General features: G+C 73.8%; 55 protein-coding genes and 1 riboswitch (1 of these 56 cut by a window edge). Of the genes, 39 read left to right on the top strand and 16 right to left on the bottom strand.

Annotated features, from left to right (window positions below; genetic code table 11):
* The 23 genes from argS to MJ876_RS20225 form a co-directional block, all read left to right on the top strand.
* Positions 1-907, top strand: the 3' portion of a protein-coding gene (gene argS, locus MJ876_RS20335; protein ID WP_240239191.1) for an arginine--tRNA ligase. It extends 758 nt beyond the left edge of the window; 907 of the gene's 1665 nt are visible here — the last part of the coding sequence; the start codon falls outside the window, past its left edge; the stop codon is at positions 905-907.
* A gap of 9 nt (positions 908-916) precedes the next feature.
* Entirely contained in the window at positions 917-2374 is a 1458-nt protein-coding gene (gene lysA, locus MJ876_RS20330; protein WP_240239189.1) for a diaminopimelate decarboxylase, read from the top strand.
* Positions 2371-3699, top strand: a complete 1329-nt coding sequence (locus MJ876_RS20325) for a homoserine dehydrogenase (protein WP_240239187.1) — start codon at positions 2371-2373, stop codon at positions 3697-3699. The genes lysA and MJ876_RS20325 overlap by 4 nt, the downstream gene beginning before the upstream one ends.
* A 62-nt stretch (positions 3700-3761) precedes the next feature.
* Positions 3762-4844 (top strand): threonine synthase, encoded by a 1083-nt coding sequence (thrC, locus tag MJ876_RS20320; protein ID WP_240239205.1) that lies wholly within the window; start codon positions 3762-3764, stop codon positions 4842-4844.
* Positions 4845-4875: 31 nt separating this feature from the next.
* Entirely contained in the window at positions 4876-5796 is a 921-nt protein-coding gene (gene thrB / locus MJ876_RS20315; protein ID WP_240239185.1) for a homoserine kinase, read from the top strand.
* Positions 5797-5941: 145 nt separating this feature from the next.
* On the top strand, positions 5942-7858 hold the full coding sequence (gene rho / locus MJ876_RS20310) for a transcription termination factor Rho (protein WP_240239184.1): 1917 nt from the start codon (positions 5942-5944) through the stop codon (positions 7856-7858).
* 126 nt (positions 7859-7984) lie between these two features.
* Positions 7985-8356 (top strand): response regulator transcription factor, encoded by a 372-nt coding sequence (locus MJ876_RS20305; RefSeq protein WP_240239183.1) that lies wholly within the window; start codon positions 7985-7987, stop codon positions 8354-8356.
* Between the two features lie 172 nt (positions 8357-8528).
* Entirely contained in the window at positions 8529-8762 is a 234-nt protein-coding gene (gene rpmE / locus MJ876_RS20300; RefSeq protein ID WP_240239182.1) for a 50S ribosomal protein L31, read from the top strand.
* 98 nt (positions 8763-8860) lie between these two features.
* Positions 8861-9943, top strand: coding sequence for a peptide chain release factor 1 (gene prfA / locus MJ876_RS20295; RefSeq protein ID WP_240239181.1), 1083 nt, complete (start codon positions 8861-8863; stop codon positions 9941-9943).
* Positions 9940-10818 (top strand): peptide chain release factor N(5)-glutamine methyltransferase, encoded by an 879-nt coding sequence (gene prmC / locus MJ876_RS20290; RefSeq protein WP_240239180.1) that lies wholly within the window; start codon positions 9940-9942, stop codon positions 10816-10818. Before prfA ends, prmC begins: the two co-directional genes overlap by 4 nt.
* A 4-nt stretch (positions 10819-10822) precedes the next feature.
* Positions 10823-11521 carry an L-threonylcarbamoyladenylate synthase gene (locus tag MJ876_RS20285; protein ID WP_240239179.1) on the top strand — a complete coding sequence of 233 codons (699 nt, stop codon included), beginning with the start codon at positions 10823-10825 and terminating at the stop codon, positions 11519-11521.
* Between the two features lie 9 nt (positions 11522-11530).
* Entirely contained in the window at positions 11531-12670 is a 1140-nt protein-coding gene (locus tag MJ876_RS20280) for an MraY family glycosyltransferase (RefSeq protein ID WP_240239178.1), read from the top strand.
* Positions 12671-12966: 296 nt separating this feature from the next.
* Positions 12967-13389 (top strand): hypothetical protein, encoded by a 423-nt coding sequence (locus tag MJ876_RS20275; RefSeq protein ID WP_240239177.1) that lies wholly within the window; start codon positions 12967-12969, stop codon positions 13387-13389.
* Positions 13390-13504: 115 nt separating this feature from the next.
* Entirely contained in the window at positions 13505-14305 is an 801-nt protein-coding gene (gene atpB, locus MJ876_RS20270; RefSeq protein ID WP_240239175.1) for a F0F1 ATP synthase subunit A, read from the top strand.
* Between the two features lie 133 nt (positions 14306-14438).
* Positions 14439-14630 carry an ATP synthase F0 subunit C gene (gene atpE / locus MJ876_RS20265; protein WP_275695391.1) on the top strand — a complete coding sequence of 64 codons (192 nt, stop codon included), beginning with the start codon at positions 14439-14441 and terminating at the stop codon, positions 14628-14630.
* 32 nt (positions 14631-14662) lie between these two features.
* Complete coding sequence (locus MJ876_RS20260; protein ID WP_275695386.1) at positions 14663-15235, top strand: F0F1 ATP synthase subunit B; 573 nt, start codon at positions 14663-14665, stop codon at positions 15233-15235.
* Positions 15235-16059 carry a F0F1 ATP synthase subunit delta gene (locus MJ876_RS20255; protein WP_240239171.1) on the top strand — a complete coding sequence of 275 codons (825 nt, stop codon included), beginning with the start codon at positions 15235-15237 and terminating at the stop codon, positions 16057-16059. Before MJ876_RS20260 ends, MJ876_RS20255 begins: the two co-directional genes overlap by 1 nt.
* A 70-nt stretch (positions 16060-16129) precedes the next feature.
* Positions 16130-17770 (top strand): F0F1 ATP synthase subunit alpha, encoded by a 1641-nt coding sequence (gene atpA, locus MJ876_RS20250; protein ID WP_240239169.1) that lies wholly within the window; start codon positions 16130-16132, stop codon positions 17768-17770.
* 8 nt (positions 17771-17778) lie between these two features.
* Positions 17779-18729, top strand: coding sequence for a F0F1 ATP synthase subunit gamma (locus tag MJ876_RS20245; RefSeq protein WP_240239167.1), 951 nt, complete (start codon positions 17779-17781; stop codon positions 18727-18729).
* 7 nt (positions 18730-18736) lie between these two features.
* Positions 18737-20194 carry a F0F1 ATP synthase subunit beta gene (gene atpD, locus MJ876_RS20240; RefSeq protein ID WP_240239165.1) on the top strand — a complete coding sequence of 486 codons (1458 nt, stop codon included), beginning with the start codon at positions 18737-18739 and terminating at the stop codon, positions 20192-20194.
* A 3-nt stretch (positions 20195-20197) separates the two neighbouring features.
* Positions 20198-20608 carry a F0F1 ATP synthase subunit epsilon gene (locus MJ876_RS20235; RefSeq protein ID WP_240239163.1) on the top strand — a complete coding sequence of 137 codons (411 nt, stop codon included), beginning with the start codon at positions 20198-20200 and terminating at the stop codon, positions 20606-20608.
* A 66-nt stretch (positions 20609-20674) separates the two neighbouring features.
* Positions 20675-21115: a DUF2550 domain-containing protein gene (locus MJ876_RS20230; RefSeq protein ID WP_240239161.1), complete on the top strand. Its 441-nt coding sequence runs from the start codon at positions 20675-20677 to the stop codon at positions 21113-21115.
* Positions 21115-21885, top strand: a complete 771-nt coding sequence (locus tag MJ876_RS20225) for a hypothetical protein (protein ID WP_240239159.1) — start codon at positions 21115-21117, stop codon at positions 21883-21885. The genes MJ876_RS20230 and MJ876_RS20225 overlap by 1 nt, the downstream gene beginning before the upstream one ends.
* A 54-nt stretch (positions 21886-21939) precedes the next feature.
* On the opposite strand, the gene MJ876_RS20220 is transcribed toward MJ876_RS20225, so the two are convergent.
* The 6 genes from MJ876_RS20220 to MJ876_RS20195 form a co-directional block, all read right to left on the bottom strand.
* Positions 21940-22755, bottom strand: a complete 816-nt coding sequence (locus MJ876_RS20220) for a hypothetical protein (RefSeq protein ID WP_240239157.1) — start codon at positions 22753-22755, stop codon at positions 21940-21942.
* 12 nt (positions 22756-22767) lie between these two features.
* A complete protein-coding gene (locus MJ876_RS20215) occupies positions 22768-24297 on the bottom strand; it encodes a bifunctional hydroxymethylpyrimidine kinase/phosphomethylpyrimidine kinase (protein WP_240239155.1) in 1530 nt (509 codons plus the stop codon).
* Positions 24294-24965, bottom strand: a complete 672-nt coding sequence (locus tag MJ876_RS20210) for a thiamine phosphate synthase (RefSeq protein ID WP_240239154.1) — start codon at positions 24963-24965, stop codon at positions 24294-24296. The genes MJ876_RS20215 and MJ876_RS20210 overlap by 4 nt, the downstream gene beginning before the upstream one ends.
* Positions 24962-25762 carry a hydroxyethylthiazole kinase gene (thiM, locus tag MJ876_RS20205; protein ID WP_240239152.1) on the bottom strand — a complete coding sequence of 267 codons (801 nt, stop codon included), beginning with the start codon at positions 25760-25762 and terminating at the stop codon, positions 24962-24964. The genes MJ876_RS20210 and thiM overlap by 4 nt, the downstream gene beginning before the upstream one ends.
* Positions 25752-25848, bottom strand: a riboswitch (TPP riboswitch). Its footprint overlaps the gene before it by 11 nt.
* Before the next feature lie 24 nt (positions 25849-25872).
* A complete protein-coding gene (locus tag MJ876_RS20200) occupies positions 25873-26391 on the bottom strand; it encodes a hypothetical protein (protein WP_240239150.1) in 519 nt (172 codons plus the stop codon).
* A gap of 51 nt (positions 26392-26442) precedes the next feature.
* Positions 26443-27015, bottom strand: a complete 573-nt coding sequence (locus MJ876_RS20195) for a cob(I)yrinic acid a,c-diamide adenosyltransferase (RefSeq protein ID WP_240239148.1) — start codon at positions 27013-27015, stop codon at positions 26443-26445.
* 32 nt (positions 27016-27047) lie between these two features.
* On the opposite strand from MJ876_RS20195, the gene MJ876_RS20190 reads away from it, so the two are divergent.
* The 3 genes from MJ876_RS20190 (at position 27048) to MJ876_RS20180 (ending at position 30204) form a co-directional block, all read left to right on the top strand.
* Positions 27048-27707: a hypothetical protein gene (locus MJ876_RS20190; RefSeq protein ID WP_240239146.1), complete on the top strand. Its 660-nt coding sequence runs from the start codon at positions 27048-27050 to the stop codon at positions 27705-27707.
* Between the two features lie 23 nt (positions 27708-27730).
* Complete coding sequence (locus MJ876_RS20185) at positions 27731-28078, top strand: STAS domain-containing protein (RefSeq protein WP_240239144.1); 348 nt, start codon at positions 27731-27733, stop codon at positions 28076-28078.
* Between the two features lie 80 nt (positions 28079-28158).
* The gene (locus MJ876_RS20180) at positions 28159-30204 is read left to right on the top strand and encodes a protein meaA (RefSeq protein WP_240239143.1); all 2046 of its coding nucleotides are present in this window, start codon (positions 28159-28161) and stop codon (positions 30202-30204) included.
* 79 nt (positions 30205-30283) lie between these two features.
* Here the strand turns inward: MJ876_RS20180 and MJ876_RS20175 are convergent, their stop codons facing one another.
* Positions 30284-30781, bottom strand: coding sequence for a DUF427 domain-containing protein (locus MJ876_RS20175; protein ID WP_240239142.1), 498 nt, complete (start codon positions 30779-30781; stop codon positions 30284-30286).
* Between the two features lie 93 nt (positions 30782-30874).
* On the opposite strand from MJ876_RS20175, the gene MJ876_RS20170 reads away from it, so the two are divergent.
* Positions 30875-31162 carry a hypothetical protein gene (locus MJ876_RS20170; RefSeq protein WP_240239141.1) on the top strand — a complete coding sequence of 96 codons (288 nt, stop codon included), beginning with the start codon at positions 30875-30877 and terminating at the stop codon, positions 31160-31162.
* Between the two features lie 12 nt (positions 31163-31174).
* On the top strand, positions 31175-31702 hold the full coding sequence (locus tag MJ876_RS20165) for a ferritin (protein WP_240239140.1): 528 nt from the start codon (positions 31175-31177) through the stop codon (positions 31700-31702).
* A 9-nt stretch (positions 31703-31711) separates the two neighbouring features.
* Here MJ876_RS20165 and MJ876_RS20160 read toward each other — a convergent pair whose 3' ends face one another.
* From MJ876_RS20160 to nucS, 3 genes are all read right to left on the bottom strand, one after another.
* Complete coding sequence (locus MJ876_RS20160) at positions 31712-34930, bottom strand: DEAD/DEAH box helicase (protein ID WP_240239139.1); 3219 nt, start codon at positions 34928-34930, stop codon at positions 31712-31714.
* Positions 34931-35001: 71 nt separating this feature from the next.
* Positions 35002-35565: a DUF952 domain-containing protein gene (locus MJ876_RS20155; protein WP_240239138.1), complete on the bottom strand. Its 564-nt coding sequence runs from the start codon at positions 35563-35565 to the stop codon at positions 35002-35004.
* 15 nt (positions 35566-35580) lie between these two features.
* Positions 35581-36267, bottom strand: a complete 687-nt coding sequence (gene nucS, locus MJ876_RS20150; protein WP_240239137.1) for an endonuclease NucS — start codon at positions 36265-36267, stop codon at positions 35581-35583.
* Positions 36268-36294: 27 nt separating this feature from the next.
* On the opposite strand from nucS, the gene MJ876_RS20145 reads away from it, so the two are divergent.
* Both MJ876_RS20145 and MJ876_RS20140 read left to right on the top strand, forming a co-directional pair.
* Entirely contained in the window at positions 36295-37107 is an 813-nt protein-coding gene (locus MJ876_RS20145) for an alpha/beta fold hydrolase (RefSeq protein WP_240239136.1), read from the top strand.
* A gap of 64 nt (positions 37108-37171) precedes the next feature.
* Entirely contained in the window at positions 37172-38989 is a 1818-nt protein-coding gene (locus MJ876_RS20140; RefSeq protein WP_240239135.1) for a 3-hydroxyacyl-CoA dehydrogenase family protein, read from the top strand.
* Between the two features lie 34 nt (positions 38990-39023).
* Here MJ876_RS20140 and MJ876_RS20135 read toward each other — a convergent pair whose 3' ends face one another.
* Complete coding sequence (locus tag MJ876_RS20135; protein ID WP_240239134.1) at positions 39024-39821, bottom strand: endo alpha-1,4 polygalactosaminidase; 798 nt, start codon at positions 39819-39821, stop codon at positions 39024-39026.
* Positions 39822-40017: 196 nt separating this feature from the next.
* Positions 40018-40563, bottom strand: coding sequence for a CGNR zinc finger domain-containing protein (locus MJ876_RS20130; RefSeq protein WP_240239133.1), 546 nt, complete (start codon positions 40561-40563; stop codon positions 40018-40020).
* Between the two features lie 39 nt (positions 40564-40602).
* Here MJ876_RS20130 and MJ876_RS20125 point away from each other — a divergent pair, with 39 nt between their 5' ends.
* The 3 genes from MJ876_RS20125 (at position 40603) to MJ876_RS20115 (ending at position 44371) form a co-directional block, all read left to right on the top strand.
* Positions 40603-41592, top strand: coding sequence for a DMT family transporter (locus MJ876_RS20125; protein WP_240239132.1), 990 nt, complete (start codon positions 40603-40605; stop codon positions 41590-41592).
* On the top strand, positions 41589-42359 hold the full coding sequence (locus tag MJ876_RS20120) for a trans-aconitate 2-methyltransferase (RefSeq protein ID WP_240239131.1): 771 nt from the start codon (positions 41589-41591) through the stop codon (positions 42357-42359). The genes MJ876_RS20125 and MJ876_RS20120 overlap by 4 nt, the downstream gene beginning before the upstream one ends.
* An 86-nt stretch (positions 42360-42445) precedes the next feature.
* Positions 42446-44371 (top strand): KUP/HAK/KT family potassium transporter, encoded by a 1926-nt coding sequence (locus MJ876_RS20115; RefSeq protein ID WP_240239130.1) that lies wholly within the window; start codon positions 42446-42448, stop codon positions 44369-44371.
* A gap of 27 nt (positions 44372-44398) precedes the next feature.
* Here the strand turns inward: MJ876_RS20115 and MJ876_RS20110 are convergent, their stop codons facing one another.
* A complete protein-coding gene (locus MJ876_RS20110; protein ID WP_240239129.1) occupies positions 44399-45742 on the bottom strand; it encodes a hypothetical protein in 1344 nt (447 codons plus the stop codon).
* 183 nt (positions 45743-45925) lie between these two features.
* Positions 45926-47266 (bottom strand): crotonyl-CoA carboxylase/reductase, encoded by a 1341-nt coding sequence (ccrA, locus tag MJ876_RS20105; protein WP_240239128.1) that lies wholly within the window; start codon positions 47264-47266, stop codon positions 45926-45928.
* A gap of 220 nt (positions 47267-47486) precedes the next feature.
* Between ccrA and MJ876_RS20100 the strand changes: the two genes are divergently transcribed.
* From MJ876_RS20100 to MJ876_RS20090, 3 genes are read left to right on the top strand one after another with little or no spacing between them, the layout of a single operon-like run.
* On the top strand, positions 47487-49214 hold the full coding sequence (locus MJ876_RS20100) for an alpha/beta hydrolase (RefSeq protein ID WP_240239126.1): 1728 nt from the start codon (positions 47487-47489) through the stop codon (positions 49212-49214).
* A complete protein-coding gene (locus MJ876_RS20095) occupies positions 49198-50076 on the top strand; it encodes an alpha/beta fold hydrolase (RefSeq protein ID WP_240239124.1) in 879 nt (292 codons plus the stop codon). Before MJ876_RS20100 ends, MJ876_RS20095 begins: the two co-directional genes overlap by 17 nt.
* Positions 50073-51287 (top strand): acyl-CoA dehydrogenase family protein, encoded by a 1215-nt coding sequence (locus MJ876_RS20090; protein WP_240239120.1) that lies wholly within the window; start codon positions 50073-50075, stop codon positions 51285-51287. The genes MJ876_RS20095 and MJ876_RS20090 overlap by 4 nt, the downstream gene beginning before the upstream one ends.
* Before the next feature lie 414 nt (positions 51288-51701).
* On the opposite strand, the gene mce is transcribed toward MJ876_RS20090, so the two are convergent.
* Complete coding sequence (gene mce / locus MJ876_RS20085; RefSeq protein ID WP_374202488.1) at positions 51702-52160, bottom strand: methylmalonyl-CoA epimerase; 459 nt, start codon at positions 52158-52160, stop codon at positions 51702-51704.
* A gap of 119 nt (positions 52161-52279) precedes the next feature.
* Between mce and MJ876_RS20080 the strand changes: the two genes are divergently transcribed.
* The 3 genes from MJ876_RS20080 to MJ876_RS20070 all read left to right on the top strand — a co-directional run bounded on the left by MJ876_RS20080 (position 52280) and on the right by MJ876_RS20070 (position 55817).
* Positions 52280-53467 (top strand): acetyl-CoA C-acetyltransferase, encoded by a 1188-nt coding sequence (locus tag MJ876_RS20080; RefSeq protein ID WP_240239117.1) that lies wholly within the window; start codon positions 52280-52282, stop codon positions 53465-53467.
* Positions 53464-54453, top strand: coding sequence for a methylmalonyl Co-A mutase-associated GTPase MeaB (meaB, locus tag MJ876_RS20075; RefSeq protein ID WP_240239201.1), 990 nt, complete (start codon positions 53464-53466; stop codon positions 54451-54453). The genes MJ876_RS20080 and meaB overlap by 4 nt, the downstream gene beginning before the upstream one ends.
* Before the next feature lie 65 nt (positions 54454-54518).
* Positions 54519-55817 (top strand): hypothetical protein, encoded by a 1299-nt coding sequence (locus MJ876_RS20070; RefSeq protein ID WP_240239116.1) that lies wholly within the window; start codon positions 54519-54521, stop codon positions 55815-55817.
* 15 nt (positions 55818-55832) lie between these two features.
* On the opposite strand, the gene MJ876_RS20065 is transcribed toward MJ876_RS20070, so the two are convergent.
* On the bottom strand, positions 55833-56915 hold the full coding sequence (locus MJ876_RS20065) for a serine/threonine-protein kinase (protein WP_240239115.1): 1083 nt from the start codon (positions 56913-56915) through the stop codon (positions 55833-55835).
* Between the last annotated feature and the right edge of the window lie 137 nt (positions 56916-57052).

Genomic DNA, 57052 nt, shown 5'->3' with positions numbered 1-57052 from the left:
GTTCTCCGAGCGGTCCCTGCACGAGAGCCAGGACGTCGCCACCGGGCTCGAGACCCTCCGCACGCAGGGCCACCTGTTCGACGCGGACGGCGCCCTGTGGATGCGGACGACGGACTTCGACGACGACAAGGACCGCGTCCTCATCAAGTCGGACGGCGACCTGACCTACTTCGCCTCCGACACCGCGTACTACGTCGACAAGCGCCGTCGCGGCTTCGACCTGTGCATCTACCTCCTCGGCGCCGACCACCACGGCTACGTCAACCGGCTCCGCGCGATGGCCGCCTGTGCGGGTGACGACCCGGACCGCAACATCCAGATCCTCATCGGCCAGCTCGTGAAGATCATGCAGGGCGGCGAGGAGCTCAAGCTGTCGAAGCGTGCGGGCACGCTGGTGACGCTGGAGGAGCTGATCGACCTCATCGGCACCGACGCGCTGCGCTACACGCTGGCTCGCTACCCGGCCGACTCGCCGCTGACCCTCGACGTGGCCGAGATGACGCGGCAGTCGTCCGACAACCCGGTCTTCTACGTCCAGTACGCCCACGCCCGGGTCGCCTCGCTGCTGCGGAACGCGGCGGACCTCGGACTGGCCGCGGACCTCGACGCCTTCGACCCCTCGGCGCTGACGCACGAGAAGGAGGGGGTGCTCCTCCGCGCGCTGGCCGAGCTGCCACGGGTGGTGGCGCGGGCCGCGGAGCTGCGCGAGCCCCACCGGGTGGCGCGCTACCTCGAGGACCTGGCCGGGGACTACCACCGCTTCTACGACTCCTGCCGCGTCCTGCCGATGGGCGACGAGGAGGTCACCGACGTCCACCGCGCGCGTCTCGTGCTCGTGGCCGCGACCCGCACCGTGCTCGCGAACGGCCTCGCGCTGCTCGGGGTCACCGCGCCGGACCGGATGTAGGGGGCCGAGGTGAGCAGCACGACCCACGAGGCCGGCTGGGCCCACGCGTCGGGCGCCCTGCGGGGGCCGTCCTGGCTGCGGACCCCGGGTGAGGTCAACGAGCTGGTGCCGGCGCTGTGGTCGAGCACCGCGCGCAAGGTGGACGGCGAGCTCGAGGTGGGCGGCGTGCGCGTCGCCGACCTGGCGGCGGAGCACATGACCCCGGCGTACGTGCTCGACGAGGCGGACTTCCGTGGTCGCGCGCGGGCGTTCCGCGACGCCTTCGCGGGCTGGGACGTGTACTACGCAGCGAAGGCGTTCTGGTGCACCGAGGTCGCGTCGTGGATGGCCGAGGACGGCCTGCACGTGGACTGCTGCTCGCCCGGCGAGCTGCTCGTGGCGCTGCGGGGCGGGGTCGACCCGGCCCGCATCGAGTACCACGGCAACAACAAGACCGTGCCCGAGCTGCGCCGCGTCGTGGACGCCGGCGTCGGCCGCGTCGTCATCGACTCCCTCACCGAGGTCGACCGGCTCGCCGCGGTGGCGCGCGACCTCGGTGTCGTCCAGCCCGTCATGGTGCGGGTCACCGCCGGGGTCGAGGCCCACACCCACGAGTACATCGCCACCGCGCACGAGGACCAGAAGTTCGGGCTGTCGATCACCACGGGCGACGCGCTCGAGGCGGTCGGCCGCGTCCTCGCCGCGGAGAGCCTGGACCTCCGCGGCCTGCACTCCCACATCGGCAGCCAGATCTTCGACGCCTCCGGGTTCGAGGTCGCCGCCCGCCGGGTGCTGGCCCTGCACGCCCGGATCGCCACCGAGCTCGGCGTCGAGCTGCCCGAGCTCGACCTCGGCGGGGGGTTCGGCATCGCCTACACGACCCAGGACGACCCGGCCACGCCGGAACGGCTCGCGGAGGACCTCGACCGGATCGTCACCCACGAGCTGCGCGCGCTCGGGCTCGCGCGGCCCCACCTGTCGATCGAGCCCGGCCGCGCCATCGCGGGCCCCTCGACGTGCACCGTCTACACCGTCGGCACCGTCAAGCCCGTCACCCTCGACGCGGGCGCCGTGCGGACCTACGTCTCGGTCGACGGCGGCATGAGCGACAACATCCGCACCGCCCTGTACGACGCGGACTACTCGTGCACGGTCGCGAACCGCGCCAGCGACGCTCCGCCGGTGCTGGCGCGGGTGGTCGGCAAGCACTGCGAGGCCGGCGACGTGGTGGTCCGCGACGAGTTCCTGCCCGCCGACGTGGCGCCCGGGGACCTCATCGCGGTGCCGGCGACCGGCGCCTACTGCTTCTCGCTGGCGAACAACTACAACCACGCGCTGCGGCCCCCGGTGGTCGCGGTGCGGGACGGATTCGCGCGGGTCGTCGTCCGCAGGGAGACTGAGGACGACCTGCTGGCGACCGACGTCGGCGGTCCGGTGGCGGCCGCCAGGGGTGCGGCCGGCGTGACCAGTGAGGGGAGAGCCGGGTGAGCAGCCAGACGGGCTCCGGTGTCGCCGGAGGGCGGCTGGGCGTCGCCGTCCTCGGGTGCGGCTCGGTCGGGTCGCAGGTGGTGCGCCTGCTGCTGGAGCAGGCCGACGACCTCGCCGCCCGCGTGGGCGCCCGGATCGAGCTCGCCGGGGTCGCCGTACGACGGCTCGACGCGCCACGGGAGGTCGAGGTCCCCGAGGGCCTGCTGACCACCGACGCGCACGGCCTGGTGACCCGCGACGACGTCGACCTCGTGGTCGAGGTGATCGGCGGCATCGAGCCCGCGCGCAGCCTCGTGCTGGCCGCGCTGGAGCACGGCGCCAGCGTCGTCACCGCCAACAAGGCGCTGCTGGCGGAGGACGGCCCCACGCTCTACGAGGCCGCCGCGAAGGCCGGTCGCGACCTGTTCTACGAGGCCGCCGTCGCGGGCGCCATCCCCATCCTCCGGCCGCTGCGCGAGTCGCTGGCCGGCGACAACGTGACCCGCGTGCTCGGCATCGTCAACGGGACCACGAACTTCATCCTCGACCGGATGGACTCCTCCGGCGCGGGCTTCACCGAGGCCCTCGAGGAGGCGCAGGAGCTGGGGTACGCCGAGGCCGACCCCACCGCCGACGTCGAGGGCTTCGACGCCGCGGCCAAGGCCGCGATCCTCGCCTCCCTGGCCTTCCACACCCGCGTCACCGCCGCCGACGTGCACCGCGAGGGCATCTCGGAGGTCTCGGCCGCCGACGTCGCCTCGGCCCGTGACATGGGTGCGGTGGTCAAGCTGCTCGCGATCTGCGAGCTGCTCGAGACCCCCGACGGGCCGGCGGTGGCCGCGCGCGTCCACCCCGCGATGATCCCGCGCAGCCACCCGCTCGCCTCGGTCCGCGAGGCCTACAACGCCGTCTTCACCGAGTCCGAGGCCGCGGGCCAGCTCATGTTCTACGGGCCCGGCGCCGGCGGTTCGCCGACCGCGTCCGCCGTCCTGGGCGACCTGGTGACCGTGGCGCGCAACCGCCTGACCGGGTTCCGCGGGGCGGGGGAGTCGGCGTACGCCGACCGCGAGGTGCTCAGCATGGGCGACACCGAGACGCGCTACCACGTCGCGATCGACGTCGAGGACCGCGCCGGCGTGCTGGCCGCGGTCGCGACGGCCTTCGCGGAGCACGACGTCTCGATCCAGACCGTGCGCCAGGAGGGCCGCGGGGACGAGGCCCAGCTCGTGGTCGTCAGCCACCGCGCCACCGACGCACAGCTGTCGGCGACGGTGGAGCACCTGCGCGGCATGTCGATCGTCCGCGAGGTCACCTCGGTGATGCGCGTGGAGGGGGAGAGCGAGTGAACCCGGTGCAGCAGGCCCTGCCCGGTCGGCAGGTCGCGGCGCCCGCGACGCTGGAGCGGCCCGTGTCGCCCACCCGGCAGTGGCACGGCGTCATCGAGGAGTACCGCGACCTCCTCGACCTGCCCTCGGGGCTCGCCGCGGTGACGCTGCGCGAGGGCGGGACCCCCCTCGTGCGCTCCGACTGGCTGTCCTCGCGGTCGGGGGCCGAGGTGTGGCTCAAGGTCGAGGGCGACAACCCCACCGGCTCCTTCAAGGACCGCGGCATGACGACCGCGATCTCCCTCGCCGTGCACGAGGGGGCGAAGGCCTGCGTGTGCGCCTCCACCGGCAACACCTCGGCCTCCATGGCGGCCTACGCCGCCCGAGCCGGCCTCAAGCCCCTCGTCCTGGCCCCCGAGGGCAAGATCTCCGCGGCGAAGATGGCGCAGGCCGTGCTGCACGGGGCCCAGGTCATCAGCGTGCGCGGCTACTTCGACGATTGCCTCGACCTCGCGCGCGGACTGGCGGAGCACTACCCGGTCGCGCTCGTGAACTCGGTCAACCCGGTGCGGCTCGAGGGGCAGAAGACCGCCGCTTTCGAGATCGTCGACTTCCTCGGCGACGCCCCCGACGTCCACGTGCTGCCCGTCGGCAACGCCGGCAACATCTCGGCGTACTGGCTCGGCTACACCCAGTACCAGCGCTGGGGCGCGGCCACCCGCCGCCCGGAGATGCGCGGCTTCCAGGCCGCGGGCGCGGCGCCGCTCGTGGGCGGGGCCCCGGTGAAGGACCCGGACACGAAGGCCAGCGCCATCCGCATCGGCAACCCCGCCTCCTGGGACCTCGCCGTGGCGGCCCGCGACGAGTCCGGCGGCGCGTTCGCGGCCGTCAGCGACGAGCAGATCCTCTCCGCGCAGCGGGAGCTGGCGCGCCGGGACGGCGTCTTCGTCGAGCCCGCCTCCGCGGCCGGCGTCGCCGGCATGCTCGCCGACCTCGACTCCGGCCCCGAGGCCGTGACCCGCTGGCAGGCGCGGACGGTCGTCGTCACCGTGACCGGGCACGGCCTCAAGGACACCGCCACCGCCCTCGAGGGCGTCGGCCCGATCGTCGACGAGGTCGTCGACGCCGACCTGCACGCCGCGGCCGAGGCCGCGGGGCTCGTCTGAGCCGCGCACCGCGGCGAGAGGTGGGCGGGTGGTGACGACCAGGACGGCCCTGCGCCGTGACGAGGTCCGGGTGAGGGTGCCCGCGACGTCGGCGAACCTCGGGCCCGGCTTCGACACGCTGGGTCTCGCCCTGTCCCTGCACGACGAGCTGTCCGTCCGGGTGACGGACGGCCCGCTGAGCGTCGAGGTGGAGGGCGAGGGGGCACAGGAGGTCCCGCGCGATGGCTCCCACCTCGTGGTCTCCTCGCTGCGCGCGGCCCTCGACCTCGTCGGGGTGGAGGCGCCCGGGCTGGCGCTGCGCTGCCGCAACGTGCTGCCCCACGGGCGCGGCCTCGGGTCCTCGTCCGCCGCGATCGTGGGTGGGCTGGTGCTGGCGCGCGGCCTCCTGACCGACCCCTCCGCGCTGACCGACGCCGCGCTGCTCGACCTGGCGAACCGCATCGAGGGCCACCCGGACAACGTGGCGCCCGCCCTGCTGGGCGGCTTCCTGGTGTGCGGCACCGACGACGACGGCACGGCGTACGCCGTCCCCTCGCCCGTCGCGGACGGGATCTCGGCGGTCGTGCTGGTGCCGCCCGACGTGGTCGCGACGACGGCCGCGCGGGGCCTGCTGCCCAGCGCGGTCCCGCACGCGGACGCCGCCCGCAACGCGGGCCGCGCCGCCCTGCTCGTCACGGCCCTCGCCCACCGGCCGGACCAGCTGCTGAGGGCGACGGAGGACCGGCTGCACCAGCAGCACCGGGGCCCGGCGATGCCCCGCACGCTCGCCCTCGTCGACAGCCTGCGCGCCGACGGCGTCCCCGCGGTGGTCTCCGGCGCCGGTCCGACCCTGCTGGCCTTCGTCGGGGAGGCCGTCGGGATGGACCCCCGGGCCGTGCTCGACCGTGCGCCGGCGGGCTGGTCCGCGCACCACGTCGAGGTCGCGGGGCCCGGGGCCACCGTGCTGGACTGAGCGCCGCGGCTGGTACCGTCCCCGGCGCGACGCCGAGACCTCACGCCCGGCGCCCGTCCGTCCCGGTCCGGCTCCCGACCGACCGGGCCACCGTCGTCGGTGCCGTCACCGCACCGGCCCCATCACCGCATCCTCAGGAGCACCCGTGAGCGAGCAAGGCGAGACCGCGCCCGAGCCGAAGAAGCGTGGCGGCTTGGCCGCGATGCGCATCGCCGACCTCAAGGCGATGGCCGGCGGGATCGGCATCCCCGGCGCCGAGAGCATGCGCAAGGCGCAGCTCGTCGAGGCGATCAAGGCGGCCGGCACCGTCAAGAAGGCGCCGTCGTCGCGGCCCGCCGCCCAGGAGCCGCCCGCCCAGGAGCCGCCCGCCCAGGAGCCGCCCGCCCAGGAGCCGCCCGCCCAGGAGCCCGCCCCGCAGGACGCCCCCGCGCGGCAGCCCGCGGACGAGCGCCCCGCCGCGGACCGACCGGCCTCGTCGACGCCGGAGCGCCCCGACGCCGCCGGCGACCCGGGCGTGGCGGAGCAGCCGGCCCGCCAGCAGGGCCGGAAGCAGAAGCAGCAGGACCAGAAGCAGCAGGACCAGAAGCAGCAGGACCAGAAGCAGCAGGACCAGAAGCAGCAGGACCAGAAGCAGCAGGACCAGAAGCAGCAGGACCAGAAGCAGCCCTCGAAGCAGGGCAACCAGCAGCAGGGCAACCAGCAGAAGAGCCAGAACCAGCAGCAGCAGAACCAGCAGCAGCAGCAGAACCAGCAGCAGCAGAACCAGAGCCGGCAGGACCAGAGCCGGCAGGACCAGCAGGACCAGCAGGACCAGGGCGACGACGGCGACGACGGCACCGGGTCGCGTCGCAGCCGGCGCCGCCGCGGGCGTGACAACCGTGAGCAGCCCGCCCGCGGGAACCGCCGCAACGAGCCGGACACCCAGGTGCTGGAGGACGACGTCCTGGTGCCCGCGGCCGGCATCCTCGACGTCCTCGAGAACTACGCGTTCGTCCGGACGAGCGGCTACCTGCCCGGCACCGAGGACGTCTACCTGTCGCTGTCGCTCGTGCGGAAGTTCGGGCTGCGTCGCGGCGACGCCGTGAGCGGCCAGGTGCGCCAGCCGCGCGAGGGGGAGCGCCGCGAGAAGTTCAACCCGATGGTCCGCATCGACGGGGTGAACTCGCAGGACCCGGAGACCGCGCGCACCCGCCCGGAGTTCGACGAGCTCACCGCGGAGCACCCCTCGGAGCGGATCCGGCTCGAGACCGGCCCCGACGACCTCGTCGGGCGGGTGCTCGACGTCGCCGCCCCGATCGGGAAGGGCCAGCGCTGCCTGGTCCTGGCCTCGCCCCGCTCCGGGCGCACCGAGTTCCTCAAGTCCCTGGCGCGGTCCGTCACCGCGGGCTGCCCGGAGGCGCACCTCATGGTCGTGCTGCTCCACGAGCGGCCCGAGGAGATCACCGACTTCCAGCGCGACGTCGAGGGCGAGGTCATCGCCTCGTCGTTCGACCGTCAGCCGGCCGACCACGTCGGCGTGGCGGAGCTGGCGCTGGAGCGCGCGAAGCGGCTCGTGGAGCTGGGCCACGACGTCGTCCTGCTGGTGGACGGCCTCACCCGCCTGGCCCGCGCGCACAACCACGCGGGGGCCGGTGGCGGTGGCGGCCGGACGCTGCCCGGCGGTGTCGACGCGTCCGCGCTCCTGCCGCCCAAGCGGCTGTTCGGCGCCGCGCGGACCCTCGCGGAAGGCGGCTCGCTCACCGTGGTCGCGACCGCCTCGGTGGACACCGGCGCCGCCACCGACGAGCTGGTGCTCGAGGAGCTGGAGGGCACGGCCAACGCCGAGGTGCGTCTGTCCCGGGCCCTCGCCGAGGCGGGCCTGCACCCCGCCGTCGACCTGGCCGAGACGATGACCCGGCACGAGGACCGGCTGGTCGGCGCGGAGGAGCTCGAGGCCGTCCGCCGGCTGCGGCGCACCCTCGCCGAGCGCGGCGACGCGGCCTCCGGGCTGGGGCTGCTGCTCGAGCGGGTCCGGGCGACCCGGACCAACCTGGAGATGCTGAGCCGCGCCACCAAGGGCTGAGCGGGGGACGGGGCGCCCGGATGGGGCCCCGATCCCCGATTCGCCTGAGACCTCGGGGCCCGGCCCCTATGATGGGAGGTCCGGGGGGCGGGTCCTCCGGGACGTCTCGACGAGAGGACGACCGACGTGGCGCACATCCTGGTGGCGGACGACGATGCGGACATCCGTGAGCTCGTCGAGTTCAAGCTGACCACGATGGGTCACCGCGTGGTGGCCGTCGGTGACGGCGCCGCCGCGCTGGACGCCCTGCGGGCCGAGCGCCCCGACCTCGTCGTGCTCGACGTGATGATGCCGGGAATGTCCGGTCTCGAGGCCGTCGCCGAGATCCGCCGCGACCCCGCCCTGGCCAACCTGCCCGTGATCCTGCTGACCGCCCGCGCCCAGGAGTCGGACGTCGAGAACGGCCTGCACAGCGGCGCCGACCAGTACGTCACCAAGCCGTTCAGCCCCCGCGACCTGGCCGCCCGCGTCGAGTCCCTGCTGGGCGCCCCCGCCTGAGGACGAGCGCCCCCGCACACGTCCTCGGCAGGCGTCCCCGCCGGCCGCCCCGGCCGGGAACAGCCTGATTGGGTCCGGTGTTGGGCACGATGGCACAATCGTGCGCTGGTTCCGGTTCACGCCCCTCGCAGCAGGCGACGGGCGACCCGGCGACCGAGAGAGAGGACCCCACGTGAAGAGCGACATCCACCCCGAGTACGTCGAGACGACGGTGACCTGCACCTGCGGCGCCACGTTCACGACGCGCAGCACCGCGAGCTCCGGCACCATCCGGTCCGACGTCTGCTCGCAGTGCCACCCCTTCTACACCGGCAAGCAGAAGATCCTCGACACCGGTGGTCGCGTGGCCCGCTTCGAGGCCCGCTACGCCAAGTCGCAGCAGGCGAAGCAGAAGAAGGACTCCTAGTCCCACCCGAGCGCCGGTCCCCGCCCAGCGGGGGCCGGCGCTCGTCTGCGTCCCCACCCGTCCTGCCGCCACCCCACGCCGTCACCAGGAGCCCACCCGTGTTCGAGGCCGTCGTCCCCCTCCAGGCCGAGCACGCCGACCTCGAACGCCGGCTCGCCGACCCCAACACCCACGCCGACCCCGCGCTGGCCCGGCGGCTGGGGCGCCGCTACGCCGAGCTCGGCGCGGTCGTGGGGGCGTGGCTGGAGTGGACGCGGCTGGGCGAGGACGAGCAGGCCGCGCGCGAGCTCGGCGCCGACGACGCGTCGTTCGCGGAGGAGGCGGCGCGGACCGCCGCCCGGCGCGAGGAGGTCGCCGCGCGGCTGCAGCGGCTGCTGCTGCCGCGCGACGAGGCCGACGACAAGGACGTCATCATGGAGCTGAAGTCGGGGGAGGGCGGCGAGGAGTCGGCGCTGTTCGCCGGCGACCTGCTCCGCATGTACACCCGGTACGCCGAGCAGCGCGGCTGGCGCACCGAGGTCCTCGAGGCCAGCGAGTCCGACCTCGGCGGCTACAAGACCGTGACGGTCGCGGTGAAGGGCTCGGGCACGCCCACCGAGGACGACCCCGCGCCGTACGCGACGCTGAAGTTCGAGGGCGGCGTCCACCGGGTGCAGCGCGTGCCGGTCACCGAGTCCCAGGGCCGGGTGCACACCAGCGCGGCCGGCGTCCTGGTGCTCCCGGAGGCCGAGCAGGTCGACGTCGAGGTCGACGAGAACGACCTGCGCATCGACGTGTTCCGCAGCAGCGGACCCGGCGGGCAGAGCGTCAACACCACCGACTCCGCGGTGCGGATCACCCACCTGCCCAGCGGCATCGTCGTGTCCTGCCAGAACGAGAAGTCGCAGCTGCAGAACCGCGAGCAGGCGCTGCGGATCCTGCGCTCGCGCCTGCTGGCCGACGCCCGCGACCGCGCGGACGCGGAGGCGAGCGAGGCGCGGCGCAGCCAGGTCCGCACGGTCGACCGGTCCGAGCGCATCCGGACCTACAACTACCCGGAGAACCGCATCTCCGACCACCGCACCGGCTACAAGGCCCACAACCTGGACCGGGTGCTGGACGGCGAGCTGGGCCCCGTCCTGGAGTCCTGCCGCGAGGCCGACGTCGCGGCCCGTCTGGAGGCGTTGGGGGAGGGCGCGTGAGGTCCTGGCGCGAGGGCGCGGAGCGGCTGCGCGCCGCGGGCGTGGCCTCGCCGGACGCCGACGCGCGCCTGCTGCTGGCCCACGTGCTGGAGGTGCCGCTGCTGCGCCTGCCGATCGCGGGCGAGCCCGACGCGGAGCAGCGCGCGGCGTACGTGGCGCTGATCGAGCGCCGCGCGGCCCGTGAGCCCCTGCAGCACCTCACCGGCACCGCCCCGTTCAGGCGTGTCGAGCTCGCCGTGGGGCCCGGGGTGTTCGTGCCCCGCCCCGAGACCGAGCTGCTCGCCGGGTGGGCCGTGGCGCAGGCGCAGTCGGTGCGCGACGCCGACGGTCGCGACCCCGTGGTCGTCGACCTCGGCACCGGCTCGGGCGCCATCGCGCGCGCCGTCGTCGATGAGGTCGAGGGGGTGCGGGTGCACGCCGTCGAGGTGGACGAGGCCGCCCACGCCTGGGCCGGACGCAACCTGGCCGGCACCGGGGTGGACCTGCGCCTCGGCGACCTCGCGGAGGCTTTCGGCGACCTCGACGGCGAGGTCGACGTGGTGGTCTCCAACCCGCCGTACATCCCGACCACGGCGTGGGAGTCGGTCGCCCCCGAGGCGCGCGACCACGACCCGGCGACCGCCTTGTGGTCGGGCGAGGACGGCCTCGACGCCATCCGCGCCGTCGAGCGCCGCGCCGCCGCGCTGCTGCGTCCCGGCGGCGTGGTGGGCGTCGAGCACGCCGACGCGCAGGGCGAGGCCGCACCCGCGGTGCTCGCCGCGACCGGCCGCTGGGCCGAGGTCCGCGACCACGACGACCTGGCCGGCCGGGCCAGGTTCGTCACCGCCCGCCTGGTGCGCCGCGACGTGCCGGGTGGGGCCGCTGAGGAAGGATGAGGACGTGACCCGTCACACCATCACCCGACCGGACGACGACGACGAGACCGTCGGCGCCGAGGAGCGCGAGTCGGCGATCGAGGCCGTCGCGCTCGCCGTCCGCCGGGGGGAGCTCGTGGTCCTGCCCACCGACACCGTCTACGGCATCGCCGCGGACGCGTTCGACGCCGACGCCGTCCAGGCGCTCCTGGACGCCAAGGGGCGTGGCCGAGACATGCCGCCGCCCGTGCTCGTCAGCGCCCCGGGGACCATCGACGCCCTCGCGATCGACGTCCCCGGGTGGGCCCGCGCGCTGCTCGACGCCTTCTGGCCCGGTGGTCTGACCCTCATCTGCCGTCAGCAGCCGTCGCTGCAGTGGGACATCGGCGACACCAAGGGCACGGTGGCCGTGCGGATGCCGGACCACGCGGTGACCCTCGAGATCCTCGAGCGGACCGGGCCGCTGGCCGTCAGCTCGGCCAACGTGACCGGCGAGCCCGCCGCCACCACCGCGGACGACGCGGAGGACATGCTGGGCGAGGCCGTCGCCGTCGTCCTCGACGACGGGCCCTCGCCCGGCGGCGTCGCGTCGACCATCGTCGACGCCACCACGCCCGAGGGCCGCGTGCTGCGGGAGGGCGCCCTGACGACGGCCGAGCTGAACGCCGTGGTCGAGCCGCTGGGCGCGACCCTCACCGGCCCCGACGACCCGCAGGGGGAGTGACGCCGGCGCATGCGCGAGTACCTCGTCGTCTTCCTGGTCGCGGCGGCCGTCACCTACCTGCTGACGGTCTTCGCCCGGGAGATCGCGCTGCGCACCAACGCCGTCGCGGCCGTCCGCGACCGCGACGTCCACGCCGAGCCGATCCCGTACCTCGGCGGCCTGGCGCTGCTGGGCGGCCTCGTCGCGGCGTACGTCGTGGCCCGTGAGCTGCCCTTCCTGTCCCGCTCGGGGGAGCTCGTCTTCCGCGACGCCGGCGTGGTGCTCGTGGCGGGGGCGCTGATCTGCGCGGTCGGCGTGGTCGACGACATCTTCGAGCTCGACGCGCTCACGAAGCTGGGCGGGCAGGTGCTCGCGTCCGGCCTGCTCATCTACTTCGGGGTGCGCTTCTACTTCTTCCCGACCTCGGGGGAGGGCGCCCAGTTCAGCCCGGAGCCGCAGCAGCTGGCGATCCTGACGGTCCTGGTCATCGTCGCGACGGTGAACGCGGTGAACTTCGTCGACGGGCTCGACGGCCTGGCCGCCGGCGTCGTCGGCATCGGCGCGGCGTCCTTCTTCCTGTTCTGCTACCAGCTCACGGTCATCAACGACGCGACCCGCGCGACGACGGCGGCGCTGCTCAGCGCCGCGCTGGCCGGGGCCTGCGCCGGCTTCCTGGTGCACAACTCCCACCCGGCGCGCATCTTCATGGGCGACTCCGGCTCGATGCTGATCGGCCTGGTGCTGTCGGCCAGCACCCTCACGCTGACCGGGCAGTTCGAGGCCAGCGAGCTCAGCACCGAGCAGGGCACCGGCCCCGGCTTCCTGCCGGTGATCCTCCCGGTGCTGCTGCCGATCGCGATCCTCATCGTGCCGTTCGTCGACCTGCTGCTGGCCGTCGTCCGGCGCACCAGGGCGGGCCGCTCGCCCTTCGCCCCCGACAAGCAGCACCTGCACCACCGCCTGCTCGAGATCGGCCACTCCCACCGCCGCGCCGTCCTGCTCATGTGGTTGTGGGCGGCCCTCATCGGCTTCGGGACGGTGCTCGCCAGCCTCTTCCAGGGCCCCCTGATGTGGACCTCGCTGTCGGTGATGGTCCTGGTGACGATGGTGCTCACCTTCGTCGTCCCCAACGCCCCCGCCCCGGCCTTCCTGGCCGAGGAGGACGGCTGAGGCGGGCACCGGGCGGGGCGCTGCGCCCGCCCGCGCCGCCTGCCCCGGCTCGCGGGTCGGCCCGTGCCGGGCGCCCGATGTCCGGGCGGGGCCCAGGATGGTTCGTGGGCCCGGTCGGGGTTTCACCAGCCGGCTGGTGAAACCCGCGGCGCGTGAGACCCCTGTAGGACCCCCCGCGGGCCCGGCCGGGTAGCGGCCCGGGGGAGGGCTTGTGATAACTTTCACGAGCGTTCCGAGGGGCTCACGGCCCCTTGCTGGACGCCCGCTCCGCCCCCGATCTCAGAACGGCCGCCACCATGACGACCGACCGCACCCCCGCCCGGCAGATGCTGGTCTCGGGGTCCGTGGGCACCGCCGCCGTCGGCGGCGTCTGCGCCGTCGTGGCGTGGTTCCTGGCCGGGGGTCCCGGACTGTGGGGGGCGCTGACCGGCGCCGCCGTCGTCCTGGTCTCCTCCCTGGTCAGCATCGTGGCGCTGAGCGCCACCCGGCGGGCCGAGCCGACGATCGCGCTGATGGTCGCCCTGGTGGTGCACTTCGGCAAGGTCATCGTGCTCATCGGTGCGCTCGTCGCGATCTCCGCGACCGGTGCGCTCGACGGTGCGCTCGACCGGTGGAGCCTCGCGGCCACCATCGTCGCGGTCGCCGTCACCTGGTCCGTGGCCGAGATCAACGCCTACCTGCGCACCCGTCAGCCCACGTACGACCTGGACGCCGCATGAGCGCCCGCGGCTGTTACGGTTCCCACCGTCGCCCGTGTGCGACCGCGCACTCCCTGCTGCCCGGCCGCGCCCTCGTGCGTCCGCGTGCTGACATGAGCCCCCTGGAGGATGGACAGTGACCCTCGCCGGTGCCTCGATCCGCGCCGCGGACTCGCCCCCCCAGCCGGGGCCGGCCGACTTCAACCTGCCACCGATCGTCGAGGTGGCCGGCTTCGGGATCACCAAGCCGATGGTGCTGGTCGTGCTGTCCGCCGTGATCGCGTTCGGCGTCCTGTACGCCATGTCGCGCCGCGCCGCCGTCGTCCCCGGCCGCCTGCAGTTCGCGGGCGAGGCGGTCTACGGCTTCGTCCGCAACGGCATCGCGCGGGAGAACATCGGCGCGCCGGACTACCACCGCTACGTGCCGTACCTGTTCACGATCTTCGCCTTCGTGCTCGTGAACAACTACTACGGCATGATCCCGTTCTTCCAGTTCCCGACCATGTCGCGGATCGGCTACCCGCTGGCGCTGGCGCTGATCGCGTGGGTCGTCTACAACGCGGCCGGCATCGGTCGCCACGGCTTCCTCGGCTACCTCAAGCTGCAGACGCTGCCGCCGGGCCTGCCGGCCTGGATCGTGCCGATCATCGTGCCGCTGGAGTTCCTGTCGAACATCCTGCTGCGGCCGCTGACGCTGACGCTGCGTCTGTTCGCGACCATGTTCGCGGGCCACCTGCTGCTCATCCTGTTCGCGCTCGGCGGTGAGTACCTGCTGCTGCACTCCGAGAACGCGCTGGCGATCCCCGGCGGCATCCTCTCCTTCGTCATGTTCATCGCGATCAGCTTCCTCGAGCTGCTGATCATGTTCCTCCAGGCCTACGTGTTCACGCTGCTGACGGCGATGTACATCGGTCTGGCGCTCGCCGACGAGCACTGAGCCGCGCTCAGCCGGACGACGGGCACCCGCACCACCCGCAGCACCACAGACTCGACACGTACCACCCCCACCGGCGCCGTACCGTGCGGCGCCAACCCAGAAAGGAACTGCCGTGGAACTGGGCACTCTGAACATGGTCGGTCTCGGCCTCGCCGCGATCGGCCCCGGTGTCGGCATCGGCCTGATCTTCGCCGCTCTCGTGAACGGCATCGCCCGCCAGCCGGAGGCCGAGGGCCGCCTGCGCACGACCGCCATCCTGGGCTTCGTGCTCTGTGAGCAGCTGTTCGTCATCGGCGTCGCGCTCGCCTTCGTCCTCCAGCCGTAGTCGTCGGCACCACCGGAGTAGGAAGGACGACCATGAGTACAGACGTGGTGCGGGCGGCGGAGGACCTCAACCCGCTCATCCCGCACGTCTCCGAGATCATCATCGGACTTGTCGTCTTCGGCATCCTGTTCTTCCTCATCGCCAAGTTCGTCGCGCCCAACTTCGAGAAGGCGTACGCCGACCGCACCAAGGCGATCGAGGGCGGGATCAGCGCGGCCGAGACGAAGCAGGCCGAGGCCGACGCCCGTCTGGCCGAGCTGGAGAAGCAGCTCGCGGACGCCCGCCACGAGGCGGCGCGCATCCGTGAGGAGGCTCGCGAGCAGGGCGCACAGATCGTCGCCGAGATGCGCGAGCAGGCCAACCGCGAGGCCGAGCGCATCAAGGACAACGGCAAGGCCACCATCGAGGCCGAGCGCCAGCAGGCGGTCACCTCGCTGCGGGCCGAGGTCGGCACCCTGGCCACGGCGCTCGCCGGCCGCATCGTGGGCGAGGCCCTCGAGGACGACGAGCGCGCCAACCGCGTGGTCGACCGGTTCCTGGCGGACCTCGAGGACCTCGAGGCCTCCCGCCAGGCTGCTCCCGGCACGGGCGGCGGGGCGGTCTGATGGTCGCCTCCTCCGCTCTGCGCGGTGCGTCGGCCGAGTCGCTGGCGACCCTCGACGAGCAGCTCACCTCCTCGCTCGGCGGGGACGGTGCGGACGCAGCACGGGTCGGCGACGACCTGTTCGGCGCCGCGATGCTCCTGCAGCGCGAGTCGGCGCTGCGCCGGACCGCGACCGACGCGTCCCTGGACGCCGACGCCCGCGCCGGACTGGTCCGCCAGGTGTTCTCCGGCCAGCTGTCGGAGGTCGCCCTCGACCTCGTGTCGAAGGCCGCCACCCTGCGCTGGACGGCGAGCCGGGACATGCCCGACGCCCTCGAGCACCTGTCGGTGGTCGCCACGGTGCGTTCCGCACCCGACGCGGCCGACCGCCTCGCCGACGAGCTGTTCGCGGCCGCCGGCATCGTCCGCGACGACGCCGGCCTGCGCGACGCGCTGTCCGACACGGCCCGGTCCGAGGAGGACCGCACCCGGCTCGTGGACGACGTGTTCGGCGCCCAGGCGCTGCCGGCCACGACGGTCCTCGTCAAGCGGGCCGTCACCGGCACCTACCGCACGGTCGGCGTGGCGCTCGAGGAGTACCAGAAGATCGCCGCCGACGTGCACTCCGAGCGCGTCGCGGTGGTCACCGTCGCGGCACCGCTCGGTGACGGCGAGCAGGACCGGCTGCGGCGCGCGCTCACCTCGCAGTACGGGCGTGACGTGCACCTGAACGTGCAGGTCGACCCGAGCGTCATCGGCGGCATGCGGGTCGAGATCGGGGACGACGTCATCGACGGCACCGTCTCCGCGCGCCTCGACGAGGCGCGACGCCGGCTCGCCGGCTGACCGGACCCCCGGCTCAGCCACCCCTCAGACACCATTGCAAGAACGACCCACCGAGAGTAGGGATCAGCTCATGACGGAGCTCTCAATCCGTCCGGACGACATCCGGGACGCGCTGCAGCGGTTCGTCTCCGACTACAACCCGGACACCGCCTCCAAGGAGGAGGTCGGCACGGTCGCCGAGGCCGCCGACGGCATCGCGCGCGTCTCCGGCCTGCCCTCGGCCATGGCCAACGAGCTGCTCGAGTTCGAGGACGGCACGCTCGGCCTCGCCCTCAACCTCGACACCCGCATCATCGGTGTCGTCGTGCTCGGTGACTTCGACGGCATCGAGGAGGGCCAGACGGTCCGCCGCACCGGCGAGATCCTCTCGGTCCCCGTCGGCGACAACTTCCTCGGCCGGGTCGTCGACCCGCTGGGCAACCCGATCGACGGCCTCGGCGAGATCGAGTCCTCCGAGCGCCGCGCGCTCGAGCTGCAGGCGCCGACGGTGATGCAGCGCAAGTCGGTGCACGAGCCCCTCGCGACCGGCATCAAGGCGATCGACGCCATGACGCCGATCGGCCGTGGCCAGCGCCAGCTGATCATCGGCGACCGCGCGACGGGCAAGACCACCATCGCGATGGACACGATCATCAACCAGCGCGAGAACTGGGAGTCCGGCGACCCGGACAAGCAGGTCCGCTGCATCTACGTCGGCATCGGCCAGAAGGGCTCGACGCTGGCCTCCGTCCGCGGCGCCCTCGAGGAGGCCGGCGCGCTGGAGTACACGACCATCGTCGCCGCCCCGGCGTCCGACTCGGCGGGCTTCAAGTACCTCGCGCCGTACACCGGCTCGGCCATCGGCCAGCACTGGATGTACGACGGCAAGCACGTCCTCATCGTGTTCGACGACCTGACCAAGCAGGCCGAGGCGTACCGCGCCGTGTCGCTGCTGCTGCGTCGTCCGCCGGGCCGCGAGGCGTTCCCCGGCGACGTGTTCTACGTGCACTCCCGGCTGCTCGAGCGCTGCGCGAAGCTGTCCGACGACATGGGCTCCGGCTCGATGACCGGCCTGCCGATCATCGAGACCAAGGCCAACGACGTCTCGGCGTTCATCCCGACCAACGTCATCTCGATCACCGACGGGCAGATCTTCCTGCAGTCCGACCTGTTCGCGGCGAACCAGCGCCCCGCGATCGACGTCGGCGTCTCGGTGTCCCGCGTGGGCGGTGCGGCGATGACGAAGGCCATGAAGGGCGTCACCGGCTCGCTGAAGGTCGACCTGGCGCAGTTCCGCGCGATGGAGGCGTTCGCGATGTTCGCGTCCGACCTCGACGCGGCCTCCCGCCAGCAGCTCGACCGCGGCCAGCGCCTGATGGCGCTGCTCAAGCAGCCGCAGTACTCGCCGTACCCGATCGACCACATGACGGTCTCGCTGTGGCTGGGCACCTCCGGGCGCCTCGACCGCGTCCCCACCGACGACGTGCTCCGCTTCGAGCAGGAGTTCATCGACTACGTGAAGCGCAGCCACGAGGGGATCCTCTCGGCGATCCGCGAGTCCCTGAAGTTCGAGGACGACACCGAGAGCTCGCTGGCCGACGCCTACGACTCGTTCCTGGACCAGTTCGAGACCTCGGACGGCTCCTCGATCAAGCCGGGCAAGGAGTCCCACGAGGCCCTCGAGGACGAGGACGTCGAGCAGGAGCAGATCGTCAAGCAGAAGCGGGGCTGAGGTAACCCATGGCTGTATCGCTGCGTGAGTACCGCGCGCGGATCCGATCGACCGAGTCGATGAAGAAGATCACGCGCGCCATGGAGCTCATCGCTGCGTCCCGCATCATCAAGGCGCAGCAGCGGGCGCAGGCGGCGGCGCCGTACGCCCGCGAGCTGACGCGGGCCGTGTCGGCGGTGGCGACGTTCTCGAACGTCGAGCACCCGCTGACCACGGAGCCGGAGGACCCGAAGCGGGCCGCGGTGCTGGTCGTGACCAGCGACCGCGGCCTGGCCGGGGCCTACTCCTCGTCGGTGATCCGGGAGGCCGAGCGCCTCGCGGAGAAGCTGCGCGAGGAGGGCAAGGAGGTGGACACCTACATCTCCGGCCGCAAGGGCCAGGCGTACTTCACCTTCCGCCAGCGTCCCGTCGTCCGCTCGTGGTCCGGCTTCTCGGACCAGCCGACCTACGAGAAGGCGGCGGAGATCGGCCAGGCGCTCATCGCGGCGTTCAACGCCGAGGAGGGGGAGCAGGGCACGGTGAGCGCCGGGGACGAGGAGTTCGAGGTCCCCGCGGTCGACGAGGTCCACGTCGTGTTCACGCGCTTCCGCTCGATGCTCAGCCAGGAGCCCAGCGCCATCCGGCTCCTGCCGCTCGAGGTCGTCGAGGGCACCGAGAAGCCCGACGAGTCCGAGCTGCTGCCCCTCTACGAGTTCGAGCCGAGCGCCGAGGAGGTGCTGGACACGCTGCTGCCGCAGTACGTCCAGAGCCGCATCTACTTCGCGCACCTCCAGGCGGCGGCCTCCGAGCTCGCCGCCCGACAGCAGGCGATGAAGTCGGCGACCGACAACGCCGACGAGCTGATCAAGAAGTACAAGCGCATCGCCAACCAGGCCCGCCAGGCCGGCATCACCCAGGAAATCAGCGAGATCGTCGGTGGCGTCAACGCGCTGGCCGACGCCGGAGCCGGGAGAGACTGAGAGACCCATGACTGCCACCATCGACGAGACCAGCACCGAGTCCCACGAGGGCTCGGTCGGCCGCATCGCCCGGGTCATCGGCCCGGTCGTGGACATCGAGTTCGCCTCGGACTCGATGCCCGAGATCTACAACGCCCTGAAGGTCGACCTGGAGCTCGGCGGCGAGACCCAGACCCTGACCCTCGAGGTCGCCCAGCACATCGGTGAGGGCATGGTCCGCGCGATCTCCATGCGCCCGACCGACGGCCTGGTCCGCGGCTCCCAGGTGCGCGACACCGGGGGCCCGATCAGCGTCCCCGTCGGCGACGTGACGCTCGGCAAGGTGTTCAACACCACCGGCGACTGCCTGAACCTCGCCGAGGGCGAGACCCTCGAGGCCACCGAGCGCTGGGGCATCCACCGCAAGGCGCCGTCCTTCGACCAGCTCGAGTCGAAGACCCAGATGTTCGAGACCGGCATCAAGGTCATCGACCTGCTGACCCCGTACGTGCAGGGCGGCAAGATCGGCCTGTTCGGCGGCGCCGGCGTGGGCAAGACCGTGCTGATCCAGGAGATGATCGCCCGCGTCGCGAAGGACCACGGTGGTGTGTCCGTGTTCGCCGGCGTCGGCGAGCGCACCCGCGAGGGCAACGACCTCATCGAGGAGATGACGGACGCCGGGGTCATCGGGCAGACCGCCCTGGTGTTCGGACAGATGGACGAGCCGCCGGGCACCCGCCTGCGGGTCGCGCTGTCCGCGCTGACGATGGCGGAGTACTTCCGCGACGTCCAGAACCAGGACGTGCTGCTGTTCATCGACAACATCTTCCGGTTCACGCAGGCCGGCTCCGAGGTCTCCACGCTGCTCGGCCGCATGCCGTCCGCGGTGGGCTACCAGCCGAACCTCGCCGACGAGATGGGCCAGCTCCAGGAGCGGATCACCTCGACGCGCGGCCACTCGATCACCTCGCTGCAGGCGATCTACGTGCCCGCCGACGACTACACCGACCCGGCGCCCGCGACGACCTTCGCCCACCTGGACGCGACGACCGAGCTGTCCCGCGAGATCGCCTCGCAGGGCATCTACCCTGCCGTGGACCCGCTGACCTCGACGTCCCGGATCCTCGACCCGCAGTACATCGGTCAGGCGCACTACGACTGCGCCATCCGGGTGAAGCAGATCCTGCAGCGCAACAAGGAGCTGCAGGACATCATCGCGATCCTCGGTGTCGACGAGCTGAGCGAGGAGGACAAGGTGGTCGTGCAGCGCGCGCGCCGCATCCAGCGCTTCCTCTCGCAGAACACCTACGTCGCCAAGCAGTTCACCGGCATCGAGGGCTCGACGGTCCCGGTCTCCGAGACCATCGAGGCGTTCGACAAGATCGCCGACGGCGAGTACGACCACGTGGCGGAGCAGGCCTTCTTCATGTGCGGTGGCCTCGACGACGTCGACCGCAAGTGGTCCGAGCTGCAGAAGAACGGCTGAGCGATGGCGGACACCAACCTCCAGGTCGAGCTGGTCGCGGCCGACCGGCTCGTCTGGTCGGGCGAGGCCAAGCAGGTGACGGCACGGACCGTCGAGGGTGACCTCGGCGTCCTGCCGGGCCACGCGCCGCTGCTGTCGGTGCTCGTGCCCGGCGTCGTCGACGTGCAGACCGCCGACGGGGAGACCTGGGCGGCCGCGGTCGACACCGGCTTCCTGTCGGTGGCCGACAACCGGGTCTCGATCCTGTCGGAGTACGCCCAGCTGTCGCACGAGATCGACCTCGAGAAGGCGCGCCAGGACCTGGAGCGCGCCCGCGAGGCCGGTGAGGACGACGACGAGGCGCTCGCGCACGTCCGGAGCGCCGAGGCGCGCATCCGGGCGGCCGAGCGCGAGTCGTCCTCGCGCGCCCGCTAGCCTGGCCCCGGTGGGTGCGCGGTCGGCGGTGCGCCCCTCGACGGGTGCCCGGGTCGGGAGGTGCGGATGGCGTGGTGGCAGATCGCGCTCGAGGTCATCGGCGTCCTGCTCCTCCTCGTCCTCCTCTACGGGCTCACCCTCGTCGTGCGCCGTCGATGGCTCTCCCGCGAGGGTGGGACCTTCGAGCTCAGCCACCGCGTCCGCTCCGAGGTGGGCGGACGCGGTTGGGTGCTCGGCCTCGGGCGGTACTCCGGTGAGCGGCTCGAGTGGTTCCGGATCTTCTCGCTCTCGCCTCGGGCGAGCCGCACCTTCGTGCGCTCCCGCCTCGTGCTGGAGCAGCGTCGGCAGCCCGAGGTCGTCGAGCTCCCGGCGCTGTACGCCGACCACGTCGTGGTCCGCTGCCGCACCGCGGACGGCGAGGTCGAGCTCGCGATGAGCCCGTCGTCCGTCACCGGCTTCCAGGCCTGGCTCGAGGCCGGTCCGCCCGGCGCCCGGAGGATCTCCTAGTGCGCGCCGTCCTCTGCGGCGTGCTCGCCCTCGTGGCGGTCGTCGCGGGGACCGCCTCGGTGCTCCTGGTCCTCACCGGGGCCGTCGTGGCCGACCCCGACCGTCCCGGTCGCCTGGGCGCGCTCGCGCTCAGCTCGCCGGTGGTCCGGGACCAGGCCACCGACTACCTCGTCGACTCCTTCGCCCAGCAGGCTCCTGCCGTCGGGCTTGAGCAGTCCCAGGTCCGCCGGGCCGCCGAGCGCGCGGTGGACGACGCGCGCGTGCGGGAGGCCCTCGCCGAGGCCGAGGTGACGCCGGACGGGCGTCTGCGGCTCGACGGGGTGTACGACGCCCTCGCGGACCAGCTCGAGGACGCCGGCCGCCCCGAGGAGGCCCGGCAGGTCCGGCAGCTGCCGCGGCGGGCCGTGGACTCCGGCCCGGTCGCCGACGAGCTGACGGACGTCGTCCGCACCGCCCGCCTGGCGCTGTGGGGTGCGGCGCTGGTGGCGGGCATCGTCTCCCTGGTCGCCGGCTCGCTCGCCCTCGCCGCCGCTCGGCGCCGCCTCCTCTGCTTCGGGCTCATGGTCGTCGGGGTGGGCGCCCTGGCGGGCCTCGTCCTCGAGCTGATGCCCCGCCTGGCCGGCGACACCGGCACCCGCGACGTGGGCTGGCTCGGCGCCGCCCGGGGCCTGGACGAGGCGCTCGGCCAGCCCGGGCTCCTCACCGTCGTCGCGTTCCTCGCCGTCGGCCTCGTCCTGGCCGTGGCCGGTCTCCGCTCGCGGCCGCAGTGACCCGCCCGCAGTAGCCCGCAGTAGCCCGCAGCATGCCGCCCGGCGTCGCCGGGGTCAGTCGTCCTCGGCGACGACGTGGAGGAGGCCACCGACGATCTCGACGTAGGCGGTGGTGCGCTCCGCGACGTCCGTGCCGCGGAGGTCGGCGGCGGGGTAGGTGCCGACCACGACCACCTCGACGTCGTCCTCGTGGCCGTCGTCACCGCCGTCGTCCCCGTCGTCCTCCCCGCCGTCGTCGACCCACAGGGTGATCGCGGGCTCGTCGGTGTCGGTGAGGGTGAGCCACACCCGCACCTGGTCGTACGACGCGCCGTGGGCCGCGCCGACGGTCTCGCGGGCCCGGGCGACGTCGGGGTCGACGAGCAGGGCGGCCACGGCCGACGACCACGCGGGGTCCGCGGCGGGCACGTGGCCCCAGGCCGGGTCGTCGTCCATGACGGTGCCGTCGGGCAGGACGCTCCCGCTGGTCGGGTGGCCGGCGCTCCACGCCGAGGAGACGCCGTCCGGCAGGTCCTCGGTGATCCACTGGAGGACGAAGGCCGCGGGCTCCTCGCCGGACCCGCCGAGGCCCAGCAGCGCGTCCGCCTCCTGCCACCGCCAGTCCGCCGGGTCGAGCACCCCACCCCGGTCGTGCACCTGGCGGTACCGGTCCTCGCCGGAGGCGACGACCGCGGCGGCCACGGCCTCGGACAGCTCGCCCCAGTGGTCGTGACTGACGTGGCAACGCTCGAGGAGGCTGTCGACGAGCTCGCGGACGGCCGCGCCCAGCTCGTCCGCCTCCTCGGCCGACAGGTCGAGCGCGGCGACCGAGCGCTCGTCGGCCACCCCGCCGAGCGCGCCGAGGAGTTCCCAGACCCGAGAGGAATTCACCGCGACATCGTGTCAGGCAACCGGGCCGGGACGCACCGAGCTGTCACCCGCGTCACAGCCGGCGCGGGCGAAGAAGTCGTGCTCGTGACGCGTCGACGCCGCGAAAGCCTGCCACATCCGCTCGCGCTCCGGCGCCGTCGCCGCCGCGGCGGTCTCGCCGACGATGCGGATCGCCTCCGCGGTCACCTCCGCGAACCCCTCGTCGCCGTACGTGCGAAGCCACGCGGCGTACGGGTGGTCGTCGCTCGCCCGGGGCGCCAGGCGTCGTCCGACGTCGGTGTAGACCCAGAAGCACGGCAGCAGCGCGGCGACCAGCACGGGGTAGGAACCCCGGCCGACGGCCGCGAGCAGGTGGTCCGTGTACGCCGTGAGCGCGGCGCCGGGCGTCGCGGCGAACAGGTCCGCCGGGGGCAGGAAGCCCCCGTGCAGCGCGAGCTCCGTCGCCACGGCGTCCTGCGCGGCGCCGGCCCAGAACGCCTGCTCGGCGGGGGAGGGGGCGAGGTGGCTCGCCGCGGCGAGCGCGCGGGCGAAGTCGAGGAGGTAGAGCGCGTCCTGGCCCACGTAGGCGTCGAAGCGCGCCCGGTCCAGGGTGCCGTCACCGAGCGCGACGACGAGGTCGAGCTCGTCGATCGCCGCCCGGACGTCGGCCGTGGCCGCCCACCACCCGTCGGTCACCTCGGTCGGGCTCTGGGCGGTCACCACACCGCCCCGGGCCCACAGCCCGGCGAAGTGCGACACCGGTCCGCGACCGCGCCCGACCCGGAGCGTCGCCCCGGCGGCGACCGACTCGTGGAGCCAGCGGGTGGCCTCGCGGGCGGCGGTGGGCCAGTCGCCGGACGACGCCCGGAGCGTGGCCACGGCCGAGGACAGCGAGCACCCGGTCCCGTGGGTGTGCGGGGTGTCCACCCGCGGCGAGACGACCTCCTCGACCTCCCCACCGGGCCCGACGAGGGCGTTCCGCACCGTGCGTCCGTCGGGGCCGTCGTCGAGGTGGCCGCCCTTCGCGAGCACCCGGACGCCGAGGTCGGCGGCGACCGCCCGTGCCTGGGTGAGGACGCCGTCCCAGTCGGTCGCGTCGTCGGACCCGGCGAGGACGGCGAGCTCGGGGACGTTGGGAGTCACGAGGTCGGCGACGTCGCGGACGAGGTCGACCAGGGCGGCGACGGCGTCGGCGTCGAGCAGCCGGTCCCCGCTCGTGGCGACCATGACGGGGTCGACGACGACCACGGGCGGTCGGTGCTCGAGCAGCCACCTGTGGACCGTCCGGACCAGCCCGGCGTCGGCGAGCATGCCGACCTTGACCGCGTCGACCTCGACGTCGTCGCCGACCGCGTCGAGCTGCTCGCGCAGGAACGACTCCGGCGGCCGGTGGACCGACCGGACGCCCTGCGTGTTCTGGGCGACCAGCGCCGTGACCACGCTCATGCCGTAGCCGCCGTTCGCGGCGATCGACTTGAGGTCGGCCTGGACGCCGGCGCCGCCGGTCGGGTCGGTCCCGGCGATCGACAGCACCCGCGGCGCGGCGGGCACGCGCCCGCTCACCGGGCGCCGTCCCACGCCCGGACGAGCCGGCGCGCCGCACGGGTGGGCTCGGGCACGGCGCAGATCGCCGAGACGACCGCCGCGCCGGCGAAGCCGCCGGCCCGCAGCTCGGCGAGGTCGTCGGCGCCGAGGCCGCCGATGGCGACCGGGGCGAGCCCGAGGCCCCGGGCGACACTCGCGAGCGCGCAGGCACCGGCGGTGCCGAGCGGCGCGGGGGCGTCGGTCTTGGTCGTGGTCGTGTGGACCGCTCCGATGCCCACGAGGTCCGCCCCCGCCCGGGCGGCGGCTCGCAGCTGCTCCGGGGTGGAGGCACTCACGCCCAGGAGGGGCCGTGCGCCGAGGACGGTGCGGGCCTGCTCGGCGGAGCCGTCCGCCTGCCCGAGGTGCAGGCCGTCCACGCGGACGCCCTCGTCGAGGGCGGTCCGCACGACACCGAGGCGGTCGTTGACCACGAGCCGCACGTCGACCGGCAGCGCCTCGCCGACGGCCCGGAGCAGGCGCAGGACCTCGTCGTCCGACTCGGCCTTGCAGCGCAGCTGGACCCACCGGACGCCGCCGGCGACGGCCGCGACGACCGTGTCGACGACGCCGCGTCCGTGGCGCGCCGCCTGCGACGCGTCGGTCACGAGGTAGACCCCGACGTCCTCGCCCGAGGACGCCCGGCTCACGACAGCCTCGCGGCGTGCTCGAGGTCCGCGGGGTCGAGCGCCGCCAGGGCGTCGAGCATCGCGACGGCGAAGCCGCCCGGCCCCGTGGCGACCAGGGCGGCACGCTCGGCCGCGACGCCGTACGACGCGCAGGCGGCCACCGCCGCGAGGAGGGGCCCGGAGTCGGCGAGGAAGGCCGCGACGACCGCGCCGAGCAGGCACCCGCCACCGGTGACCTGCGCCAGCAGCGGGCTGCCCCCGCCGACCCGGACCTCGGTGCGGCCGTCGGTGACGACGTCGACCGGGCCCGTGACGACCACGACCCCACCCGTCCGGGCGGCCAGCTCGCGGGCCGCGGGGACGGCGTCGTCGACGGCGGCGGCGGAGTCGGTGCCCCGGCCGCCGGCGCCCAGCCCCGCGAGGGCCATGACCTCCGACGCGTTGCCCTTGACGACAGCGGGTCGGTGCTCCAGCAGGTCGGCGGCGAGGGCGGTGCGCACCGGCAGCGGCCCGACGGCGACGGGGTCGAGCACCCACGGCGTCCCGGCCTCGCCGGCCGCGGTGACGGCCTCCGCCATGGCCTCGCGCTGCTCGCCGTGCGGCGTCCCGAGGTTCACCAGCACGCCCGACGCGACGCGCGCGAACGGGCCCGCCTCGCCGGGGACGTCGACCATGGCCGGCGACGCCCCGAGGGCGAGGAGGCCGTTCGCCGTCCACGCCATGACCACCGCGTTGGTCAGGCAGTGGACCAGCGGTGTGCCCGACCGCAGGTCGGCGAGCGCCGCGGCCGCGTCGCGTGGTCCTGGCGCAGCAGACATCGGACATCCCTTCGCTAGTACGAGCTAGATCAGGTTCGACGGGTGTGATCTCAGCCCGATCGGTGCGGGCACCCCGTGTCGCGAGTGACGTTACCCCAGGGGCGAGCGCCTCACCGGACGGTCCAGCGCAGCCACGCGCTGCGGTCGCGCAGGGTGGTGCCGTTCAGGTTGCTCTCCCGGACGACGCGGAGGTCGACCGCACCGGACGGCACGCACCACGCGGGCACGCGCGCGACGATGACGTGCCCGTCGCGGGTGGACGTCGCCGCGCGGCAGGGAGCCTCGCCGGGGGTGATGAGCTTGTAGCGGCCGTCGGGCACGGTGCGGACCTGCACGGAGGTCTGCGCGAAGTAGTTCCTGGCGTCGTACGCCCCGTCGCGGGCGACCCGCAGCCGGGCCAGCAGGACGCGGCCGTCCTCGTCGACGCGGTAGCGGTTGCGGGTGATGTCGGTGTCGCGGACCTGGCCCGCGGGCGGGGTGTCGGCGGCGGTGCCGACGACCTGCGGGGCGTCGGTGTCGCGCTGGACCGGCGAGACCCGGTCCTGGGCGGCGGCGGGCCCGGCGAGGGGCAGGGCCAGCGCCAGGGCGGCCGCGGGCACGAGCGCGGAGAGACGAGCAGAGGACTTCATGAGGGACTTCCCATCGGTCGGTGACGCCGTGACGGGCGCCACAGCCGGGGGCTACCGTTCCCCGCCCGGCTTCCACAAAACGTCGCCCTGCCGGCGGTTCGCGTGACGGGCCAGGATGAACAGGAGGTCGGACAGGCGGTTCAGGTAGGTGATCGCGACCGCGTTCATCGAGTCCCCGTGCTCGTCGTGGGCACGCCAGGCCGAGCGCTCGGCACGCCGGCACACGGTGCGCGCCGCGTGCAGCAGCGCCGCCCCGGGGGACCCGCCGGGCAGGATGAACGAGCGGAGGGTCTCGAGCTCCTCGTTGTAGGCGTCGCACCAGGCCTCGAGCCGGTCGACGTACGCCTGCTCGACCCGCAGCGGCGGGAACTCGGGGTCGGCGACCACCGGGTTGCCGAGGTCGGCGCCCGCGTCGAACAGGTCGTTCTGGATCGTCCGCAGCACCGTGACGACGTCGTCCTCGAGGCCGCCGAGCTCGATGGCGACGCCGATCTGCGCGTTGGTCTCGTCCACGTCGGCGTACGCGTGCAGGCGGAGGTCGTTCTTCGTCGTCTCGGTCATGTCGACCAGACGGGTGCGCCCGCCGTCGCCGGTGCGGGTGTAGATGCGCGTCAGGTTCACCATGGCGCTCACCCTAGGCCGGTTAGGTTCTGCGCATGGACCTCCCGCGCACCCCGTGGCTGCGTAGCCGACCCGCGGCGTACGCCGCCCTCTGCGCGGTGCCGGGGGTGGGGCTCGGCGTCGCGGGCCTGTTCCACCCGCACTCGCTCAGCTACGAGACGTCGACGATGTGGTACGGGCTGCACGTCCCGGGCCTGCTGTTCTTCCCGCTGGTCGGGCTCGCGCTGCTCGCGCCCGTGCGGGGGCGCACGGACGCGGTCTCGTGGGTGGTCCGGCTCACCGCGTACGGCTACATGACGTTCTACTCGGCGCTGGACGTCGTCAGCGGCATCGGGGCCGGCTACGTCACCCGCGAGCTGGGCCCGGACGAGCCGCGGCCGCCGGCGGTGAGCCTGATGTTCGGGATCGGGACGCCGCTCGGCGAGATCGGCTCGTGGTCCCTGCTGGCGTGCTGCGTCGTGCTGCTCGCCGACCAGGTGCGCCGCCTCGGTGCCCCCGCGCTCGTGGGCCTGCTCCTGCTGCCCGGCGCGTGGCTCGTGCACGTCGGTCACATCTTCAGCCCCGAGGGCGTCGCCGGCATGCTGCTGCTCGCCGCCGGCACCGCCGGGCTGGTGTACCTCGGGGCCGCGCGGGCGACACGTGTGAGCAATTCCACGGATAATGCAACCAACGAGGGGTCTCGCGCGTCATCCTGATCGTGCAGACGATCGGGGGCCGCATGGGAGTCGAGCTCGAGACCGACGGCGGCGAGCGCCGCGTGGTGCTCGTCGGTGACGTCGACGCGCGGTGCACGGACCGGTTGCGGGCCGCCCTGGACGCGGCGCTCGCCGCTGCCGACCCCGTCGATACCGACGGCCTGGTCGTCGTGGACATGCGCCGCGTCGACTGCGTCGACCTGGTCGCCCTGCGCGTGCTCGCCGCGGCGTCGTACCGCGCTGGTGCGCGCGGGCGTCGTCTCGTCCTGCGCTCCGTGCCGCCCGCCGTCCGGCGGCTGCTGCACCTGTCGCACCTCATCCGGGTCGTGGAGGTCGAGCAGTCCGGACCCGCGGAGCGGGAGCCGGCCTGACGGTCGTCGAGGTGCGGTGTGGCCTTTTCCACACCGCTCGGCGGGTTACCGGGCGGTAGGGCCCGGTCTACCCTCCGGACATGAGTGACGCGACGCCCACCCGCCCGGAGCGCGATCGCCCCTGGGTCATGCGCACGTACGCCGGGCACTCCACCGCCGCGGCGTCGAACGCCCTCTACCGGGGCAACCTCGAGAAGGGCCAGACCGGGCTGTCGGTCGCCTTCGACCTGCCCACGCAGACCGGCTACGACCCGGACGACGCCCTCGCGGCGGGGGAGGTCGGCAAGGTCGGCGTCCCCGTCCCGCACCTCGGCGAGATGCGGCGCCTCTTCGAGGGCATCCCGCTCACCTCGATGAACACCTCGATGACCATCAACGCCACGGCGATGTGGCTGCTCGCGATGTACCAGGTCGCGGCCGAGGAGCAGAACCCCGACCTGGCGCCCGAGGAGGTGGCCGCGCAGCTCGCCGGGACGACGCAGAACGACATCATCAAGGAGTACCTCTCCCGGGGGACCTACGTCTTCGGCCCCGAGCACTCGCTGCGCCTGATCAGCGACGTCATCTCCTACACGGTCCACCAGGTCCCGAAGTGGAACCCGATCAACATCTGCTCCTACCACCTGCAGGAGGCCGGGGCGACGCCGCAGCAGGAGCTCGCCTACGCGATGTGCACGGCCATCGCCGTCCTCGACGCGGTGAAGAACGCCGGCCAGGTCTCGGAGGAGGACTTCGAGAAGGTCGTCGGGCGGATGTCGTTCTTCGTCAACGCCGGCGTCCGCTTCGTCGAGGAGACCTGCAAGATGCGGGCCTTCGTGCAGCTGTGGGACGAGCTGTGCCGCGAGCGGTACGGCGTCACCGACCCGAAGATGCGCCGCTTCCGCTACGGCGTCCAGGTCAACTCGCTCGGGCTCACCGAGGCGCAGCCGGAGAACAACGTCCAGCGCATCGTCCTCGAGATGCTCGGCGTGACGCTGTCGAAGAACGCCCGGGCGCGGGCGCTGCAGCTGCCGGCCTGGAACGAGGCCCTCGGCCTGCCGCGGCCCTGGGACCAGCAGTGGTCCCTGCGGCTGCAGCAGGTGCTCGCCTTCGAGTCCGACCTGCTCGAGTACGACGACATCTTCGACGGCAGCCACGTCATCGAGGCCAAGGTCGCCGAGCTCGTCGCCTCCGCGAAGGAGGAGATGGACCGCGTGCAGGCCATGGGCGGCGCCATCGCCGCCGTCGAGTCCGGCTTTATGAAGCAGGCCCTGGTCTCGGCGCACGCCGCCCGGCGCGCCCGCATCGAGAGCGGCGACGAGAAGATCGTCGGCGTCAACGTCTACACCTCGACCGAGCCCTCGCCGCTGACCGCCGACCTGGACGGCGCGATCCAGACCGCGGACCCCGAGGCCGAGGCCGCCGCGAAGCGCTCGGTGGAGGAGTGGAAGGCCCAGCGCGACCAGGCCGCCGTGGACGCCGCGCTCGAGCGGCTGGCCGCCGACGCCAAGACCGACGCGAACCTCATGCACGCCACCCTGGCCGCCGTCCGGGCCGGGGCGACGACGGGGGAGTGGGCCGGCACCCTCCGTGAGGTGTTCGGCGAGTTCCGCGCCCCCACCGGCGTCTCCGGCGCGGTGGGCGTGGCCGCCTCCGTGGGGGAGGCGGGGGAGCAGCTGCGCGCCGTCCGCGAGAAGGTCCGCGCCACCGGCGAGGAGATCGGCGGCCGACTGCGCCTGCTCGTCGGCAAGCCCGGTCTCGACGGCCACTCCAACGGCGCCGAGCAGGTCGCCGTCCGCGCCCGCGACGCCGGCTTCGAGGTCGTCTACCAGGGCATCCGGTTGACCCCCGACCAGATCGTCCGGGCGGCGGTGGACGAGGACGTCCACTGCGTCGGCCTGTCGATCCTCTCCGGATCCCACATGGAGCTGGTCCCCGCCGTGGTCGACGGCCTGGCCGCCGCCGGCCTCGCCGACGTCCCGGTCATCGTGGGCGGGATCATCCCCGACGCCGACGGCCGCCGCCTCAAGGAGGCCGGCGTCGCCGCCGTCTACACGCCGAAGGACTACGGCCTCACCGAGATCATGTCGAGCATCGTGGACGTGATCCGGTCCGCGGAGGGGCTGGAGCCGTCCCCGGCCATGTAACGCGGAGTTACGGCTTGATCACACGCCACGGGCGGGGCTGATCGGCACCACAGCCCCGCGGCAGATGGTGGTGGCGGCTTCACCAACCCCAGGAGCCGGGGATGCCCTTGAACGGGCCGACGACCTTCGAGGTGATCCAGCCGCCGTAGAAGCCGCCCTCCTGGGGCTGCACCCGCTCCCCGTCGACGTAGCAGGCCTCCACCGCCAGCGGCGTGACCGCCCAGAAGCCGGTGAGCTCGACGAACCCGGGGGTGGGGGACGGGTAGGTCCAGGCGGCCCGCTCGGCGCGGACGCCGCCCCCGACGAGGTCGGCGTACGCCGCCTCGCCCTTCCACTCGCAGAACGACGAGCCGGGCACCGGCACCAGCGCACCGTCGGCGAACGCCTCGGTCGGCAGGTAGTACGTCGGCGGGTGGGACGTCTCGAGGACGCGGTAGCTCCGCGTCGTCTCGGCGACGGTCACGCCGCCGACCACGACGCTGATCGACTCGCTGCTGGGCACCAGCGCCGGGGGACGGGGGTAGTCCCACACCGACTCCTGGCCGGGACCGGGCTTCTCGGGCTTCGGCCTGCGCATGACTCCAGTGAACCCGGGCGCGCCGTCCCACACCAGGAGTCTCACCACGAGAACAGTAGGTAAGGCTTGCCTCATCAGTGCTAGCGTGCGCTCATGGGCAAGAAGTCCTCCTCCGCCGACAAGCTGCCGAAGGTCAAGTGCTGCGTGTCGAAGGACAAGTGCGGCCGTTGCCCCCTCCGCATGCTGAAGGAGGGCACGCTCCCCGAGGAGTACGCCGTCAAGCGGCGCCGTCTGGTGCACGCGGATTCCGCGAAGCCGGTGACGAAGGACGAGCTGAAGAGGGCCGGCAAGAAGGGCGCGAGGGTCGTCGTCGTGGCCTCGGGCAAGAAGAAGAGCAAGAAGTCCGGGCGCAAGGGCTCGCGGCTCCCCGCCGCCGCCTGACAGGCTGCCCGCATGACCGCCACCCGTTTCGCCGCCCAGCTCAACGAGCAGATCGGCCACGAGCTCGCGGCCCACAACCAGTACCTCGCGTGCGCCGTCCACTACGACGCGCTCACGATGCCGCGCATGGCGGCGTTCTTCTACGCCCAGGCGCTGGAGGAGCGCGACCACGCGATGATGATGGTCCGCTTCCTGCTCGACACCGACGCCGACGTCGCCATCCCGGCGCTGCCCGCGCCGCAGTCGACGTTCGCCGACGTGGTGGAGCCCGTCGCCCTGGCGCTGGAGCAGGAGCGCCGGGTCACCACCCAGATCAACGCCCTCGTCGCGACCGCCCGCGAGGAGCTCGACTTCGCGGCCGAGCAGTTCATGCAGTGGTTCGTGAAGGAGCAGGTCGAGGAGGTCGCGACCGTCTCCGACCTGCTGGCTGTGGTGCGCCGCAACGCCGACGACGTCGACGACATCGAGGACTGGGTCGCCCGCGAGGCAGCGGGCGGCGAGGGCGAGGACCCGGGCGCGCCGCCGGTCGCCGGCGCCTGAGGCCCCCGGCTAGTCGAACAGCGCCCGGACGTCGTCCGCGGTGATCAGGCCGCCCGCGGCGCCGCCGCCGTCGACCACGTCGGCGAACAGGGCGGCCTTGCGGTCCTTCAGCGCCATCACCTTCTCCTCGATCGTGTCCGTCGAGACGAGGCGGTAGACCATGACGGTGCTGCGTTGGCCGATCCGGTGCGCGCGGTCGACCGCCTGCGCCTCGGCGGCCGGGTTCCACCACGGGTCGAGCACGTAGACGTAGTCGGCCTCCGTCAGGGTGAGCCCGACCCCGCCGGCCTTGAGGCTGATGAGGAACACCGGGGCGTCACCGGTGCGGAAGCCCTCGATGACCTCGGCCCGGTCGGTCGTCGACCCGTCGAGGTAGGCGTGGGGGATCCCGGCCTCCGCCAGACGCTCCCGCGCTCGACCGAGGAAGCCGGTGAACGAGCTGAAGACCAGCACCCGGTGACCCTCGGCAGCGACCTCGGTGACGTGCTCGACCAGGAGGTCGAGCTTGGCGGACCCGATCCCGTCGTGGTCCGGGTGGACCAGCCCGGGGTCCAGCGCGAGCTGCCGCAGGCGCGTGAGGGCGGCGAGGACGGCGACCTGGTTCTCGTCGAAGTCCGCGAGCAGCCCGAGGATGCGTTGCTGCTCGCGGGCGTGGTGGGCGTCGTACAGCTCGCGGTGGGCGGGGGAGAGGGTCACGGCGAGCCGCTGCTCCTGCTTGGCGGGCAGGTCGGCGGCGACCAGCTGCTTCGTGCGGCGCAGCATGAAGGGCCGCACACGCCGCTGGAACCGTCGCAGCGCCACCTGGTCGCCCTCCCGCTCGACGGGCTGGGCGACCGACCGGCTGAACCCGGCGAGGGTGGGGTAGAGGCCGGGGGCCACCAGGGCGAGCAGGGACCACAGCTCGCGGAGCCGGTTCTCGAAGGGCGTGCCGGTCACGGCCAGCAGGAACGGCGCCCGGAGGCGCCGGACGGCCTTGTGGGCCAGCGACTTGTGGTTCTTGAGCTGCTGCGCCTCGTCCATCACCACCCCGGCCCATGCGACCGCGGCGTACTGCTCCTGCTCGAGCCGCAGCAGGGTGTAGCTGGTGACGACCACGTCCGCCTCCGCGGCCAGGTCGGCGACCGGGACGCCCCGCTTCGCCTGCGTGGCGGTGATCGTCGCGACGCGCAGGCCGGGGGTGTGCCGTGCCGCCTCCGACGCCCAGGCCCCCACGACGCTGGTGGGCGTCAGGACCAGGAAGGGCGCGGTCTCCCCGCGGTCGCGCGCGTGCGCGACGAGCGTCAGCACCTGCAGGGTCTTGCCCAGGCCCATGTCGTCGGCGAGCACCCCGCCCAGGCGGTGTCGCCACAGGAACGCCAGCCAGGCGAAGCCCTCGCGCTGGTAGGAGCGCAGCTCGGTGACCACGCCGACCGGCTCGGGCCGCTCGATGTCGACGAGGTCGCGCAGGCCCCTCGCCCGCTCGACCCACTCCGAGGCCCGGGCGTCGACGCGACCGACGTCGGCGAGCGCCGCCAGGGTGCCGACGTCGTCGCGCGCCACCCGCAGGCGGGACGGGTCCTCGTCGGTACGACGGTCCCGCAGTGCCGCCGCGGCCCTCACCGTCTCCGCGAGGTCGGCCAGCTCCGGGACGTCGATCCGCACGATGAGCCCGCTGGGCAGCACCATCACGTCGTGCCCCGCGGACAGGGCCGCCAGCAGCTGCGGCAGCGGCACCGCCTCGCCCTCGACGACCACGACGACCTCGAGGTCGAGCCAGTCGGTGTGCTCCTCGACGCTCCCGGTCGACGCCACCCGGCCGCCCTCGGGCTCGACGAGGTCGAAGGAGATCTCCGGCGCCTCCTCCGCGGGCCGCAGGTCGGGCCGGTCGAGCTGCACGACGTCCACGTCGTCGCGGGCCTCCCAGTCGGGCAGCTCGAGCAGCGCCAGCGAGACGACGTCGGCGCCGGTCACGGTCCGGTCCTCCGGCACCAGGCCGTCGAGCCGGGCGAGGACCGCCTGCTCCGCCCGCCGGTCGCGCAGGCCCCCGAGGTCGTCGGTCCCACCGACGGCGGCCTCGTGACGGGCGGCGCCCGCGGCGTAGACCCAGGACCAGGCGACCTCCGCCGAGGCCGCGGTGCTCCACCGCACCGTCACCGTCAGGCGCGGGGCCACCGGCGCCGGCACGTCGACCGACGCGTCCGTCGACGTCACCGGGAGCAGCCGGCCGAGGCGGCGCAGGTAGTCGGGGAGCGCCTCGGCCTCGCCCGTGGGCACCACGAGGCCCCGCCGGCCGAGGGTGGAGGCCACGTGCTCGGTGAGCGGCGTCGTCAGCGCGGCGACGAGGAGCACGGTGCCGTCGACGGCGGCGACGGTGTGGACGGGCGAGCCCGCGAGGGCGACGGCGTCGTTCGGCCGGGGCTCGCCGTCCACGGTGAGGGCCAGGCCGATCCGCGTGCCGTCGTCGACCGCGCGCAGGTCGACCTCGACCGTGGCGGGCTCGTCGAGGAGGCGGACCTCGGTGAGCGGGCCGTCGCCGTACAGCACGACGCCGGCGTCACGGGCCTCGCGCAGCAGGCGCACGACGTGCGGCCCGAACTCGCCCAGGCTGCGGTCGACGCCGGCGTACCAGTACTGCGCGCCCAGGCCGTGGTGCAGGGCGAGCAGAGCCTGGATCTGGGCGGGGTCGTGGCCGCGGCGCAGGCCGGCGGCGGGGATGTCCTTCCAGTCGAACCCGCGCTTCACCCAGCCCCGCCTGCCGCGCTGCATGGGCCGCAGGCGCACCGTCGGGCGCCCGGTGGAACCGCCCGGGCCGCCGAGGCCCACGGAGAAGCGCAGCGCCGTGGGCACCGGGTCGGTGTCCGGCCCGGCGGCGTCGGCGAGGCCGGCGAGCACCTGCTCGAGCTCGGTGCGCCAGGTGACCCTCGGCCGCTGCGGGGCCATCGCGTAGGGGTGGGCCAGCGCCAGGGCCAGCGCGACCCCGTGCTTGCACTGGCGCCCGACCGGGCAGGTGCAGGTCGTCAGGACGTCCACGAAGCGCAGGCCGCGGGTGAACTCGGCCTCGAGCTCGACCTCGTAGGGCACGACCGCGCTGCCCTGGACCCGTGCCCGGGCCACCAGCGACTCCGCGTCCTTCTCGAGGACCTCGACGTCCTGCACCTGGCGGACCAGCCCCAGCCGGGCGCGCGACAGGGAGCCGGTGTCGAAGTTCGCCACCAGCACGTCGGGGTCGGCCAGCAGGTGGAGGTCCATGGTCGTGCCATCGTGGCACCCGGCGCCGACAGCCCGGGTCCGTCGTCCACAGGCTCTCCGGGGCGGTGCGCTCAGCCCGCGCGACGCTCCCGGCGGCGGTACAGCACGACGGCGGCGACCGTCGCCGCCGCGAAGGCGGCCATGGTGGCCAGCAAGCCGTACGGCGGCCCGGCGGACTCCTGGACCAGCGTGCCGACGAGGGCGGCGACGACCATGACCCCCACGGCCAGGACGACCCGGACGCCGATCTCGGCCATGAGCAGGCTGGAGAACGAGCGACCCCCGGCGGGGTCCTGCGCCGCCGGGGCGGCGCTCGGCGGGGCCAGCTCGGTGACGGCGACGACCGCGGCGACCGGGATCGCGCCGTACACGTGGGGGAAGCGCTCGCTCGACCCCGGCTCGCCGGGTTCCTCGACCACGGGTGCGTCCAGGAGGTCCGTGTCGATGGTCAGCAGGAGCAGGGGCTCGGTGACGTCGGAGTAGAAGCGGTCGCGCACCACCTGCCACTGGTGGGCGTGGGCGCAGTGGACGAAGCCGACCTCGGCCAACGACGCCCCACGCGTCGACCGGTCGTAGTAGCGGCCCCCGCGGGCGGCCTCCCAGTCGGCGCGCTCGGCGAGGTGGAAGATCCGCACGGCCCGCCCGCCTCCTCAGAAGAGCCGCGACGCGGGGTCGTCGAGGCCGCGCAGAGCGTCGTAGTCGACGACCGCGCAGGTGATGCCGCGGTCCGTCGCGAGCACGCGGGCCTGCGGCTTGATCTCCTGCGCCGCGAAGATGCCACGGACGGCGCCCCGGCGGGTCAGCGCGGGGTCGCGGTTGAGCAGCTCCAGGTAGCGCGTGAGCTGCTCGACCCCGTCGATCTCGCCACGGCGCTTGATCTCCACGGCCACCGACGCGCCCGCGGCGTCGCGGCACATGAGGTCGACCGGGCCGATCGCGGTCGGGAACTCGCGCCGGACCAGCGACAGCCCCTCCGCCAGGGTCGCCGGGTGCTCGGCGAGCAGCTCCTGCAGGTGCTTCTCGACGCCGTCCTTGACCAGCCCGGGGTCGACGCCGAGCTCGTGGCTCGAGTCGTGGATGACCTCGGTCAGCAGGATCCGCAGCGTGTCGTCGGTCTTGGGGCTCGTGACGGTCCACTCCAGCTCGCCGTCGTCGGTGGTGCCCTCCCGCAGCGTGCACGGCGGCGACATCCAGTTCAGCGGCTTGTAGGAGCCGCCGTCGGAGTGCACGAGCACCGAGCCGTCGGCCTTGATCATCAGCACCCGGGTGGCCATCGGCAGGTGCGCCGTCAGCCGTCCCGCGTAGTCGACCTGGCACCGCGCCACCACGAGTCTCACGCCGCGCGAATCTACCCGCCTGCCAGGATGAGCCGCGTGGCCGACCTGCACACGACGACGCTGGGGAAGTCCGGGCCGTGGGTCGTCTTCTGCCACGGGCTGTTCGGCCAGGGCAAGAACTGGACGACGGCCGCCAAGACGCTGGCCGGCACCCACCGGGTGCTGCTGGTGGACATGCCGAACCACGGCAGGTCCGCCTGGACCGAGCACCTCGACTACGTCGCGATGGCCGACGAGGTCGCCGGGCTGCTCGACCCGGCCGAGCCGGTCGCCCTCGTCGGCCACTCGATGGGTGGCAAGGCGGCCATGCTGCTGACCCTGCGCCACCCCGAGCTGGTCGAGCGGCTCTGCGTGGTCGACATGAGCCCGGTGTCCTACGCCGAGGGGGGCCGCGAGGAGTTCGGGCGCTACATCCGGGCGATGCGGGCCCTCGACCTCGACGCCCTCGAGCGGCGTTCGCAGGCGGACGAGGCGCTGGTGGAGGCGGTCCCGAGCCCCACCGTCCGCGGATTCCTCCTGCAGAACCTGCGCCGGGACTCCGCCGACGGGGCGGCCTCCTGGCGCTGGCAACCCAACCTCGAGCTGCTCGGCGACGAGCTCGACGTCCTCGGGGACTGGCCCGCCGACCGCCTCGACGGCGTGGCGCCGTACGACGGCCCGGTGCTGTGGGTGGCGGGCGCGGAGTCGCCGTACGTGCAGCCCGAGCACGCCGAGGTCATGGAGCGGTGGTTCCCGCGGGTGCGGAAGGTGACCGTCAAGAACGCGGGCCACTGGGTGCACTCCCAGCAGCCGGAGGTCTTCGCCGAGGTGCTGCGCCGCTTCGTCGACGCCCCCGCCTGACGACCGGCGCCGGGTGGCCGACGTCACAGGCCCGGCGTCGGGACCCCGTGGCAGGATCGCGCGCATGACCGCGAGCGCCACCGAGACCGCAGCCGCCTCGACCGAGACCCCCCGTACGGACGTCGTGGGGGTCGTGGGCCTCGGCACCATGGGTGCCGGCATCGCCGAGGTCTTCGCCCGGCACGGCTTCTCCGTGATCGGCGTCGAGGTCGACGACGCCGCGGCCGACCGCGGCCAGGGCCACCTCGACCACTCCACGAGCCGGGCCGTCGCCCGCGGCAAGCTGTCGGAGGACGACGCCGCCGCGCTGCTGGGCCGCGTCCGGATCAGCACCGACCTCTCCGACCTGGCCGACGCCACCCTCGTCGTCGAGGCCGTCGGCGAGTCGCTGGACCTCAAGCGCTCGCTCTTCAGCCGGCTCGACGAGATCGTCAGCCCCGACGCCGTTCTCGCGACCAACACCTCCTCGCTGTCGGTCACCGAGATCTCGGCCGCGACCTCGCACCCGGGCCGTGTGGTCGGCATGCACTTCTTCAACCCGGCGCCGGTGCAGAAGTTCGTCGAGGTGGTGCGCACCGTCGTCACCGAGCCGCGCGTGCTCGACGAGGTCACGGGCCTCGTGGAGAAGCTGGGCAAGAGCCCGGTGGTGTGCGGCGACCGCGCCGGCTTCATCGCCAACACGCTGCTGTTCGGCTACCTCAACCACGCCGCGTCCATGTTCGAGGGCCGCTACGCCACCCGCGAGGACATCGACGCCGCGATGCGCTTCGGCTGCGGCTACCCGATGGGCCCGCTGGCCCTGCTCGACCTCATCGGCCTGGACACGGCGTACGAGATCCTCGAGACGATGTACCGCCAGGGCCGCGACCGGCTCCACGCGCCCACGCCGCTGCTGAAGCAGATGGTCTCGGCGGGCCTGCTGGGCCGCAAGACCGGGCGCGGCTTCTACACCTACGAGAAGCCCGACAGCCCCGTGGTGGTGGACGACGAGCGCACGCCGTCGGCCGCCGACGCACCCGAGGTGCGCCGCCAGGTCCGCACGGTCGGGGTCGTCGGCACCGGCACCATGGCCTCCGGCATCGTCGAGGTCTTCGCCAAGGGCGGCTTCGACGTGCTCTACGTCGGCCGCTCGGCCGACAAGGTCGACGCGGTGGCCGCCCGGGTCGCGAAGTCGCTGGACAAGGCCGTGCAGCGCGGCAAGCTCGAGGAGTCCGCCCGCGACGAGGTGCTCGGTCGGCTCACCGGCACGACCTCGCTCGACGACCTGTCGTCGGTCGACCTCGTGGTCGAGGCGATCGCCGAGGACCTGGCCGTCAAGACCACCCTGTTCGAGAACCTCGACGAGATCTGCCGCGACGGCGCGATCCTGGCGACGACGACGTCGTCCCTGCCCGTCATCGAGCTCGCCAGGGTGACGTCGCGGCCCGGGGACGTGGTGGGCATGCACTTCTTCAACCCGGCGCCGGTGATGAAGCTGGTCGAGGTCGTGTCGACGGTGGCCACCGCGGAGGACGTCGCCGAGACCACCCGGGCGCTGTGCGGAGCGGTCGGCAAGGTGGCCGTCTCGTGCGGCGACCGGGCCGGCTTCATTGTCAACGCGCTGTTGTTCCCCTACCTGAACGACGCCGTGAAGATGCTCGAGGGCCACTACGCGACGGCGGACGACATCGACACCGCCATGAAGCTGGGCTGCGCCCTGCCGATGGGACCGTTCGAGCTGCTCGACGTGGTCGGCAACGACGTCTCGCTGGCGATCCAGCGCGAGCTCTACCTGGAGTTCCGCGAGCCGGGGTTCGCCCCGGCGCCGCTGCTGGAGCACCTGGTGACCGCCGGCTACCTCGGCCGCAAGACCGGCCGGGGCTTCCGCGACCACAGCCGCTGATCCCTCCGCCGGGGCCGCGCCGCCCCGGGGGGCGTCAGCACCAGCGGCGGACGCCCTTCGGGGAGACCGCGTAGTCGCGACGGACGAGGGCGATCCGGCCCTCCCACTGGCGGCAGGCCCGCGTGAAGGCCTCCGCCCCGTACTCCACGGCGAGCACGCGAGGGCCGTAGTACCTCCGGTAGGCCCCGCACTCGTCGTACTCGGCGCACTCCTCGGCGACCGCGAAGTCGAGGCCGAAGCGGGTCCCGTCCCACCCGGCGCGGTTCTTCTGCGCGATGGCCAGGCCGGCCTCGTGGGCCCGGTCGGCGAGCAGGCGGACGAAGGCGTTCGTCTGACGGGGCTCGATGAGGTCCTTGCTGCGCAGGAAGGAGTCGAGGTTGTCCGGCTCGACGGCGTCGTACCCGGCCTCGGCGCAGCCGGTCATCCAGCGCCCGACGATCGCCGCGAGACGCCGGCGCTTCTCGGCGGTGCGGATGTCGAGCAGCCACTCGCCCCACCCCGAGTCGACGACGGCGCGGCCGTGCTTCTTCAGGACCAGGCCCCAGCGCTGCCTCCAGAACCGCTTCTCGTTCGGCTGGGTCTGGAAGGCGTTGACGTAGCAGACGTCGTACACGTCCCCGCGCTCCACCGGTGGGGCCTCGCGGTCGCGGACGACGACGTGCACGTCGTCGGGGACGCCGCGGACCCCACCGATCTGGTAGTCCCAGCGGTCGACCGCCGGCAGCGGCCGCGGCCCGTCACCCCCGCGGGCGACCTGCGCCGTGGCGCCGCCGGGGAGCAGGGCGCCCAGCAGGGCGAGGGCCAGGGCGGCGAGCAGCAGTCGGGGGCGCACCCCGGCAGTCTGCCGGATCCGGGCCCACGCCGGTCGGGGTGCGAGGGCCCCTGGGCCCGAGCCCCGGCACCTCGGCAGCCGCACGGCGTCCGCCGGTCTCTCGCCGGGTCTCGAGGCTCGCTCCGCTCGCACCTCGACCGGCGGCGGGGACGGGGCGCTCGCACCTCGACCGGCGGCGGGGACCGGGCGCCGTCCCTCAGCCGGTCGGCGTCGCGCGCTGGCGGGCGCGGTAGGCGGCGGCGGCCTCGCGGTTCGTGCAGGCGGTCGAGCAGAACCGGCGCGAGCGGTTGCGGGAGAGGTCCAGGACGAGGCCCTCGCAACCGTCGGCGGCGCAGAGGGCGAGCCGGGAGAGCTCGTCGGCGCGGATGACGTCGATCATGGCCATGGCGGTCTCGACCGCGATCCGGTCGGGCAGGGGCCGGTCGTCGTCGATGGCGTGCAGGTGCCAGTCCCACTCGCCGTGACGGGCCAGCCGGGGGACGGCGCCGGCCTCGGCGAGCAGGGTGTTGACCATCGGCGCCGCCTCGTCCCGCTCCGCGGTGAGGAGGGACCGCAGGGCGGGCCGCAGGGCGCGGACAGCCTCGAGCTCGGCGACGTCACCGTCGCGGCGGCCGGTGTAGCCGAACTCGTCCCACACGGCGTCGAGGTCGGCCACCTCGGTCAGGGTGTCCGGCTCCTCCGCACTGTTCACGAGCGCGGTGGCCGCCTGGAGGGCCACCACCGTGTCATGAGTGAAATCCATGTTGACACCTTACGCCATCCGCTCCTAGGGTCAGGACCCATGGGCACGATGACTCCTGACGCGCGTACCGGGACCGTCGCGACCGGCCTCGCCTTCGCGCTCGTGTCGGCGACCGCCTTCGGCCTCGCCGGGCCCCTCGCGCGCGGGCTGCTCGACGAGGGCTGGAGCGCGGGGGCCGCCGTGCTCGTCAGGGTCGGCATCGCCGCGGTGGTGCTCGCCGTCCCGACGGCCGTCGTGCTCCGGGGGCGCTGGGGGCTGCTGGCCGCCAACGCCCGCCTCGTCACCCTGTACGGCCTGGCTGCGGTCGCGGGCATCCAGCTGGCCTTCTTCTACGCCGTCACCTACCTCGACGTCGGCGTCGCCCTGCTCATCGAGTACACCGCGCCGGTCGCGGTGGTGCTGTGGATGTGGCTGCGTCACGCCCAGCGTCCCGGCCGGCTGACCCTGCTGGGCGCCGTGGTGGCGGCCGCCGGGCTCGTGCTCGTCCTCGACGTGCTCTCGGGGGCCTCCCTCGACCCCGTCGGCGTGCTGTGGGCGCTCGCCGCGATGCTCGGCCTGGCGGTCTACTTCGTCGTCTCCGCCGACGTCGAGAACGGCCTGCCACCGATCGTGCTGGCGGAGGGCGGCCTCGTGGTCGGCACCACCGTGCTCGGCCTCGCCGGCCTGGTCGGCCTCGTGCCGATGACGGCCTCCACCGCCCCCGCGTCCTACGCCGGGTCCTCCCTGCCCTGGTGGGTCGCCGCCCTGGGCCTCGGCGTCGTCTGCGCGGCCCTCGCCTACGCCACCGGTGTCGCCGCCGGGCGGCGCCTGGGCTCGCGGCTGGCCTCGTTCGTGGGGCTCTCGGAGGTCGTCGCCGCGCTCGTCTTCTCCGTCCTCCTCCTCGCCGAGCTCCCGGGCCCGCTGCAGCTCCTCGGCGGGGTCCTCGTGCTGGTGGGCGTCCTGCTCGTCCGGGCGGGGGAGCCGGCCGCCGCGCAGCCGCTCGCGGAGGTGCCGCCCGGCCCGCCGGTGGTGGAGGATGCCCGTCGATGACCCGCGAGTGGGACGCCTCGACGTACGACGCCCTGCCCCTGCCCCACGAGCAGTGGGGCGCCGGGGTGCTCGACCGCCTGGACCTGCCCGGCGACGGCACCGGCAGTCGGGTCCTCGACGCCGGGTGCGGCACGGGGCGCGACGCCGCCGCGCTGACGCAGCGGCGTCCGGGCGCCGAGCTCGTGCTGCTCGACGGCTCCGTGCAGATGCTCGAGCGGGCCCGCGAGCGGCTCGGCGACGGGGCGACGTACGTGCACGCCGACCTCACCCGACCGCTGCCGCCGCAGGTCGGGACCGTCGACGCCGTCATGAGCGTGGCGGCCTTCCACTGGGTGGGCGACCACCGTGCCCTCTTCGCCCACCTCGCCACGGTCCTGCGCCCGTCCGGGCGGCTCGTGGCCGAGTGCGGCGGCGCCGGCAACCTGGCGGCCATGGACACCGCGCTCGCCGCGGGCCGCGAGGCCTTCGACCTGGGCGCGGACCCGGGGGAGTGGTGCTTCGCCGACGCCGGGCGGACCCGCGCCGACCTCGAGGCCGCCGGGCTGCTCGTGGACGACGTCCGCCTGCGACCCCACCCGGTGCGGCTCGACGAGCCCGGCCTGCTGCGGCGCTACCTGGCCACCGTCGTGCTCGGCGGGTACGCCGCGGGCCTGGGGGACCGGTTCGACGCGTTCGTCGACACGGTGGCCCGGGCCATGCCCGAGCCCGTCGTGGACTACGTCCGCCTCGAGCTCGAGGCCAGGGCCCCGGCGGTTCCCGCGTCCTGAGAGCCGCACCCAGGATCGCGGGCTAGCATCCGCCGGGCGCGCGACGGTCGGGTCGCGCCCGGGGCGCGTCGGGCGAGGAGCGGTCGGTGGCGGAGGACGGCACGGCCGGGCGGTCGGGCTCGGCGGCGAGCGCGGCGCTCGTGGTGGGTGCCCTCGGGGTCGTCTTCGGCGACATCGGCACCAGCACGCTCTACACGATGAGCACCGTGCTGGGCGCGCAGTCGTCCGGGCCGCTGCCCGCCGAGACCGTGTACGGCGTGGTCTCGACGCTGGTCTGGACGCTGGTGCTCGTCGTCTCGGTGCTGTACGTGGGCCTGCTGCTGAGCCGCGACAACGAGGGCGAGGGCGGACTGCTGGCCCTGTTCGGGCTCCTGCGCGGCCGGCTGCGGTCCCGCCGGGCCGTCACCGCGGTGACCGTGCTCGCGGTCGTCGGCGCCGCCGCGTTCCTCGGCGACAGCATGATCACCCCCGCGATCTCGGTGCTGTCCGCCGTCGAGGGCGTCGAGACGGCCGACCCTGCGCTCGCGCCGTACGTCGTGCCGATCGCGGTGGTGGTCCTCGTCGCCCTGTTCGCCGTGCAGCGCTTCGGCACCGGGCGCATCGGGGCCCTGTTCGGGCCGGTCATGGTGCTGTGGTTCGCCGTCCTGGCCGTCACCGGCGGGGCCGCGGTCGTGCAGCGGCCGGACGTCCTGCAGGCGCTGTCGCCCACCTGGGCCGTCCACTACCTCACCCAGGACCCGACGGTCGCGTTCCTGTCGCTCGGGTCGGTCGTCCTCGCGGTCACCGGCGCCGAGGCGCTGTACGCCGACCTCGGCCACTTCGGCCGCTCCGCCGTCAGCCGCGCGTGGTGGCTCGTCGTCCTGCCCGCCCTGGTCCTCAGCTACCTCGGGCAGGGCGCGCGGGTCATCGGCACCCCGCCCGACGAGGTGTCCCACGTGTTCTTCGGGCTGGCGCCGTCGTGGGCCCTGCTGCCGCTCGTCGTGCTCGCCACCATGGCGACGATGATCGCCTCGCAGGCCGTCATCACCGGCGCCTACTCCGTGGTCCACCAGGCGGGTCGTCTCGGCCTGCTCCCGCCGGTGCGCGTGCGCCGTCCCTCGCCCGACGAGCCGCGGCGCATCTACGCGCCGTCGGTCAACCTCGTCCTCGGCGTCGGGGTGGTCGTCATCGCCGTGGCCTTCGGCTCCTCCGAGCGGCTCGCGGCGGCGTACGGCGTCGCGGTGACCGTGACCATCGTCATCACCGCCACCCTCTTCCTCGTGCTGCTGAGCACGGAGTCCGGCGCGCTCGGCGGGCGTGTCGTGCGCTGGCTCGTGGGCGGTGCGTCCTGGCTGGTCGCCCTCACCTTCGTCGTCGCGACCTTCCCGAAGGTCGCCGACGGCGGCTGGCTGCCGGTCGGGCTGGCGCTCGTGCTGTCGCTGCTCATGGCGTCGTGGCGGGCGGGCACCCGGCGCACCGCCGCCGAGGTGGCCGCGCTCGAGCCCAGCGTCGACGCCTGGGTGGCCGGCCTGCGCGACGCCCCGCCGCAGGTGCTCAGCGGGACGGCGGTCTACCTCACCCGCGGCGCCGACCGGGTCCCGCTGGCCCTGTCGCTCTCCGCGGAGCGGGACGGCGCGGTCCACCACCGGGTCGTCCTGCTCACGCTGACCACCGAGGACGTCCCGCGCGTGCCCGCCGAGCGTCGCGGCGGCGTGCTGCGCGTGCTCGACCTCCCCGGCGCGCGGGTGGCCGTCGTCCACCTCCGCGTGGGGTACGCCGACCTCGCCCGCCCCCGCCGGGCCCTGGCCCGCGTGTCGAGCGGCGGCAGCGGGCACGACGAGCAGCTGGACGACTTCGACCTCGACGGCGCGACGTACTACCTGTCCATGCCGGTCCCCGGGCCCGGCCGCGGCCTGCCGCGCTGGCAGCAGCGGGGCTACCTCGTGCTGAGCAGGCTCACGCCCGACCCGACCCTGCTGCTCGACCTGCCCGACGACCGCACCGTCGTGCTCGGGCGCCGCATCGAGCTGTAGCGAGGGGGCCCGGCGCCCCGGCCCGCGCTACTTCTTGCGCGGGCCCTTCGACGGCGCCGCGGCCGGGCTGGCCTGCGTCGCCTCCGGGTCGCCCGGCGCACCGGGCACGTCCTGGTCGGCCTGATCGGCCTCGTCGTCGCCGAAGCCCGCGACCACGTCGCGCAGGGCGCCCAGCTGGACGGCGATCGCCTCGCGGCGCTTCGTCATCCGCTCGACCTGCGACCGGAGGGCGGCCAGCTCGCGCTCGGCCTCCTTGGTGCGGTTGTCGGTGATCGACTCGGCCTGGGTGCGGGCCGACGCCACGACCTGCTCCGCCTCGCGGCGGGCCCGCGACAGGATGGCCTCCGACTCCGACTGGGCCTGCTGACGGTGCGCGGTGGCCTGGGCGATCGCGTCGCGGGCGCGGGCCTCGGCGGCGGTCGCGCGCTCCTCGGCCTCGGTGACCAGGCGCTTGGTCTCCGCGGTGGCCGACTCGTGGTGGTCGGAGGCCTCGCGGGCCAGCCGCTCCTTCTCGACGGCGAGGGCGCGGCGGGCCTCCTGGGCCTCGCGGTCGGCCGCGGCGCGGACCTTCTCGGCCTCACGGGTCGCGGAGGTCCGGACCTCGTTGGCCTCCTGCTCGGCGGCGAGCCGCAGCTGGTCGGCCTCGCGCTGGGCCGACGCGCGGAGGTCGTCGCCCTCGGAGCGGGCCAGGGCCCGCTCGGTCTCGGCGTCGGCGAGGACCCGGTTGCGGGTCTCGTCGAGGTCCTTCAGCTGCACCAGGCGCATGTCCTCGGCGTCGCGGCTGGCCTCGGCGCGGATCGCCTTCGCGTCCCGCTCCGCCTGCTCGCGGATCTCCGAGGCCTCCCGCTCGGCGGCGCGCCGCACGTCGGCGGCCTCCTCCTCCGCGAGGCGGAGCATCGCGGAGGCTCGGCCGCCGAGCCCGGCGTACGAGGGGTTCCGGTTCTCCGCGAGCTCGGCCTCGAGCTGCGCGATGCGGGCCTCCAGCTCGCCGTGGCGACGCTCGGCCTCGGCGAGGTCGGTGGCCAGGGCCGCCCGCTCCCCGGCCAGCTCGCGGACCTTCGCGTCGACCGCGTCGGCGTCGTAGCCGTTGCGGCGCACACGGGGGAAGCTGGGCGGCAGGCTCGGGGCCGGGCGGGCTGCCGGACGGGTGGGCGCGGGGCGCGACGCGGGCGCCTGCGGGCGTGCGGCCGGGGCGCCCGCCGGCGCCTGCTGGGTCCCCTGGGTGGGTACCGGCGTCGTGCTCGGGCCCTGGTCCGCCGTCACCGCCGGCAGGGCCTGGGTGGCGCGGTCGTCCTGGTTGGTGGTGGCGCCCTCGCTGGAGGACGGCGCGTCCGCGTCGTCGTCGAAGATGGACAGGCCGCGGTCGCTCATGCAGGCACCTTCCGGGGTCGCGAGGTCGTCGTGGACAAGCACCCAGTCTGTCCGATCGGGCCGCGAGAACCCACCCCGGTCCGGTGTGGCGCACGCCCTGTCGCACGAGATCCCGCGCCCCGGCGGCGAAGCCGGTGACGCGGGATCTCGTCGAGGTGTCCGACGGGTGCCGTCAGGGTCCGCTCAGACCCCGCGGAACCGGTTGATGGCGTCCAGGTGGGTCGCCCGCAGCTCGTGGTCGTGGACGCCGAGGCCCTCCTCGGGGGCGAGGCAGAGCACCCCGACCTTGCCCTGGTGCTTGTTGTGGTGGACGTCGAGCGTGGCCTGGCCGACCTCGTCGAGGGAGTAGGTCCGCGACAGGGTCGGGTGGATCTTGCCCTTGGCGATCAGGCGGTTGGCCTCCCACGACTCGCGGTAGTTCGCGAAGTGCGAGGAGATGATCCGCTTCAGGTTCATCCACAGGTAGCGGTTGTCGTACTCGTGCATGTAGCCGCTGGTCGACGCGCAGGTGGTGATGGTGCCGCCCTTGCGGGTGACGAACACCGACGCACCGAAGGTCTCGCGACCCGGGTGCTCGAAGACGATGTCGATGTCCTCACCGCCGGTGAGCTCACGGATCCGCTTGCCGAAGCGGCGCCACTCGCGGGGGTCCTGCTCGGTGCCCTCGTCGTTCCAGAACCGGTAGTCCTCCGCCGAGCGGTTGATGATCAGCTCGGCGCCCATGGAGCGGGCGATGTCGGCCTTCTCCTCGCTGGAGACGACGCAGATCGGGGTCGCGCCGCCGTTGAGGGCGTACTGCGTCGCGAAGCCGCCCAGCCCGCCGGAGGCACCCCAGATGAGCACGTTGTCGCCCTGCTTCATCTGCCCGCCGTTGCGCGAGACCAGCTGGCGGTACGCCGTGCAGTTGACGAGGCCGGGGGAGGCGGCCTCCTCCCACGTCAGGTGCTCGGGCTTCGGCATGAGCTGGTTGGCCTTCACCAGCGCGACGTCCGCGAGGCCGCCGAAGTTCGTCTCGAAGCCCCAGATGCGCTGCTCGGGGTCGAGCATCGTGTCGTTGTGGCCGTCGGGGCCCTCGAGCTCGACGGAGAGGCAGTGGGCCACGACCTCCTGCCCGGGCTTCCAGGTGTGGACGCCGGGGCCGGTGCGTAGGACGACGCCGGCGAGGTCGGAGCCGACGACGTGGTACGGCAGGTCGTGGCGCTTGGCCAGCGGCGACAGGCGTCCGTAGCGCTCGAGGAAGCCGAAGGTGGAGACGGGCTCGAAGATCGAGGTCCAGACGGTGTTGTAGTTGATGGCGCTGGCCATGACCGCCACGAGGGCCTCACCCGGGCCCAGCTCGGGCATCGCCACCTCGTCGACGTGGAGGGACTTGCGCGGGTCCTTCTCCTTCGCGGCGAGGCCCTCGAACATGCCGACGTCCTCCTTGGCGACGAAGGCGGCGCGGTAGGCCTCCGGGAGGGGGAGGGCGGCGAAGTCCTCCGACGACGTGTCGCCGGCCTGGATGGCGTCGAGGATGTGCTGCACGGGGGTCTCCTACCTGGTGCGCGACAGGGTCGCGGGGCTCTCTCGGTCCGGGTGGCAGGCAACGTACCCATGAGTAACCTCGAGCGGGGGACTCCGTGTCGTACGTCACGGTCCCCGGCGCCGTGCCCCCGCCGCCCGGACGGGCGCCGCGGCGGGCCCACCTGTCCATCCGGGCACCTGTGTGTGTTCCCAGTCACAGGATCTCGCCTACTGTCAGCACATGAGCCAGACCGACTCGGACACCGCCGAGCAGACCGAGGTGAACGGCGAGCTCGCCACCCCCCTCGACATGCTGCTCGCCGACGCCTCCTCCAGCCTCCCGCGCCGCTTCGTCCCCGGCATGTCCGGTGTCCGCTTCGCCGCGGGTCTCGCCCGCCACCCGCGTCGTGTGGTGGGCCGCACCGCCGGCCTCGCCGGGGAGCTGGTCAAGGTCGGCCTCGGCCGCTCCGAGCTGGCCCCCGACGAGAAGGACAGGCGCTTCGGTGACGACGCCTGGGCGAAGAACCCGCTGTTCAGGCGGGCCCTGCAGACCTACCTGGCCACCGGGCGGGCGGCCCGCGGGCTGGTCGACGACGCCGAGCTGGACTGGGGCGACGACCACCGGATCCGCTTCATCGTCGACAACATCGTCGAGGCCGCCTCGCCGAGCAACCACCCGCTGACGAACCCGAAGGTCCTCAAGCGGACGCTGGACACCGGTGGCGGCAACCTGATCGAGGGGTCGCGGCGGTTCGTCCGCGACTTCGCGACGTCCCCCCGGGTGCCGTCCATGGTCGAGCCCGACGCCTTCGAGGTGGGCGCCGACATGGCGGTCACGCCCGGCGCCGTCGTCCTGCGCACCGAGCAGCTGGAGCTGATCCAGTACGCCCCGCAGACCGACAAGGTCCACGAGATCCCGATGCTGATCGTGCCGCCGACGATCAACAAGTACTACGTCATCGACCTGGCCCCGGAGCGCTCCCTGGTCGAGCACCTGGTCCGCTCCGGCAAGACGGTGTTCTGCATCTCCTGGCGCAACCCCGACGTCCGGCACGCCGAGTGGGACCTCGACACGTACGGCGCGGCGATCCTCGAGGCGATGGACGCCGTCCAGGCCATCTCGCGGCAGTCGAGCACCTCGGTCTTCGGCATCTGCTCCGGCGGCATGATCGCCTCGATGGTGCTGGCGCACCTCGCCGAGGTCGGCGAGCTCGACCGGGTGGCGTCGTACACGCTGGCGGTGACGGTGCTCGACCAGGCCCGGGCCGGCGTGACCAGCGCCCTGATGTCGCACAAGGCGGCCGCGGCCTCGACCCGGGCCTCGCAGGAGAAGGGCTACCTCGACGGGCGCACCTTGGCGGAGGTGTTCGCCTGGCTGCGGCCCAACGACCTGATCTGGAACTACTGGGTCAACAACTACCTGATGGGCCACGCGCCGAAGGCCTTCGACATCCTCTACTGGAACGCCGACCCCGTGCGGATGTCGGCAGGGATGCACCGCGACTTCATGGACCTCGCGCTGCGCAACGCGCTGGTGGAGCCGAAGGCGTCGACGATGCTCGGCTCGCCGGTCGACCTGTCGAAGATCACCACCGACTCCTACGTCGTCGCGGGGATCGCCGACCACCTCTGCCAGTGGCAGTCCTGCTACCAGGCCACCCAGCTCTTCGGGGGCGACGTGCGGTTCGTGCTGTCCACGAGTGGGCACATCGCAGCCATGGTCAACCCGCCCGGCAACCCCAAGGCCAACTTCCGTGCCTCCCCGGAGAGGGACGGACACCCGGTGAACCCGGCGTCCCCCGAGGACTGGCTGGCGAGCGCCAACCGCGTGCAGGGCAGCTGGTGGGAGAACTGGTCCGAGTGGCTGTCCACCCGGTCGGGCGGCGAGCGCAACAAGCCGCGCAAGCTCGGCAACGTCGACCACGAGCCGGTCGCGGAGGCGCCGGGCACCTATGTCCACGACCGCTGAGGAGCGGCACGTGGCGACGCCGGGCTCCCGCGGGGACGCCGCGCCGGACCGGATCCGACAGGTCTCCGTCCGGGGCCTGACCGCCCGGGTCTCCGTGCGCCCGGGCACGGGACCCCTCGTCGACGCGCCGCCGCTGCTGGCGTGCAACGGCATCGGCATCAGCCTGGAGGCGCTCCAGCCGCTGGTCGACCACCTGTCGCCCCACCGCGGCGTCGTCCGGTTCGACGTGCCGGGCATCGGGGGCTCCCAGCTGCCGCCGACGCCGTACCCCATCGCGGCGCTGAGCTCGTGGGTGACCGCGCTGATGAAGAAGCTGGGCCACCGGCGCTTCGACGTCTTCGGGCTGTCGTGGGGCGGGGGGCTGGCGCAGCAGCTGGCCCTGCAGTCGCCGCGCCGGGTCCGGCGGGTCGTCCTCGCCGCCACCGGCACCGGCGTGCTCATGGTGCCGGCGCGACCCGAGGTGCTGCGGATCATGTCGACGCCGCGCCGTCACCGCGACCCGGCGTACGCCCGCGAGGTGGCCTCGACCATCTACGGCGGCTCGATGCGCACGAACCCCGAGCAGGGGGCGGCGCTGCTGCACGCCACCACCCGGTCCGGCCCGAAGCGCGGCTACTACTACCAGCTCGCGGCGATGACCGGCTGGAGCAGCCTGCCCTTCCTGCCCCTGGTGCGTCAGCCGACCCTCGTCATGGGTGGGGACGACGACCCGATCATCCCGGTGGTCAACCCCCGCATGCAGGCGGCGCTGATCCCCGGCTCCCGCCTGCACGTCTACTCGGGCGGGCACCTGGACCTCCTGGTGCAGGCCTCGACGAACGTCCCCGTCATCGAGCAGTTCCTGAGCGAGGAGAACCCGTGACCGCCACCGCACCGTCCCCGCAGGAGTCGATCCACGTCGACGAGTCCCCGTTCTCCGACTTCCTCGGGTTCGAGCTGCTGCTCGCGGAGGAGGACCGCGAGCTGCTCAGCCGGGTCCGGGCCTTCATGACCCGTGAGGTCGAGCCGGTCATCAACGACTACTGGACCCGGGCCGAGTTCCCGCACGAGCTGGTGCCCGGGATGGCGGAGCTGGGCATCGCCGGTCTGGCGTACGACGGCCCCGGCTGCCCCGCCCGCGGCGCGCTGGTCGACGGCCTCGTGGCGATGGAGCTCGCGCGGGTCGACCCGTCGATCGGCACGTTCATGGGCGTCCACGGCGGCCTGGCCATGGGTTCGGTCATGATCGGCGGCTCGGACGAGCAGCGTGAGCGCTGGCTGCCCGCGATGGCGCGCATGGAGCTGATCGGCGCCTTCGGCCTCACCGAGCCGGACGTCGGCTCCGCGATCAGCCAGGGCCTGCAGACCACCGCCACCCGCGACGGCGACGGCTGGGTGCTCAACGGGGCGAAGAAGTGGATCGGCAACGCCGCCTTCGCCGACCTCGTCATCATCTGGGCCCGCGACACCGACGACGGCCAGGTCAAGGGCTTCGTGGTGGAGAAGGGCACCGAGGGCATCTCCTTCACCAAGCAGGAGGACAAGATCGCGCTGCGGGTCGTCCAGAACGCCGAGATCACCCTGACCGACTGCTACGTCCCCGAGGCGAACCGGCTGGGGCGCGCGGAGTCGTTCCGCACGACGTCCGAGGTGCTGCGCGTGACCCGGATGGGTGTCGCCTGGCAGGCCGCCGGCTGCGCGCGCGGCGCGTTCGAGCACGCCCTGCGCTACACCAAGCAGCGCCAGCAGTTCGGTCGCCCGATCGCCGGCTTCCAGCTGGTGCAGGACCTGCTGGTGAAGATGCTGTCGAACGTCACCAGCTCGACGGCGATGAACGCGCGGGCCTCGCAGCTGCAGGACGCCGGCCAGCTCCGCGACGAGCACGCCTCGCTGTGCAAGGCGCACTCGACCGCCCGGATGCGCGAGGCCACGGGCTGGGCCCGCGAGGTCCTCGGCGGCAACGGCATCCTGCTGGAGCACCACGTCGGCCGCTTCGTGGCCGACGCCGAGGCGATCTACTCCTACGAGGGCACCCGCGAGATCAACACCCTCATCGTCGGCCGCGCCATCACGGGCGAGTCCGCCTTCGTCTAGGACGTCGAGTCGGCACGTCTGCGCAGCTGGGAGGCGGCGAGTCGGCACGTCCGCGCAGCTGGGAGACGTCGAGTCGGCACGTCTGCGCAGCTGGGAGACGTCGAGTCGGCACGTCTGCGCAGCTGAGAGGCGGCGAGTCGGCACGTCTGCGCAGCTGGGAGGCGGCGAGTCGGCACGTCTGCGCAGCTGAGAGGCGGCGAGTCGGCACGTCTGCGCAGCTGGGAGACGTGGACGGCGCGGCGAGCTCAGTGTTCGGCGCCGCCGAGCTGTGGACCGTCGGCACGTGCCCAGTCCTGCGCAGACGTGCCGACTCGACCCCCTGGGGTTGCGCAGACGTGCCGACTCGACCCCCTGGGGTTGCGCAGATGTGCCGACTCGACCCCCTGGTGGTGCGCAGATGTGCCGACTCGGCGGTCAGTGGGCGGCGGCGGGCTCCACGAGCTCCACGAGGACGCCGCCGGCGTCCTTGGGGTGGACGAAGTTGATGCGGGAGCCCGCGGTGCCGCGGCGCGGCTCGTCGTACAGCAGCCGCAGGCCGCGCTCGCGCAGGGTCGCGCTGACGGCGTCGACGTCGGTGACGCGGTAGGCGACCTGCTGCAGGCCGGGGCCGCTTCGGTCGAGGAACTTCGCGATGGTCGACTCGGGCGAGAGCGGGGCGAGCAGCTGGACGCAGGAGCCCGAGTCGCCCACGGCCATCATCGCCTCGCGGACGCCCTGCTCCTCGTTCACCTCCTCGTGGGCCAGCGTCATGCCGAAGGAGTCGCGGTAGAACGCGATGGCCGCGTCGAGGTCCGGCACGGCGACGCCCACGTGGTCGACGGCCGTGAACAGGTCGGGGGTCAGCCCGGAGGTGGAGTCACTCATGCCGGCCATCGTCGTACGGCGGGCGGTCGCGCGGGGCAGGGTGTGACGTGCGTGACACCTCTCGTCGTCGCCCGTACCCGTCGGTAAGGTCCGATCCAGCAGCACCACCCACCAGCCTGGAGGCCAGCATGTCCGGATCCGTGATCGTCGCCGGGGCCCGCACCCCGATCGGCCGCCTGCTCGGCGGGCTCAAGACCCTGTCGGCCGCCGACCTCGGTGGCGTCGCCATCAAGGGCGCCCTGGAGAAGGCCGGCGTGGACGGCGACCAGGTCGACTATCTGATCATGGGCCAGGTCATCCTCGCCGGCGCCGGCCAGAACCCGGCCCGCACCGCCGGCCTCGCCGCCGGCCTGCCCGCGTCGCTGCCCTCGATCACCATCAACAAGGTGTGCCTGTCCGGCCTGAACGCCATCGCCACCGCCGACCAGATGATCCGCGCCGGCGAGGCCGACATCATCGTGGCGGGCGGCATGGAGTCGATGACCAACGCGCCGCACCTGCTGCCGAAGTCCCGCGAGGGCACGAAGTACGGCGACGCGACGCTCGTCGACTCGATGGCGTACGACGCGCTGTACGACCAGCTCACCCAGCAGGCCATGGGTGCGCTGACCGAGCAGTGCAACGCCGACGGCTTGCAGCTGACGCGCGAGGAGCAGGACGCCTTCTCCGCCCGCTCCCACCAGCGCGCCGCGGAGGCGTGGAAGAACGGCGTCTTCGACGAGGAGGTCGTCCCGGTGTCGATCCCGCAGCGCAAGGGCGACCCGGTCGTCGTCAGCGCGGACGAGGGCGTCCGCGGCGACACCACCACGGAGTCGCTCGGCGGCCTGCGCCCCGCCTTCGACAAGCAGGGCACCATCACCGCGGGCTCGGCCTCCCAGATCTCCGACGGCGCCTGCGCCGTGGTCGTCATGAGCAAGGCCAAGGCCGAGGAGCTCGGCCTCGAGTGGCTGGCGGAGATCGGTGCGCACGGGATGGTGGCCGGGCCCGACTCGACGCTGCAGATGCAGCCCGCCAACGCCACCGCCAAGGCGTGCGCGAAGGAGGGCATCGAGCCGTCCGACCTCGACCTCGTGGAGTTCAACGAGGCCTTCGCCGCGGTCGGCATCGCCTCGGCCCGCGAGCTGGGTCTCGACGAGGACAAGGTCAACGTCAACGGCGGCGCCATCGCGCTCGGTCACCCGGTCGGCATGTCCGGCGCCCGCGTCGTCCTCCACCTCGCGCTCGAGCTCAAGCGCCGCGGCGGCGGCACCGGTGCGGCCGCGCTGTGCGGCGGCGGCGGCCAGGGCGACGCCCTGATCGTCAAGGTCCCCGCCTGAGCCCGGCCCCCGGCCTTACGGCACGACGGCACGGCGGCGACGCCGCGGACCTCGTCTCCCGCGCCCGCGGGGGCGAGGTCCGCGCCGTCGCCCGTCTCGTCTCGTGGGTCGAGGACGAGGCCCCCGGCCTGCCGGAGGTCGCGCGGCTGCTCGCCCCGCACACCGGGCGGGCCCAGGTCGTCGGCGTCACCGGCGCCCCGGGGGTCGGCAAGTCGACGACGACCAACGCGCTCATCGCCGCCCTGCGGGGGGCCGGCCGCTCCGTGGGCGTGCTCGCCGTCGACCCGTCGTCCCCGTTCTCCGGCGGGGCGCTGCTCGGCGACCGGGTGCGGATGGGTGACCACGCCGGCGACGACGGGGTCTTCATCCGCTCGATGGCCGCCCGCGGTCACCTCGGTGGCCTCGCTTGGTCCACCCCGCAGGCGGTGCGCGTCCTCGACGCCTCCGGGTACGACGTCGTGCTCGTCGAGACGGTCGGCGTGGGCCAGTCCGAGGTCGAGGTCGCCGGGCTCGCCGACACGACGCTGGTGCTGCTCGCGCCGGGCCTGGGCGACGGCATCCAGGCCGCGAAGGCCGGGATCCTGGAGACCGCGGACGTCCTCGGCGTCAACAAGGCCGACCGGGAGGGAGCCGACCGGCTGGTCCACGACCTCCGCGCGGCGATGAACCTGACCGAGCGGCACGCCGACGACTGGCGGCCCCCGATCCAGCGGACGGTCGCCCGCGACGGCTCCGGGATGCCCGAGCTGGTGGGTCGGCTCGACGAGCACCGCGAGTGGCTGACGACCACCGGCGAGCTCGCCCGACGCCGGACCCGGCGGGCGCGCGCGGAGGTCGAGGCCATCGCCGTGGCCAGGCTCCGGGCCCGGTGGTCCGACCTGTCCGGCTCGGCCGACCTCGACGACCTGGCCGCCGCCGTCGCCGCCGGGTCGACCGACCCGTACGCCGCCGCCGAGGTGCTCCTCGACCACCTCCCGACGCGCTGATCCGCGACTCCGGCGCCCGACGAGCCGGGGTTGGGCGGGCCCGCCGACGGGTAGTGTCCTCGACCGTGCTGCGCCGCCTCGTCTCCCTCAGCCTGGCCACCGGCCTGCTGAGCCTGAGCGGGGTCGTCGGCGCTCCGGCGCACGCCGACGAGGAGACGACGTCCCCCGCCGGCGGCATGGTCCTGCCGGGGGACGACCTCGAGCAGGAGTCGTCGGACCTCGGCGCGCCGGTGGAGGTCACGGCCGGCACCTGGCGCGGCGAGCTCGGCGAGGGCGACGGCGCCGACGGGTCCCGCTACTTCGTCTACGAGCGCACGATCGAGGACAGCACCGTGATCGTCTCGGCGCTCAGCCCGGGGGCGGAGCAGTCGGCGCCGGACGGCATCTCGCTGTCGGCCACCAACCCGGCCGGCGAGGACTGCGTCGTCTCCCCGAACAACGCCTACAAGTACGACACCGACTTCGTCACCCTGAGCGCCTCCCTGGCGATCGGGGTGCAGGAGGCGGTGGCGGACGACGACTTCCTGTGCCTGACCGACGACCGGCTCGTCATCGCCCTCACCCGCGACACCGACACGGCCGGCACCGCGCCGTACGCCCTGCGGATCGTCGAGGAGTCCCCGCTCGCCTCCGACGAGGGGCTCCCCGGCCCGCTCGAGGAGCTGCCCGAGCCTGAGGCGCCGAGCGTCGAGGGCGACCCGGAGGAGGTGGCGGGCGCCCCCGGTCTGGGTGACGCCCCCGAGGTCCGCGACGGGATCTACCAGCAGGCGGGCCGCTCGGACCGGACCACGTACTACCGCGTCCCCGACGTCCGCTGGGGTCAGAGCGTCCGTGCCGCCGCGGTGGTGCAGCCGTCGTCGGACCTGGACGAGTTCGAGACGGGACCCGAGGTGACCGTCTCGGTCCTGAGCCCGATGGGCGACTACATCGGCGGCAGCTACACCAACGTCAGCCGCACCGAGCCGGAGCGGGCGGTCATCGACTCCGGACCGGTGCGCTACCGCAACCGGTTCAACGACTCCGAGACCCTCCCGTGGGCCGCCGGCGACCACTACCTGCGGGTGACGGTCGAGCCGACCGGCGAGCAGGACGAGATGGACGTCGACTTCACCCTGCAGGTGCAGGTCGCGGGCGAGGAGGACGACGCCCCCGACTTCACCGAGTCCGACGCCTACCTGGTCGCCGACGGCGACCAGCAGCCGGTGATCACCGCCTGGGGCGTCTCGGCGCTCGACCGGGTGCTCGGTGGCCTGGGGACCGTGGTCCGCTACGGCGGCGCCGCGATCCTGGGCGTCCTCGGCCTGGTCACGCTCGTGCTCGGCGTGCGCACCCTGCGGACGACGCCCAGCCCCCGCGCCGCCTGAGGGTGCCGATCCGGGCTAGCCGGACAGCGCGAGCACGGCGGCCAGGACCAGCAGGACGACGCCCACCCCGACCAGGGCGGCGCCCTTGACGGTCTGGCCGAGCGGGCGTCGTACGGCGGGGTCGCGCGGCGGGCCGGACGGCGCCCGCGCGGCCCGCGAGCCCGGGGAGGACGTCGGCGTGCCCGAGCCCTGGTCGAGGTGCGGGGTGCGGGTGGGGGCCTGGGAGGCGTCGAGCGGGGTGCCGGCCGCCGGGTGGTCGTAGGCCTCGAAGACGTCGGTGACCTCGATCGCCTCGCCCGGCTCCGCCGGCATGGAGGCGAGGTCGAGGGCGGCGAGCTCGGACCGCATCGTCGCGGCGTCGACGGGGCGCGACGGCGAGTCCGGGTCGGCCGCACGGCGCAGGAGGGACACCAGCGCCGCCACCCGCGGGTCGTCGGCGCGGGGGATCGGCAGGTCCGGCCCGACGGGGCCCTGCGCGGGCGGTCGGATCCCGCTGAGCATCTCGAGCCCGACGACGCCCACCGAGTAGAGGTCCTGGCGCGGGTCCGGGTCCGCGCCGTGCTCCTGCTCGGGCGGCATGTAGCCGGGTGTCCCGATCGCCCCTCCCGCGCGGGTCATCCGGGGTGAGTCCACGGGCGCGGCGATCCCGAAGTCCGTCAGGCGCAGGTGGGGGCGGGCGCGACCGGTGGGCTCGAGCAGCAGGTTCGCGGGCTTCACGTCGCGGTGCACGATGCCGGCGGCGTGGACCGCCTCCAGCGCCTGCAGGGTCTGGTCGAGCAGGGTGGCCGTCCAGCGGGCCGGGAGGGCGCCGAAGCGTCGGAGGAGGTCGGCCACGGAGCCGCCCCGCACGAGCGGCATCGTGAACAGCACGCGGTCGTCCATGCCCGCCCACGACTCCGGCGTCACCACGTGGCGGTGGTCGATGCGCACGGACTGCTCCCGCACGAACCGCAGCAGCGAGGCCGCGTCCGACTGCTGGAGGATCTTCGCGACCTTCAACCGGCCGTCGTCGGTGTCGCGGATGGTCCACACGGTGCCCATGCCGCCCATGGCGACCGGCTCGAGCAGCTCGTAGCGCCCCGCGAACACCTCACCCACGGGGCCACCCTAGGTCCGGTCCCGGGCGATGGGCGAGGATGGGCGCATGACGCAACAGCCGTTCAGCCGCCCCGGCGCGGTCGACCTGTCCGCCCTGAAGCGTCCCGCTCCGCCCGCCGGCGCCGCGCCCGGCGGAC

The sequence above is a fragment of the Nocardioides sp. CFH 31398 genome (genome assembly GCF_022436705.1).
Taxonomy (GTDB): domain Bacteria; phylum Actinomycetota; class Actinomycetes; order Propionibacteriales; family Nocardioidaceae; genus Nocardioides.
This window is presented reverse-complemented; position numbering and strand designations above follow the sequence as displayed.

Coding starts and splice junctions, on each gene's coding strand:
- MJ876_RS20125 (WP_240239132.1), top strand. CDS start 40,603: ATGGGCACGATGACTCCTGACGCGCGTACCGGGACCGTCGCGACCGGC.
- atpD (WP_240239165.1), top strand. CDS start 18,737: ATGACTGCCACCATCGACGAGACCAGCACCGAGTCCCACGAGGGCTCG.
- MJ876_RS20110 (WP_240239129.1), bottom strand. CDS start 45,742: ATGAGCGACCGCGGCCTGTCCATCTTCGACGACGACGCGGACGCGCCG.
- MJ876_RS20095 (WP_240239124.1), top strand. CDS start 49,198: ATGTCCACGACCGCTGAGGAGCGGCACGTGGCGACGCCGGGCTCCCGC.
- MJ876_RS20130 (WP_240239133.1), bottom strand. CDS start 40,563: ATGGATTTCACTCATGACACGGTGGTGGCCCTCCAGGCGGCCACCGCG.
- MJ876_RS20230 (WP_240239161.1), top strand. CDS start 20,675: ATGGCGTGGTGGCAGATCGCGCTCGAGGTCATCGGCGTCCTGCTCCTC.
- MJ876_RS20195 (WP_240239148.1), bottom strand. CDS start 27,015: ATGGTGAACCTGACGCGCATCTACACCCGCACCGGCGACGGCGGGCGC.
- MJ876_RS20180 (WP_240239143.1), top strand. CDS start 28,159: ATGAGTGACGCGACGCCCACCCGCCCGGAGCGCGATCGCCCCTGGGTC.
- MJ876_RS20145 (WP_240239136.1), top strand. CDS start 36,295: ATGAGCCGCGTGGCCGACCTGCACACGACGACGCTGGGGAAGTCCGGG.
- MJ876_RS20275 (WP_240239177.1), top strand. CDS start 12,967: ATGACGACCGACCGCACCCCCGCCCGGCAGATGCTGGTCTCGGGGTCC.
- MJ876_RS20140 (WP_240239135.1), top strand. CDS start 37,172: ATGACCGCGAGCGCCACCGAGACCGCAGCCGCCTCGACCGAGACCCCC.
- MJ876_RS20165 (WP_240239140.1), top strand. CDS start 31,175: ATGACCGCCACCCGTTTCGCCGCCCAGCTCAACGAGCAGATCGGCCAC.
- MJ876_RS20255 (WP_240239171.1), top strand. CDS start 15,235: ATGGTCGCCTCCTCCGCTCTGCGCGGTGCGTCGGCCGAGTCGCTGGCG.
- MJ876_RS20100 (WP_240239126.1), top strand. CDS start 47,487: ATGAGCCAGACCGACTCGGACACCGCCGAGCAGACCGAGGTGAACGGC.
- atpA (WP_240239169.1), top strand. CDS start 16,130: ATGACGGAGCTCTCAATCCGTCCGGACGACATCCGGGACGCGCTGCAG.
- MJ876_RS20160 (WP_240239139.1), bottom strand. CDS start 34,930: ATGGACCTCCACCTGCTGGCCGACCCCGACGTGCTGGTGGCGAACTTC.
- MJ876_RS20245 (WP_240239167.1), top strand. CDS start 17,779: ATGGCTGTATCGCTGCGTGAGTACCGCGCGCGGATCCGATCGACCGAG.
- MJ876_RS20200 (WP_240239150.1), bottom strand. CDS start 26,391: ATGAAGTCCTCTGCTCGTCTCTCCGCGCTCGTGCCCGCGGCCGCCCTG.
- MJ876_RS20280 (WP_240239178.1), top strand. CDS start 11,531: ATGCGCGAGTACCTCGTCGTCTTCCTGGTCGCGGCGGCCGTCACCTAC.
- thiM (WP_240239152.1), bottom strand. CDS start 25,762: ATGTCTGCTGCGCCAGGACCACGCGACGCGGCCGCGGCGCTCGCCGAC.
- MJ876_RS20260 (WP_275695386.1), top strand. CDS start 14,663: ATGAGTACAGACGTGGTGCGGGCGGCGGAGGACCTCAACCCGCTCATC.
- mce (WP_374202488.1), bottom strand. CDS start 52,160: ATGGCCGGCATGAGTGACTCCACCTCCGGGCTGACCCCCGACCTGTTC.
- MJ876_RS20235 (WP_240239163.1), top strand. CDS start 20,198: ATGGCGGACACCAACCTCCAGGTCGAGCTGGTCGCGGCCGACCGGCTC.
- MJ876_RS20185 (WP_240239144.1), top strand. CDS start 27,731: ATGGGAGTCGAGCTCGAGACCGACGGCGGCGAGCGCCGCGTGGTGCTC.
- MJ876_RS20170 (WP_240239141.1), top strand. CDS start 30,875: ATGGGCAAGAAGTCCTCCTCCGCCGACAAGCTGCCGAAGGTCAAGTGC.
- atpE (WP_275695391.1), top strand. CDS start 14,439: ATGGTCGGTCTCGGCCTCGCCGCGATCGGCCCCGGTGTCGGCATCGGC.
- MJ876_RS20120 (WP_240239131.1), top strand. CDS start 41,589: ATGACCCGCGAGTGGGACGCCTCGACGTACGACGCCCTGCCCCTGCCC.
- MJ876_RS20080 (WP_240239117.1), top strand. CDS start 52,280: ATGTCCGGATCCGTGATCGTCGCCGGGGCCCGCACCCCGATCGGCCGC.
- MJ876_RS20175 (WP_240239142.1), bottom strand. CDS start 30,781: ATGCGCAGGCCGAAGCCCGAGAAGCCCGGTCCCGGCCAGGAGTCGGTG.
- MJ876_RS20190 (WP_240239146.1), top strand. CDS start 27,048: ATGGACCTCCCGCGCACCCCGTGGCTGCGTAGCCGACCCGCGGCGTAC.